The organism is Aeromonas sp. 601027, assembly GCF_049174455.1.
Classification (GTDB): Bacteria; Pseudomonadota; Gammaproteobacteria; order Enterobacterales; family Aeromonadaceae; genus Aeromonas; species Aeromonas veronii_A.
Genome location: NZ_JAAKTN010000002.1, coordinates 285,953 through 337,035 on the forward strand (window position 1 = coordinate 285,953; position 51,083 = coordinate 337,035).

At 58.8% G+C, this 51,083-nt stretch carries 44 protein-coding genes (1 of these 44 cut by a window edge); 19 read left to right on the forward strand and 25 right to left on the reverse strand.

Annotated elements, in window-relative coordinates:
* Positions 1-96, forward strand: the final stretch of a protein-coding gene (locus G5193_RS05080; protein WP_227342126.1) for a monovalent cation:proton antiporter family protein. 1,857 nt of this gene lie to the left of the window's left edge; the window shows 96 of its 1,953 coding nt (coding positions 1,858-1,953); the start codon falls outside the window, past its left edge; its stop codon occupies positions 94-96.
* A gap of 28 nt (positions 97-124) precedes the next feature.
* On the opposite strand, the gene G5193_RS05085 is transcribed toward G5193_RS05080, so the two are convergent.
* From G5193_RS05085 to G5193_RS05100, 4 genes are all read right to left on the reverse strand, one after another.
* Positions 125-1,270 carry a patatin-like phospholipase family protein gene (locus G5193_RS05085; protein WP_005347843.1) on the reverse strand — a complete coding sequence of 382 codons (1,146 nt, stop codon included), beginning with the start codon at positions 1,268-1,270 and terminating at the stop codon, positions 125-127.
* A gap of 111 nt (positions 1,271-1,381) precedes the next feature.
* A complete protein-coding gene (locus G5193_RS05090; protein WP_421205208.1) occupies positions 1,382-2,260 on the reverse strand; it encodes an alpha/beta hydrolase in 879 nt (292 codons plus the stop codon).
* Positions 2,261-2,331: 71 nt separating this feature from the next.
* Complete coding sequence (locus G5193_RS05095; RefSeq protein WP_320656595.1) at positions 2,332-2,913, reverse strand: helix-turn-helix domain-containing protein; 582 nt, start codon at positions 2,911-2,913, stop codon at positions 2,332-2,334.
* 87 nt (positions 2,914-3,000) lie between these two features.
* Positions 3,001-3,645 (reverse strand): response regulator transcription factor, encoded by a 645-nt coding sequence (locus G5193_RS05100; protein ID WP_033115787.1) that lies wholly within the window; start codon positions 3,643-3,645, stop codon positions 3,001-3,003.
* 171 nt (positions 3,646-3,816) lie between these two features.
* On the opposite strand from G5193_RS05100, the gene G5193_RS05105 reads away from it, so the two are divergent.
* Positions 3,817-4,443, forward strand: coding sequence for a glutathione S-transferase (locus G5193_RS05105; RefSeq protein WP_421205210.1), 627 nt, complete (start codon positions 3,817-3,819; stop codon positions 4,441-4,443).
* Positions 4,444-4,518: 75 nt separating this feature from the next.
* Here the strand turns inward: G5193_RS05105 and G5193_RS05110 are convergent, their stop codons facing one another.
* From G5193_RS05110 to G5193_RS05130, 5 genes are all read right to left on the reverse strand, one after another.
* Positions 4,519-6,630: an alpha-amylase gene (locus tag G5193_RS05110; RefSeq protein WP_421205212.1), complete on the reverse strand. Its 2,112-nt coding sequence runs from the start codon at positions 6,628-6,630 to the stop codon at positions 4,519-4,521.
* A 229-nt stretch (positions 6,631-6,859) separates the two neighbouring features.
* Complete coding sequence (locus tag G5193_RS05115; protein WP_213392343.1) at positions 6,860-8,026, reverse strand: hypothetical protein; 1,167 nt, start codon at positions 8,024-8,026, stop codon at positions 6,860-6,862.
* Complete coding sequence (locus G5193_RS05120) at positions 8,026-8,397, reverse strand: GtrA family protein (protein WP_005338463.1); 372 nt, start codon at positions 8,395-8,397, stop codon at positions 8,026-8,028. Before G5193_RS05120 ends, G5193_RS05115 begins: the two co-directional genes overlap by 1 nt.
* A complete protein-coding gene (locus G5193_RS05125; RefSeq protein ID WP_058056731.1) occupies positions 8,394-9,413 on the reverse strand; it encodes a glycosyltransferase family 2 protein in 1,020 nt (339 codons plus the stop codon). Before G5193_RS05125 ends, G5193_RS05120 begins: the two co-directional genes overlap by 4 nt.
* Positions 9,414-9,468: 55 nt before the next feature.
* Positions 9,469-10,014 (reverse strand): hypothetical protein, encoded by a 546-nt coding sequence (locus G5193_RS05130; protein ID WP_041202288.1) that lies wholly within the window; start codon positions 10,012-10,014, stop codon positions 9,469-9,471.
* A 316-nt stretch (positions 10,015-10,330) separates the two neighbouring features.
* On the opposite strand from G5193_RS05130, the gene G5193_RS05135 reads away from it, so the two are divergent.
* The 4 genes from G5193_RS05135 (at position 10,331) to G5193_RS05150 (ending at position 13,681) form a co-directional block, all read left to right on the forward strand.
* Positions 10,331-11,095 (forward strand): substrate-binding periplasmic protein, encoded by a 765-nt coding sequence (locus tag G5193_RS05135; protein ID WP_129504524.1) that lies wholly within the window; start codon positions 10,331-10,333, stop codon positions 11,093-11,095.
* A gap of 92 nt (positions 11,096-11,187) precedes the next feature.
* Positions 11,188-12,672, forward strand: coding sequence for a L,D-transpeptidase family protein (locus G5193_RS05140; protein ID WP_421205215.1), 1,485 nt, complete (start codon positions 11,188-11,190; stop codon positions 12,670-12,672).
* 164 nt (positions 12,673-12,836) lie between these two features.
* Complete coding sequence (locus tag G5193_RS05145; protein ID WP_005338458.1) at positions 12,837-13,382, forward strand: DUF882 domain-containing protein; 546 nt, start codon at positions 12,837-12,839, stop codon at positions 13,380-13,382.
* Between the two features lie 47 nt (positions 13,383-13,429).
* On the forward strand, positions 13,430-13,681 hold the full coding sequence (locus tag G5193_RS05150) for a lipoprotein (protein ID WP_005338457.1): 252 nt from the start codon (positions 13,430-13,432) through the stop codon (positions 13,679-13,681).
* A gap of 85 nt (positions 13,682-13,766) precedes the next feature.
* Here G5193_RS05150 and G5193_RS05155 read toward each other — a convergent pair whose 3' ends face one another.
* Positions 13,767-14,381 carry a trimeric intracellular cation channel family protein gene (locus G5193_RS05155; protein ID WP_005338456.1) on the reverse strand — a complete coding sequence of 205 codons (615 nt, stop codon included), beginning with the start codon at positions 14,379-14,381 and terminating at the stop codon, positions 13,767-13,769.
* A 146-nt stretch (positions 14,382-14,527) separates the two neighbouring features.
* Complete coding sequence (gene cysZ / locus G5193_RS05160) at positions 14,528-15,292, reverse strand: sulfate transporter CysZ (protein ID WP_005338455.1); 765 nt, start codon at positions 15,290-15,292, stop codon at positions 14,528-14,530.
* A 214-nt stretch (positions 15,293-15,506) separates the two neighbouring features.
* Here cysZ and G5193_RS05165 point away from each other — a divergent pair, with 214 nt between their 5' ends.
* The 3 genes from G5193_RS05165 to ligA all read left to right on the forward strand — a co-directional run bounded on the left by G5193_RS05165 (position 15,507) and on the right by ligA (position 22,178).
* Positions 15,507-18,881 carry an AAA family ATPase gene (locus G5193_RS05165; RefSeq protein WP_421205217.1) on the forward strand — a complete coding sequence of 1,125 codons (3,375 nt, stop codon included), beginning with the start codon at positions 15,507-15,509 and terminating at the stop codon, positions 18,879-18,881.
* 15 nt (positions 18,882-18,896) lie between these two features.
* On the forward strand, positions 18,897-20,066 hold the full coding sequence (gene zipA, locus G5193_RS05170) for a cell division protein ZipA (RefSeq protein ID WP_421205219.1): 1,170 nt from the start codon (positions 18,897-18,899) through the stop codon (positions 20,064-20,066).
* A gap of 99 nt (positions 20,067-20,165) precedes the next feature.
* Complete coding sequence (gene ligA, locus G5193_RS05175; protein ID WP_421205221.1) at positions 20,166-22,178, forward strand: NAD-dependent DNA ligase LigA; 2,013 nt, start codon at positions 20,166-20,168, stop codon at positions 22,176-22,178.
* A gap of 198 nt (positions 22,179-22,376) precedes the next feature.
* Here ligA and ygjK read toward each other — a convergent pair whose 3' ends face one another.
* The 4 genes from ygjK to G5193_RS05195 all read right to left on the reverse strand — a co-directional run bounded on the left by ygjK (position 22,377) and on the right by G5193_RS05195 (position 27,854).
* A complete protein-coding gene (gene ygjK, locus G5193_RS05180) occupies positions 22,377-24,857 on the reverse strand; it encodes an alpha-glucosidase (RefSeq protein WP_421205222.1) in 2,481 nt (826 codons plus the stop codon).
* A gap of 195 nt (positions 24,858-25,052) precedes the next feature.
* Entirely contained in the window at positions 25,053-25,853 is an 801-nt protein-coding gene (locus tag G5193_RS05185; protein ID WP_421205224.1) for a helix-turn-helix transcriptional regulator, read from the reverse strand.
* An 11-nt stretch (positions 25,854-25,864) separates the two neighbouring features.
* Positions 25,865-26,401, reverse strand: a complete 537-nt coding sequence (locus G5193_RS05190) for a YbhB/YbcL family Raf kinase inhibitor-like protein (RefSeq protein WP_005353872.1) — start codon at positions 26,399-26,401, stop codon at positions 25,865-25,867.
* 196 nt (positions 26,402-26,597) lie between these two features.
* Complete coding sequence (locus G5193_RS05195) at positions 26,598-27,854, reverse strand: adenylosuccinate synthetase (RefSeq protein ID WP_005334922.1); 1,257 nt, start codon at positions 27,852-27,854, stop codon at positions 26,598-26,600.
* A 170-nt stretch (positions 27,855-28,024) separates the two neighbouring features.
* Between G5193_RS05195 and G5193_RS05200 the strand changes: the two genes are divergently transcribed.
* On the forward strand, positions 28,025-28,939 hold the full coding sequence (locus G5193_RS05200; protein ID WP_319919125.1) for a LysR family transcriptional regulator: 915 nt from the start codon (positions 28,025-28,027) through the stop codon (positions 28,937-28,939).
* A 103-nt stretch (positions 28,940-29,042) separates the two neighbouring features.
* Here the strand turns inward: G5193_RS05200 and G5193_RS05205 are convergent, their stop codons facing one another.
* Both G5193_RS05205 and G5193_RS05210 read right to left on the reverse strand, forming a co-directional pair.
* Entirely contained in the window at positions 29,043-30,452 is a 1,410-nt protein-coding gene (locus G5193_RS05205; protein WP_421205227.1) for a TAXI family TRAP transporter solute-binding subunit, read from the reverse strand.
* 81 nt (positions 30,453-30,533) lie between these two features.
* Complete coding sequence (locus G5193_RS05210) at positions 30,534-31,679, reverse strand: MalY/PatB family protein (protein ID WP_128816110.1); 1,146 nt, start codon at positions 31,677-31,679, stop codon at positions 30,534-30,536.
* Between the two features lie 182 nt (positions 31,680-31,861).
* Between G5193_RS05210 and G5193_RS05215 the strand changes: the two genes are divergently transcribed.
* On the forward strand, positions 31,862-33,034 hold the full coding sequence (locus G5193_RS05215; RefSeq protein ID WP_421205229.1) for an MFS transporter: 1,173 nt from the start codon (positions 31,862-31,864) through the stop codon (positions 33,032-33,034).
* 14 nt (positions 33,035-33,048) lie between these two features.
* Here G5193_RS05215 and G5193_RS05220 read toward each other — a convergent pair whose 3' ends face one another.
* Positions 33,049-33,963, reverse strand: a complete 915-nt coding sequence (locus tag G5193_RS05220) for a LysR family transcriptional regulator (RefSeq protein ID WP_201973722.1) — start codon at positions 33,961-33,963, stop codon at positions 33,049-33,051.
* Positions 33,964-34,095: 132 nt separating this feature from the next.
* Positions 34,096-34,851 (reverse strand): YciK family oxidoreductase, encoded by a 756-nt coding sequence (locus G5193_RS05225; RefSeq protein ID WP_005334909.1) that lies wholly within the window; start codon positions 34,849-34,851, stop codon positions 34,096-34,098.
* A 222-nt stretch (positions 34,852-35,073) separates the two neighbouring features.
* Here G5193_RS05225 and sohB point away from each other — a divergent pair, with 222 nt between their 5' ends.
* Positions 35,074-36,081, forward strand: a complete 1,008-nt coding sequence (gene sohB, locus G5193_RS05230; protein WP_005347779.1) for a protease SohB — start codon at positions 35,074-35,076, stop codon at positions 36,079-36,081.
* A 200-nt stretch (positions 36,082-36,281) separates the two neighbouring features.
* The gene (locus G5193_RS05235; protein WP_421205232.1) at positions 36,282-37,505 is read left to right on the forward strand and encodes an MFS transporter; all 1,224 of its coding nucleotides are present in this window, start codon (positions 36,282-36,284) and stop codon (positions 37,503-37,505) included.
* Positions 37,506-37,541: 36 nt separating this feature from the next.
* Here the strand turns inward: G5193_RS05235 and G5193_RS05240 are convergent, their stop codons facing one another.
* A complete protein-coding gene (locus tag G5193_RS05240; RefSeq protein ID WP_421205234.1) occupies positions 37,542-37,895 on the reverse strand; it encodes a DsrE/DsrF/TusD sulfur relay family protein in 354 nt (117 codons plus the stop codon).
* 158 nt (positions 37,896-38,053) lie between these two features.
* On the opposite strand from G5193_RS05240, the gene G5193_RS05245 reads away from it, so the two are divergent.
* Positions 38,054-38,449 (forward strand): DUF1090 domain-containing protein, encoded by a 396-nt coding sequence (locus G5193_RS05245; protein WP_227342149.1) that lies wholly within the window; start codon positions 38,054-38,056, stop codon positions 38,447-38,449.
* A 168-nt stretch (positions 38,450-38,617) separates the two neighbouring features.
* Here the strand turns inward: G5193_RS05245 and G5193_RS05250 are convergent, their stop codons facing one another.
* The 3 genes from G5193_RS05250 to G5193_RS05260 all read right to left on the reverse strand — a co-directional run bounded on the left by G5193_RS05250 (position 38,618) and on the right by G5193_RS05260 (position 41,226).
* On the reverse strand, positions 38,618-38,866 hold the full coding sequence (locus G5193_RS05250; protein ID WP_005334896.1) for a YfhL family 4Fe-4S dicluster ferredoxin: 249 nt from the start codon (positions 38,864-38,866) through the stop codon (positions 38,618-38,620).
* Between the two features lies 1 nt (position 38,867).
* The gene (gene yegQ, locus G5193_RS05255; protein WP_421205236.1) at positions 38,868-40,232 is read right to left on the reverse strand and encodes a tRNA 5-hydroxyuridine modification protein YegQ; all 1,365 of its coding nucleotides are present in this window, start codon (positions 40,230-40,232) and stop codon (positions 38,868-38,870) included.
* Positions 40,233-40,488: 256 nt separating this feature from the next.
* Positions 40,489-41,226, reverse strand: coding sequence for an EAL domain-containing protein (locus G5193_RS05260; RefSeq protein WP_421205238.1), 738 nt, complete (start codon positions 41,224-41,226; stop codon positions 40,489-40,491).
* A 221-nt stretch (positions 41,227-41,447) separates the two neighbouring features.
* Between G5193_RS05260 and G5193_RS05265 the strand changes: the two genes are divergently transcribed.
* The 4 genes from G5193_RS05265 (at position 41,448) to G5193_RS05280 (ending at position 46,386) form a co-directional block, all read left to right on the forward strand.
* Positions 41,448-42,176, forward strand: coding sequence for a hypothetical protein (locus G5193_RS05265; RefSeq protein WP_421205240.1), 729 nt, complete (start codon positions 41,448-41,450; stop codon positions 42,174-42,176).
* A 29-nt stretch (positions 42,177-42,205) separates the two neighbouring features.
* On the forward strand, positions 42,206-42,712 hold the full coding sequence (locus tag G5193_RS05270; RefSeq protein WP_421205242.1) for a CS1 type fimbrial major subunit: 507 nt from the start codon (positions 42,206-42,208) through the stop codon (positions 42,710-42,712).
* Positions 42,713-42,782: 70 nt separating this feature from the next.
* A complete protein-coding gene (locus G5193_RS05275) occupies positions 42,783-45,239 on the forward strand; it encodes a TcfC E-set like domain-containing protein (RefSeq protein ID WP_421205244.1) in 2,457 nt (818 codons plus the stop codon).
* Positions 45,232-46,386: a hypothetical protein gene (locus tag G5193_RS05280; protein ID WP_421205246.1), complete on the forward strand. Its 1,155-nt coding sequence runs from the start codon at positions 45,232-45,234 to the stop codon at positions 46,384-46,386. The genes G5193_RS05275 and G5193_RS05280 overlap by 8 nt, the downstream gene beginning before the upstream one ends.
* 2 nt (positions 46,387-46,388) lie before the next feature.
* On the opposite strand, the gene G5193_RS05285 is transcribed toward G5193_RS05280, so the two are convergent.
* Positions 46,389-47,027: a response regulator gene (locus G5193_RS05285; RefSeq protein WP_421205248.1), complete on the reverse strand. Its 639-nt coding sequence runs from the start codon at positions 47,025-47,027 to the stop codon at positions 46,389-46,391.
* Between the two features lie 121 nt (positions 47,028-47,148).
* Here G5193_RS05285 and G5193_RS05290 point away from each other — a divergent pair, with 121 nt between their 5' ends.
* Positions 47,149-50,607: an ATP-binding protein gene (locus tag G5193_RS05290; protein WP_421205249.1), complete on the forward strand. Its 3,459-nt coding sequence runs from the start codon at positions 47,149-47,151 to the stop codon at positions 50,605-50,607.
* Here G5193_RS05290 and G5193_RS05295 read toward each other — a convergent pair.
* A complete protein-coding gene (locus G5193_RS05295) occupies positions 50,578-50,871 on the reverse strand; it encodes a hypothetical protein (RefSeq protein ID WP_216953101.1) in 294 nt (97 codons plus the stop codon). The genes G5193_RS05290 and G5193_RS05295 overlap by 30 nt on opposite strands.
* Positions 50,872-51,083: the final 212 nt, after the last annotated feature.

Below are 51,083 nucleotides of genomic sequence, written 5' to 3' on the forward strand. Positions count from 1 at the left end.
CCCGAGCTGGTGCTGGCAGCTGGCGATCGGCTGATCCTGTTTGGTACCGTGGTGGCGATGGAACAGGCGGAGCAGCGTTTGCTGGAGGGGCGCTGAGTCCCCTTGCACTCATCGGTTACCCCCTTTACTCCCGCTCTTTTGGTAGCCCTTCGATATCGAGGAAGGCGACGACCCGCTCCCGCTCCCTCAGGGTGTCCTGATAGCCCAGCTTGATCAGCTGCTGACAATAACCCGGATAGAACATCAAAAAGCTGGCCAGACTGCTGGTCTCATCCCCCTTCACACCCAGCACCCGCAACAGGCGGCGCAACTTTAGCGGCAGTTTGCGCAGATAGGCCAGTGCGATGGTGTCGAGATCCTGACTCGGTTTCAGCACACAGGTCTCCACCCGCTTCAGCTTGAGGCGATTGCGCTCCCGCTCAGGGATAAGATCCAGAGTCTGGTTGATGCGCCATAGCCGCTCCAGATCTGAGTTGAGGGTGTCGGTAAAGACCGTATCGAGCAGATGGCTGGCAATATTGGAGCTGGTGAGATGGCCGTGATGATGGGTCGGTGCCGAGTGGGCTGGCGGATCCAGGGTGATCAGCAGGATCCGCTCCGCCCCCAGATGGATGGCGGGGCTGAGCGGGCTCAGCTGGTGGATGGAACCGTCGCCGTAGAACTTCTCGCCGATTCGGGTGGCCGGAAAGACAAAGGGCAACGCCGAGGAGGCGAGCAGGTGCTCCGATGTAAGCACGGTGCGTACACCGCGCCGTCTGGCCCGCTCCCAAGGATGGTGGTCGGCTCGCCCCTGAAAGAAGGTGGTGGAGAGGCCGTCATCGTAATCCGACGCCGTGATGGCCAGCGCCTCCAGACTGCCGTAGAGGATGTTGTCATCGATGCGGTGATAGTCGATGAGCTGATCCAGCAGGCGGTGCAGCGGCGCGTTGTCAAAGAGGTGAAAGGCGTGGTTGGTGTGGGGATTGATCAGCCCCGCCGACCCCTCGTACATCAACCGCCACAGCAGGCGCCCGGGGTGAAAATCGAAGATGTGGTGAGTCTCGAAGCGGCGCCAGACCCACTCCAGCTTGCGTACCCCCAGATGGAAACAGGAGGCGTAGCAGGCGAGCGCGGTGACATTGATGGCCCCCGCCGAGGTCCCACACAGGATGGGAAAAGGGATGCCGAGATTGCGCGGGTAGAGCTCCGCAATCGCCTTGAGGGCACCGACCTGATAGGCGGCGCGAGCACCGCCACCGGTGAGCAACAACGCTGTATTGGGTCTGGCCATATGCTGGCGCCTTATTGTGTCCTGACAAGAATGTTCCCACTGACAAGTTAACTATAAGGCGCTGTATCAAATATAAAAACGGGCGCTCGCCCGTTTTTTCATGGCCCCATGTCAAAGGGCGCGGTGAGGATTTTCCGGCCGCGCCAGCTGATCGAAGGCGGCGAATACCGGAGCGCTGGCGAGGATGCGACCGTGGCCCAGTCCCCGGGTGCTCACCAGCCGGGTATGACCATCCTGACTGGCCCGCAAGGAATCGCCGTGCGGGGCAAATCTGTCCTCCTCGTCGTGCACTATCATCGCCGCGCCGCTGCGACTGGCGAGTCGGCTCAGCGGATCGACCGTGCTCAAGGGGTGCTGGTACTCCTGCTCAATCTCCTTGACCACCGCATCGAACAGCCGGATGGAGTAGCCGGAGCGTGCCACCATGCCGTATAGCTGGGGCACATAGTCGAGCACCGGCGAAATCAACAGCAGCGGCAGGGTATCGATTCCCGGCTGACGGCTGGAGAGGGTGACGGCGCCCCCCATGCTGTGGGCGATGACCCCGTGCAGTGGGCCTGCTTCGCTGGCCAGCTTGGTTGCCAGCTCGTCGAAGGCACGTACGAAGCGGGGTAGGTGGCCTGTGTTGCCTGCGCTCTGGCCGTGGGCCGGATGATCGTAGGCAATGGCGGTGAAACCCTGCGCGGCGATATGGCTCATCAGCGGATAGAACTGGCTGGCGCTGCCGGACCAGCCGTGCATCAGCAGCCACAGTGGTCCCTGACCGAGCCGATAGCTCATCAATACCCCTTCGCTGGTATGGACGGCCTGCTTCACCAGACCGGCAGGTTCGTGGCCACCCCGCTGGTTGCGCTGGGGGGTGAGCAGCAACTTGCTAGCGGTACGCTTGGCATGGGTGGGGGCGAGTCTGTGGTGCAACCGGGTGCCGATCCCCAGCAGCCATTTGCTCGGGCTGAAGCGGCGGGTGTTGAAGTAGATCTTGCTGCTCATGGTCATCCTGTGGTTTTTATGTTCGAACGGTCGTGCTTTTTTGTCGTTTTTAAAAAAGGATTGCCAGGAGATCAGCGCCAGCTGGCGAGCAGATCTTCCACTTCTGGCCAGAAGTGGCGGGCCGGATCCTGACACAGATTGAGGGCGTTGAACACCTGATCCGCCAGATAGAGGCCGTAGAGGCGGTAGACGGCACGCCAGGGATCCATTCCCTCGCGCCACTCCCCCTCCAGCTGTCCCTGTGCGACCTGACGAGCCAGATAGTCGAGCCAGAAGCGCACCAGCTGGCGGGCTGCCTGCTGTACCTCGCCCTCCTGCGCCGAAGTCCAGGCATCGAGAAACATGCAGCGTCCGGCAAAGCTCTGGTTCCAGGCCAGCCAGGCCTGCAGCAGGGCGATCAGCTTGTCGTGCTGGCTCTGGTGTTCCTGCTGGCGCACCGGCTGGATCACCCGCGCCCGAAACACCTCGGCTGCGTACTCCAGCACGGCGATCTGCAGATTGTCGCGAGAGTGGAAGTGGGCGAACAGGCCGCTTTTCGACATCTCGCAGGCATTGGCCAGCGAGCCGATGGTCAGGCTCTCCAGCCCTTGCTGGCTCGCCTGCTCGAAGGCTGTCTGCAAAATGTTTTCCCGGGTCAGGCGCCCCTTGCTCATCACGATCTCCTCATGGCTGGTGGCAGCATAAAGTACGATCGTGCTATTTGTCGAGCGGCAGATAAGTGGCGTGCTGGATGGGAGGGCTCAACCCTCCTTGATATCCATCTGCTGCAACGCGATGACCGCCTGAGTGCGGTTCTTGACCCCGAGTTTGCGGAAAATAGCTGTGATATGGGCCTTGATAGTGGCCTCGGAGACATTGAGCTCCCAGGCAATCTGCTTGTTGAGGCTGCCATCGCGCAGCATGATCAGCACCTTGTACTGCTGGGGGGTGAGGCTTGCCAGCTTGCTGGCGAAATCGGGGCCATCTTCCGATTCGGGATGGAGCGAGATCCCCTCCGGCACCCAGTTATCGCCCCCGATCACCGTATTGAGGGCGGTGACCAGCTCCTTCATTGGCGCCGATTTGGGGATGAAGCCGAGCGCGCCAAGGCGCAACACCTGCTGGATAATGGCAGGGTCTTCCGAGGCGGATACCACCACGACCGGTAGGTCGGGATACTGGCCGCGCAGGTGAGCCAGCCCTTCAAAGCCGTTGGCACCCGGCATCTTGAGATCGAGCAGCAGCAGGTCGACCTCCGGATGCTCGCCGAGGAGGTGGGTAAGGCTGTCGATGGAGTCCGCTTCCAGCAGATGGGCATCGTTGATGGCCATGTGCACCGCTTGATAGAGGGCGCCCCGAAACAGGGGGTGGTCATCTGCGATGACGATGGTAAATTGGCTGTCCATATCTCAGTTAATGGCTCACATGGTTGCTAACTGATTGTTTTGAAAAATCAAACTAGCATCGCTCACCAAGAGGGTCAAACCCGCCGGTGCGCAAATGTGAAGCGACCATCGGATGTTTTGCCATCAAGGGCAGACAGGCCGGTCGCAGGCAACTCATGCAGGAGGCAGCAGATGGGATCCTTGGTATTGGCGGTGGGCACCGGCTCCACCTGGGCGATGCGGACGGCACTGGTGCTCGCCATGAGCGGGCTGACGTGGCAGGAGCAGGTGTTCGATCTGGAGGATGCCAAGTCGCTGGCGCGGCTCAAGCGGCTGGCACCGGCCGGTCTGGTGCCCTGGCTCGAACACGATGGCGTGCGGGTTCACGACTCGCTGGCCATCGCCGAATATGTTCACGAGCTCTGTCCCGAGCGCCAGCTCTATCCGGTTTCGCTGGCCGAGCGGGCACTGGCTCGCAGTCTCTGCGCCGAGTTGCACGCGGGATTTCGGCAGATCCGTTCTCTGCTCCCCTTCTTTCTTGGGGCGCCAACCCGTATCGATCCTCCGGTGGAGGCGGTCGGCGAGCTGGCTCGCTTGCAGGAGATCTGGTCGCAGGCGCGGGGCCCCTTCTACTTTGGCGAGGTGGGCATTGTCGATGCCTTCTATGCGGTGATGGCCTATCGGCTGGCCAGCTACGGCATCCTGTTGCCCGGTCAGGCCGGAGCCTATCAGCAGGCACTGCTCTCTTGGCCTCTGTGGCAAGAGATGTTGGTCAAGGCGCGGTTGCAGTGGCCGGTGGCAGCGCGCCAGTCACAGTGAACCGTGGCAGATAGATAAACGAAAGAGGGGAGCCAGTGGCTCCCCTCTCTGTTGCTGGTGAATGTGGCTCAAGAGTTACTTCTGCCGACCGGCAAAGACCACCACCACCTTGTCATCCCCCTTCTCCCGCACGAAGGCGTAGGGTGCATCCGAGAGTTTCTGGTGACTGCCTGCCGCAATAGCCGGATGGGCGGCGCGGAACAGGCCCAGTTGCTGCCAGTGCTTGACCAGCTCAGCCTTTTCTCCGCTGGCCAGCTCCTGCCAGTTCATATCCGAGCGCAACGCCTGATCGAACACTCCGCCATCCTTGGCAAGCCCCCGGCCGGACTCGTCGCCATAATAGAGCTGGATGCCGCCCGGCAGCAGCATAAAGCTGTTGGCGACCCGGCGCTGTAGCGGCACATCCTGATAGTCGCCAAAGAACAGCTTGGTGTCGTGGGAGCTGATGTAGCTCAACACGTTGAACTCGGGATCCTGATTGATGCGGCTGGCGTAGCTGGCATAGGTGGGCTCGGCGCTGGCCATGCACTGGGCCTGTGACAGTGCGAACTCGCGCTGATAGTCGAAGTTGATCAGGGAATCGAAACCGTTCTGATACCAGAAATCCTTGGCCACCCCGTGATCCCACACCTCGCCCACCATGTAGAAGGGCAGATCGTCGAGGGCCTTGCTCGGGTTCGCAGTCTTCCACTCCTTGAGCGCAGCGGTGCCCGCCTGCTTGAGCTTGGCCCACACTTCGGGCTCCAGATGCTTGACTGTGTCGGCGCGGAAGCCGTCGATGCCAAAGCGGCGCACCCAGTCGGTGTGCCAGGCGATGAGATAGTCACTCACGGTAGCGTCGGGTAGCGCCTTGGCGAGGGTATCTTTTTTCGCGGCCAGCAACGGCGGCAGCCCTACCGGTTTGGTCGATTCGGTGAGAAAGTCCGGCAGCCCCGCCACCGAGCCGGTCACATCGTCGGTGCCGGGCTGCGGGTAGCCGGGCAGACCGGCACGCACCCAGTCACCGCTCCACCATTTGCTCCACGCGGGTGATTGATAGTCGATGAACTGGTTGTAGCCATGCCAGTTGAGGCCGCCGCTCGGGCGCCACTGGTTCCAGACGGTTGGCAGTTTGCTGCTGTTCTGGGTCAGTTCGGTGAGCCCCAGATCTTGCAGATCGGCGAGGGTGGCATAACCGGCGTGGTTCATCACCACGTCGAGGATGATCCGCATGCCGCGCTTGTGGGCCTCGTCCACCAGGGTTTTCAGGCTCTCTTCATCGCCGTAGTTGGGGTCAATCTTGGTGAAGTCGAGCGCCCAATATCCGTGGTAGGCGTAGAAAGGGAAGTTGCCCTGCTCGCCACCGCCGATAAAGCCGTGCACCTGCTCCACCATGGGGGTGATCCAGATGGCGTTCATGCCGAGGCTCTTGATGTAGTCGAGCTTCTCGGTCAGCCCCTTGAAGTCACCGCCATGCCAGGTGGCTACCTCATCCTGACCATCCTTCTGGCGGCCGAAGCTCTGGTCGTTGGCGGGGTCGCCGTTGTGGAAGCGATCGGTCAGCAGGAAATAGACGCTCGCCTGATCCCAGTTGAACGGTGCTGGCTTGGCTGCCTTGACAGACTCGAGCAGCAGCAGGCCGCCGCTCTCTTTACTCGGGGTCAGGGTCAGTTTGCCCTGTTTGACCACCGCCTCTTGTTTTGAGTAGGCATCCCTCAGTCGGGTACCGTCTGGCCAGACCCCTTTCAGGGATACCGTGACCGGGCCGCCATCCCAGCTGATGCAGGGCTCTTCTGGTGGCTGGCGCTTGAACTCGCTCTTCTTGGTTGCCCGCAGCACCTTGAGGCTGGGGGTATCCGGGTTGAAAGTGAATTGATACTCCCCTGCCAGCATCACCCGCAGGGTAAAGCTGTGATCCTTGCTGCATTTGTCCATGGGCTGGGCGGTGCCGAAGGGGAGCGGCTTGCTCTCGCTCGGGCCAAAGCTGGTGCCGCAACTGTTGCCTGCGTCGCTGATGCGGATCTGGTGGTTCCCCTTGGCAAGGGGATGGGTCAGCTCCACAGTGCCCTTGTCCAGTGCGATCGGAGTCGCCACCGGCTGACCATCCACATAGAGGTGAACCTCGGGGGCGGCCATCGCCTGTTGGGTGAACAGAGGGGCGGCCAGCAGGGCGAGCCAGAGAGGGGATAAGTAATGAGCACGACGCATAAGCCATTCCTTGAGCAGGGCAGTTCGGACAAGGGCCCATTCTAGGAGCAGCAAAGCGCGCCTTGGATCGGCAAAATGCCGATTTGTGACATCAGTTCAAATGGTTACGTTTTCAAGCCGAGGAAAGTGTGATGGGGAGGCGGTGGGGGTACGCTGTCGATAAAAATAGCGGCCATAAAAAATGCCGGTCAGGTGACCGGCATTTGGTGTATCAGGCATTGTCGTCACATCAGACGGTGAAGAACTTGAAGTTGACGAAGGCCACCGCGATGAAGGAGGCGACCATGCCGCTGATGCAGAGCACCGCCGGGCGGATGGCTGGCCAGCGATGGGTCAGCAGAATGATGGCCAGCAGGGTCGGGTAGAGCCCGAACATATAGCGCGGCATGGCGTTGAGGCCGGTCATCAGCGGGATGGTGCAGCAGATGAACATCAGGGTCGCTTCAGCCCAGCGCTTCTGGCTGAACAGGTAACCGTTCAGGCACCAGCCGAAGATCACCATGATGGAGAGGTAAGCCTTGCGGCCGCCCAGCTCGAAACCGCTCAGCCACCAGTCCAGCGGGCTGTCCATGTAGCGACCCCAGGCCACCTGAATGTGTTTGAAGGCGAAGGCATCGCCGGTCAGGTGATATAGGTAGACCATGTAGGCAAACAGGCCAAACGGGATCATCCAGAGGGTGAACACCACCTTGAAAGCACGCTCGGTAAAGCGGAAAAATTCCCGCCAGCCGTAAGCTTGCAGCGCCAGGATCAGCACCGGGAAGACCATCATCACCCCCAGGTTGCGGGTGGCGGAGATACAGACCCCCAGCACGGCCACCATTAGCCACTGCTCCCGATAGGCGAACAGGAACATCCCCAGCATCAGCGCCATAAAGGTCGACTCGGTATAACCGGAGACGAAGTAGGCGGAGAAGGGGGAGAAGGCGAGCAGCCAGACGCCAAAGCGGGCGGTATCATCCCCCAGCTTGAGCTGACGCAGCACCAGCAGCATCAGCGGCAAGCTGGCGAAGAAGGAGAAGTTGGTAACAATGATGAGGCCGATCAGGCTCTCGACATTGAACAGGTTGGAGATGGCACCGGAGACCATCGGATAGAGCGGCATAAAGGCCCAGTTGGCCGCATTGCCCTTGCTCAGCCAGCGTGGGTAGAGGTCGTAGCCGTTCTCGATGATGCGCTGGAACCAGACGCAGTCAAACTGACAATAGGCCTGCAGCGGGCCAATGTCGGGGGAGCCATAGAGCTGGACACCGAAGTAGCCCATGCCATAAAGGGCCACCCGGCTCAGCATGAAGGCGGCGATGATCATCAGCCAGTCACGGCCGCTGATGCGCAGTGACGGGCGATAGGGGAGTGCAGCCCCGGTTAGCGGGGCAGTATTGGTCATATCATTCATCAGGCAAAAACCCAGACGCGAGAGAGAACGTAAGTGAGGACGGTAACGGTCAGGGTGGCGATGACCACCGGCAGCAGACCGGATAGCCCCGCAAACAGCAGGCCGCTCAGGATCAGGTTACGCACCGCCAGCGAGAAGAGGGCAACCAGCAGAAACTTGCTGGCGGCTCCCTGCTTCTGGAAGGTGATGTAGCGGTGACCAAAGAAGGAGAACCAGAAGGCGATGGCAAAAGCCAACGTGGTAACCAGGTGCTCCGAGATGGTGGGCCAGGTATGAAACAGTGCGATGGAGGTGCCAAGGTCGACGAGGGTAGCCCCCCCGCCGACAAAACCGAAACGTACCAGCCGCCAGAATTCCTCGCGGGAGATCATTGAGGCGCTTGCTCCTGCTGCTCTTGCGGGTTGCTGTCAGCGCTCTGCGGTTTGGCCGCATCCTGCTTGGCATACTGGCCATAGACCCCTTCAATGAGGTAGACCGGGCGCTGCTTCACTTCCACAAACATGCGGCCGATGTATTCGCCGATGATGCCGAGCGACAGTAGTTGGATACCGCCGAGGAACAGCACCACGGACATCAGTGAGGCATAGCCGGGTACGTCGATGCCGAAGAAGATCACCTGGGTGATGATTTTCAGGATATAGAGGAAGGCAACCAGCGAGACGCTGACCCCCACATAGCTCCAGACCCGCAGCGGCCAGCTGGAGAAGCTGAGCAGACCGTCGAGGGCGAAGTTCCACAATTTCCAGTAGTTGAACTTGGTTTCACCGGCGTGACGGGCCGGGCGCTCGTAGGGGACGCCAACGGCACGGAAACCGGCCCAGGCAAACAGACCCTTCATGAAGCGGTTGCGCTCCGGCAGCAGCTTGATCGCCTCGACCACGCGACGGTCGATCAGGCGGAAGTCACCGGCGTTCTCCGGCAGCTTGGTGCTGGTGGAGAGGGCGTTGAAGAAGCGGTAGAAGCCACCGGCAGTCAGGCGCTTCATCGGGGTATCGGCGCTGCGATCGACGCGGATGCCGTAGACGGTGTCATAGTCACCGGTCTGCCACAGTTTAACGAACTCCAGGATCAGGGCGGGCGGGTCTTGCAGATCCACGTCCATCGGCACGATGGCATCCCCTTTGGCCTGATGCAGACCGGCGGTCAGGGCCGCTTCTTTACCGAAGTTGCGTGCCAGGTTGACCAGGGTCACGCGTGGGTCACGGGCGATGGCCTGCTCGACCACTTCACGGGTGCGGTCACGGCTGCCATCGTTAACGAATACAATTTCAAGCTGGTCTTTCAGCGGGGCCAGTTCGTTGTCTATCGCGTTGATGAAGGCATCGATGCTCTCTTCCTCGTTGTAAACGGGAACGACCAGAGAGAGTCGAAAATCTGGATGCGACATAAGAACGTCCTTATTTGGGATAGTTGTTTTTATAAAATGGTATTCGGGGCAAGGATCACTGGGCTACGGTCAAACGTACCGACTGCACATTGATGGGAGTAGGTGCCGAGAGCGCCAGAAAATTGGGGCGCTTGGGATCTGCCGTGAGCGAGTCGCCGGGCAAACTGAGGCGGATTTCGTTGATGCCCGCTTTGGCCAGTTTCACCGTGGTGGTGAAGTCGTGACCCAGCGCCACTTTCAACAGGGCACCGGCTTCCGGGCTGTTGATGCGGGCCTGTACGGTAAGCTGATCCGGATTGGCCGCCTGCTTGGGCAGCACAAAGTAGAGACCGCCCTGACCGCTGAGCAGGGTACCTTCGTCGCTCGGCTTCTTGGCCCAGCCTTCGCTGGAGAGGAAGCGGCTCGGCTTGGTCAGATTGAGCTCGTTACCCGGCTGATAGGTCATGCTGGAGTTGTGTTCCCAGAAGCGGGTTTTGCCTTCCAGATAATAGAGTTTGTAGGCCAGGCTCACGTTGGGGTGAGCAGCCAGATAGAGGGTGTAAAGATAAAAACCGCTTAACGCCAGAATGGCAGTCAAAAAACCGAACTTTTTGTACGTCATATCACTCTCTATGCCTGACAGAATGGGTAGGCCGATGTCGCGCATATGCTAATCCAATTGCAAAAAAAGCATAGTGGATCACAAAAAAATATTTGGTCACATATTAACCCCTTTTTACCCCTGTTCCAAACGTTGCTGTTTCCCGGTTAAACAGGTCTGGCGGGGCGCCGGTTGCCAATGGTGCTCCGGCAGGGCAATTGGCAAATAGACGTGCTTTGCTGCGTCATTTTCTAGCGGATGCGATAGTCATCTGGCCTCTATCGCCATTTTGCAGGGGGCGATTTATGATGACTCACTTATTCGTCAAGGATGACATATGAAGTGGATCTCTTGCTGTCTGTTGCTTGGATTATGGGCGCCAATGGCATTGGCCAGGGCCCTGTGTCCCGAGCCTATTCAGGTCGGTTACGATAACTGGCCCCCTTACCATTATTACGAAGCCGATTCACCGCAAGAGGTGCGCGGTTATGCCGCCGAGGTGCTGACGGCTGTGCTCACTTCCATGCACTGCAAGGTCAACTATGTGGAGCTGCCCTGGAAGCGGGTACTGCACGAAATGGAGCATGGCGAGATAGACATGGCGATGGAGGCGAATATCAATGATGAGCGCGCCCGTTATGCCTGGTTTTCCGACTCCTACAACCCGGGGCGCACCTTGCTGTGGATCCGCAAGGGCAGCCACTATCCCGAACAGGATCTGACGAGCTGGCTGGCCAGTGGTTACTCTCTCGGCGTTACCAAAGAGTACTTCTATGGTGAGGAAGTGATGTCGCTGCTCGCTCGCTATGCCAAACAGGTGAGTGCGGTGAGCGACCAGCAAAATTTTGAGAAGCTGGCCCGCGGCCGGATCGACGGTTTCCTCGGTGACATGCTGGCTACCCCCAGCGCCCTTAACAAGGAGGGGATGAGCGGTCTGTTCACCAGTCACCCCATGGTGGTATCTGAATCGCCAAGCTTCTTTATGTTGGGCAAGCGCAGCTTTTCGCCGCAGTTCTTGCAACAATTTAATCAGGCGTTGGCGCGGTTCAAGGAGACAGATGCGTATGACATTATCTGGCAGCGTTATGCCCCCGGGCGCTAGCAAAGTATTGGCCGTTCACGCATCATGAGCGGCCTGAGTATCGGGTCTGCTTGTCAGGCCCGACAGAGTGAACAAACCGTTTTGAGGTACCCATGGGGATGAAGTATTGGCTGGCCCTTGCCAATCTGGTGTGGCTGGGATGTTTGCCCGCTGGCGCGGTACATGCGACCGAAGCACAAGTTGTGGTGGCGGCCAGTGAAACCGGACACGACTGGTATCAGGGCAGTCAGGCCGAACAGGCCCGTGTCGAGCTGGAGCAGCAGTTGCAAGAGGCTGTGCTTGCCCAGCTGCATCCCGATTTTTTCACGCTGTGGAAGCGTCTGCAGGCCACCCATGCAGACAAGCGTGGTGCCATCTATGACGACATTTTTACCAAGCTGAGCCGTTTCCAGCACGCCTGGCGGGGGATGGATCTGGTCTCTCGCGAGCAGATGAAGACCCTCAAGCTCGATTTGAACCGCCCTGTGGTGACCCAACCCAGCGATGATGACCTGCTCACCCAGGTGAAATCCCTGCGCCCCCAGGTGGCGGAATACGAGGCGGTGCGAGCCAAAGTGCACAAACTGCTGGCGATGCCGATGGCCAGCAAGTGGCCGACCCTCGATATGCCGACCCTGCGTGCCGGAGAGAGCTCCGCCGAGCTTGGCCAGATCCGCGCCATGCTCAACGAGCTGGGCGACAGCGCCCCGAGCCATGGTGATCAGATTTACGATGGTGATACCGAGCAGGCCATCAAACAGTTCCAGCGTCGTCACGGTCTCACCGCGGATGGCATTATCGGTCGTCAGACCCGCTCCTGGCTCAATACCGGCCCGCAAGTGCGCGCCAGCTTGCTGCTGCGTAACCTGTGGCGTCGCGATCTGGTGGATCAACTCGCCGGTGGCCGCTATGTGTTGGTCAATATTCCCGACTACCGCCTGAGTGTGGTGGAGTCCGGCAACGAGGTGTTTACCAGCCGGGTTATCGTCGGCAAGGAGCAGCGTGCCACGCCCATCCTCGCCAGCGAAATTCGCTCCATCGTGCTCAACCCCTCCTGGCATGTGCCGCGCTCCATCCTGAGCAAGGACATCCTGCCCAAGCTGGGTCGGGATCCCGCGTACTTGAGTCGCGAGCAGTTCGAGGTGATCGACAGTGAGGGCAATCCGGTGCAGTTCACCGAAGAGGGGTGGCATCAGGCGCTGGCCGCCGGTTTCCCCTATCGCCTGCGGCAAAAGCCGGGGGATCACAATGCCCTGGGGCGCTACAAGTTCTACCTGCCCAACAATGATGCCATCTATCTGCACTCCACTCCGCGCAAGGCGCTGTTCGAGCAGGGGGCGCGCGCCTTCAGTTCGGGCTGTATCCGGGTGGAGCATGCCGACGATCTGGCCGAGCTTTTGCTGGCCGATTCCCGCTATCAGCCGGACAAGGTGGCCAATATCCTCAAGGAGAGCCAGACCAAATGGTTGCCGCTCACCACGCCGATCCCGGTCTTTACCGTCTACTGGAGCAGCTGGATCGACGAAAATGGTCGCCAGCAACTGCGCAACGATATCTACGGATTTGATCGGGTCAGCTTCCAGAGCCGCCTGCTGTGATCCCTGCCACAGAGTGAAAAGCCCGGCCTGTGCCGGGCTTTTCTATGGGCGATTGAGGTTTGACAGGGCCCCCTGCCGGAGGGTAGTTTCAAGCGCCTGTATCACATTCAGTCAGTGATCTTATTCAACTATTTTCGCTTGAATCTGCGATGGACGAACCCCTTATGCTGGAACAAGAGATAAGTCGACGTCGCCTGTTGCTGGGAGCCGGTTGCCTGCTGGGCAGCTCGCTGATCTCCTTCCCTGCACTGGCCAGCCGCAGTACCACCGGGCGTGAACTCAGTTTCTTCAATCTCAATACCGGCGAGCGGGTGCGCGCCAGCTATTGGGAAAATGGCCACTATCTGAGCGACGGGTTGGCCGAGCTCAACCACATCTTCCGTGATTACCGGCGCAATGAAGTGTTCAACATCGACAAGAAACTTTTTGATCAACTGTTTCTGTTGCAGCACAAGCTGGGTCGGCGCAGCGAAATCCAGCTGATCTCCGGCTATCGCGCCCCGGCGACCAATCGTCAGAAGCGCCACAAGAGCCGCGGCGTGGCCAAGCACAGCTACCACACCCTGGGGCAGGCGGTGGATGTGCGGATCCCCGGCGTACAGCTGGCCCATCTGCGCAAGGCGGCGCTCCAGCTCAAGGTGGGTGGGGTCGGTTACTATCCCCGTGATAACTTCGTTCACCTCGATACCGGCCCGGTGCGCAGCTGGTAAAGGGGTTGGCAAGCTGCCAAGCTCTTCCCACCAGAGAGGAGATAGCGATGAAAAAGATAGTGATTGGCGGCCTGATCGCCCTGTTGTTGACCGGTTGCAGCAAGCTCAACCGTGAAAATTACGACCAGTTGAAGATGGGGATGAGTTACGCCGAGGCCAGCACCATTCTGGGCAAGGCGGAGCGTTGTGATGATGCCTTGGGCACTACCAGCTGCCTCTGGGGCGGGGAAGGGAAGAACATCAAGATCCGCTTTATCGCCGACAAGGCGACCTTCTTCAGCTCGGAAGGGATTAACTGAGTCGCAGACCGTCCATGAAAAAAGCGCCGCTCGGGCGCTTTTTTGTTGCTCGCAATCCAACCCGCCTCGCCAGAAGCTGGCGTACTCAGTGGGTCGCGTACTGGTAGTTGAAGGTGGGCAGACCCCACTTGAAGCGTACCGCCAGCAGCCGCAGTACAAAGCCGATCCCGATGGAACCGAACGCGGCCCAGTTGGTCGGCAAGCCCTGATCCAGCGCCAGACAGTAGAGGGCTGCGGTGATCAGCGAAATGGCTGCATAGAGCTCGCGACGAAATACCAGTGGAATGCGCTGGCAGAGCAGATCCCGCAGCACCCCGCCAAAGACCCCGGTCACTACCGCCATGATGCAGGCAATACCGGCGCCGTGGCCCATATCCAGCGCTCGGGCCGCACCGAAGATGGAGAAGACCACCAGTCCCAGGGCATCAAGGGCCATGAACAGCTTGCCGAGGTAGCGCATCAGGGGGGCGGAGACCACACCCGCCATCGCGGCTGCGGCAACCAGCAGCACGTATTCCGGATGTTCAATCCAGAGCAGCGGATAGTGGCCCAGCAGCACATCGCGAATGGTGCCACCACCGATGGCCGTCGCCGAGGCGATGATCACCACACCAAACAGATCCATCCGTCGCCGACCCGCGGCCAGCGCGCCGGTCATCCCTTCGGCCACCAGGCCAACCAAGAAGAGTGCATGTAACATGAGATATCCCAGGGAACGAGAAAGGCCAGAATCCTACCAACTCGTGTCATATGGGACAAGCTATCGAATGCATGCATTAATTTAATTCATGCTAAATGTGAAAAAGGCACCGTTTCGGGTGCCTTTTTCTAATCAATGTTCAAGGGTTAGCGCCCCAACTGCTCCTGCCGGTAGTGATCGACCCACATGGCGGTGGCGCCACAGATGGCGACCGGCATCACGAAGAGGTTCACCACCGGAATGGCGGAGAAGAGGGTCACCAAAGCGCCGAAGCTGAGGCACTTGCCACGGCGTTGCTTCAAGGCGTCACGCATGGTGATGAAGTCGATCTTGTGGTTGTCGAACGGATAATCCACATACTGGATCGCCATCATCCAGGCGCTGAACAGGAACCAGAGCACAGGCGCCAGGGTCTGGCCCACCACCGGGATCAGAAACAGGATCAGGCAACCGATAGCCTTGGGCAGGTAATACTTCAGCTTGGTCCATTCGCGGCCGAAGGTACGTGGCACATCCTTGACGATATCCAGCATGCCGCTGTCATTGGCGGGCTGGCCGGTGAGGATCTGCTCCACCTTCTCCGCCAGCAGGCCGTTGAAGGGGGCTGCTACCCAGTTGGCAACCGAGCTGAAGATAAAGGAGAAGACCACCAGGATGGTGATGAGGGCGATGGGCCACAGCAGATAGTCCAGCCAGTCGAGCCAGGCGGGGATCTGCTGATGGAGCCAGGCGAACAGGCCGTCCAGTTGCAGCAGCAGGGCATAGAAGGCCCCGGCAAACAGCACGAAGTTGACCAGCAGGGGGATCAGCACAAAGGTGCGGATGCCCGGTTGGCGAATAAGGGAAAAACCGCGCAGAAAGTAGTCTGCACCGCTGATTGAATCTTTGACCATATGGGGTGATTGGCTCATGTGAGCTCCATCTATGCATGGGAGAACTGCCAGCATATTACAAACAAGCCTTTGATTTGGTAAAGTCGCCGACTATTCCTTATTTCGTGCCGTGGCGACTGAAAATCGGGCATTGAATGGGGATGATGCCTGCATATTACAAACAAAGCCGGGTCTGGATTTGGTAAAATCGCCTGCCCGCCTCCTCATTATTTAGCCACTGATACAGGTCGCCATGCGTCTGAAACTGATCAAACTCGCCGGCTTCAAGTCGTTCGTCGAGCCGACCCGCATCGAACTGTCGGCAGACATGACCGCCGTGGTGGGCCCCAACGGCTGTGGCAAATCCAACGTCATCGACGCGGTGCGCTGGGTGCTGGGGGAGAGCTCCGCCCGCCATCTGCGCGGCGAGAACATGACCGATGTCATCTTCAACGGCTCCATCAATCGCAGTGCGCACGGGCGCGCCTCGGTCGAGCTGGTGTTCGACAATCCCCACAACCGGGTGCCCGGTGAGTTCGGCCGCTTTACCGAGATCTCGGTGCGCCGCGAAGTGCTGCGCGACGGCTCCAACCACTATCAGATCAACGGCCAGAAGTGCCGCCGCAAGGATGTGACCGACCTCTTCCTCGGCACCGGTCTTGGCCCCCGCAGCTACGCCATCATCGAGCAGGGCACTGTCAGCCGACTGGTGGAGTCACGTCCGGCCGATCTCAAGCTCTTTATGGAAGAGGCCGCCGGGGTTTCCCGCTACAAGGAGCGGCGCCGCGAGACCGAACAGCGCATTCGTCACACCCAGGAGAACCTGGAGCGCCTCGGCGATATTCGCGGCGAGCTGGGCTCGCGCCTTGACCACCTCAAAGCCCAGGCCGAGACCGCCGAGCGCTACAAACAGCTCAAGAGTCGTTCGCGCGCAGCTCGCGCCGAGCTGATTGGCTCCGAGTTGTGGGCGCTGGAGACGCGCCTTGGCGAGGCCAAAACCGAACTGGCGCAAGCCGAGCAGGCGCTGGCGGCGCTCGATGCCAAGCGCACCGCCGATGAGGGGCGCCACGTCACCCTGTCGGTCGCCAGACAAGAGGCGCAAGCCGAGCAGGCGAGCCGTCAGCAACAGATTTTTCTCGGCGGGCAGGCCATCGCCCGTCTCGAGCAACAGCAATTGCACCAGAGTGAACTGGGGCGCGACTGGCAGGCCCGTGCAGAGGCGCTGGGCGAGCGGATCGCCACCCGCAAGGCTCAGCTTGCCAGCCAGCAGGATCAACTGACCGAAGGGGTGTTGCGCGCCGAGCAGGAGAGCGCCCGGCTGGAGCAGTGTGAGCAGTTGCTCACCGAGCAGCAGGAGGCCCGCCAGCAGGCTAGCGAGGGGCTGGAGCAGGCCCGCCTGCGCCAGCAGCAGTGGCAGCAAGAGTTGGCCGGGTTGCAGGGCCAGCTCAACCAGACTCGCACCCGGTTGGGTGGCCTGCAGGAGCTGCAAGCCAAGACCCGGCTGGCCCGCCTCAAGCTGGAAGATGAACGCGCTGGCCCCCTCGGTACAGAGGCCGACGATCTGCAACCGGCCCTCGATGCCCTGAGTGGTGAGCTGGAGCTGACGCGGGCGGCCAATGGCGAGCTGACCGAGCAGCTGGCGCAGGCGGTCGACGCCCATGAACAACTCAAGCAGCAGCATGGCCAGCAGTTGAGCCTGCAGCGGGAGTTGGAGGCGCGGCTGGCGACCCTGGATCAGATCCTCGGCGAACAGATGGAGGGGGCGACCCTGGCGGATCGACTGCAGGTTGCCCCCGAGTGGGCACAGGCACTCGACAAGGTGCTGGGTCGCTGGCTCACCGCAACGCCGGCGGACGAGTGCGATCTGATGCAAGAGGGGCTCTGGATTGGCCCGGCGCAACCGGCGGTTGCCGGTACGCTGGCGGCGCAACTGGGCGGCGAGCACATTCCCGCCTTCCTCAACGCCATCTGGCTGGTGGAGAGCCGGGAGGCCGCATTGATCCGCCAGCCAAGCCTTGCGGCCGGTGAGTCGGTACTGACTCCTGCTGGCGACTGGCTGGGGCCAAACTGGGCCGATTTGGGACAGGGCGCGGCGCTCGGCACCATGGCGCTGCTGGGTGAGCGTGAGCGGTTGCATACCGAGCAGGAGAAGGTTGCCGCTGGGCTGGCACAGCTGAGCGAGCAACTTGTGGCTGCCGATGCCCGGCGTGCCCAGCTTGCCAGTGCGCAGGAGTTGTCGCAGCGAACCTTGCGCGAGCAAGAGCAGAAATGGCAACAACTGCGCGAAGCCTGGAGTCTGCAACAGGGTCAGCGGCAGGAGCGGTTGCAGCGGCTCGGTCAGCTCGGCGAAGAGCTGATCCGGCTCGATCAGGAGCAGGCCGAAGAGGCAGAGCGACTGGCCAGCGCCCGTGAACAACTGGAACTCGATGAGGCACGCCTTGCCGAGTTGCAGGTGCAGGGGGAGCCGCTGAAGCAAGGGTTGCAGCTCGCTCAGGAGCTGCTGACCCGCTGCGAGCGGGCGGTCGACGAGGCCCGTGCGCGCCGCGAGCAGCAACAAGCGGCCTGCCAGCGTTTGCAACTGGAGTTGGGCAATCTGCGCCAACTCATAACCCTGGGCGAAGAGGAGTTGGCGAGGCTTGGGCTGGAGCTGGCCGGGCTGAAAGGGCCGGATAGCGAGGCAGTGCCGGATCTGGCGCCCCTGCTGGCCGAGCAGCGCAATCTGGAGGCGCAGCAGCTCGCCTGTCATCAACGGCTTGCGGAGCTGGAGCGCCAGCTCGGTGAGCTGGAGCAGGCCAGAAGTGCCGATCACAAGCAGTTGGTGACGTTGCAAGAGAAGCTGGCAACCCTGCGCCTTGAGCGCGAACGCAACCTCACCCGTCGACAGGGGCTGCACGAGCAGTTTGAAGAGCTGGGGGTTCGACTGGTGGATCTCGATCAGGCGGTGTTGATCGCCGCTGATCGTGGCAAGCTGCGGCAGGAGATCCAGACTCTGGAGGCGCAAGTGGAGGCGCTCGGCGCCATCAACCTGGCGGCGCTGGAGGAGTACGAAGAGGCGAAAACCCGGGCAACCTATCTTGAAAATCAGTGCCAGGATCTCGAGCAAGCGCTGGAAACCTTGAGCCAAGCCATTAAAAGAATTGATAAAGAGACACAAATACGGTTCCGGGACACTTTCGATAAGGTCAACGAAGATTTAAAATCCCTGTTTCCAAAAGTGTTCGGTGGGGGCAGTGCCTGGCTTGAGCTCACCTCCGATGATCTTTTGGAGGCCGGAGTGAGCATCATGGCGAGACCTCCGGGTAAGAAGAATGCTACCATTGCCCTGCTTTCCGGGGGGGAGAAGGCGTTAACCGCGCTTGCGCTGGTTTTTGCCATCTTCAGACTCAACCCAGCACCTTTTTGTCTGCTGGATGAGGTGGATGCACCGCTCGATGAAGTGAACGTCGGTCGCTTCTGTTCTCTTGTCAAAGAGATGTCGAGCACAGTACAGTTCGTTTACATCAGTCATAATAAGGTCTCCATGGAGATGGCTGAGCAGCTGGTTGGCGTCACGATGCAAGAGCCCGGGGTTTCTCGCATTGTGTCGGTCGATATCGGTGAAGCCGTCGCTTTGGCTGAGCAAAACTAGAAAGAGAAGCAGCTAATGCAGGAATTGCGTTACATCTTGGTTGCCCTGGGCGGTATTGCTATTGCGGCATTGCTCATTCACGGGTTGTGGAGCAACAAAAAGAATCGTCAGGCACCGATCAAAGAGAAACCGATTGGACGGATGGACTCCAAGTCGCGGGATCGTGATAACGACGCCTTCGACAGCGATGGCATCGGCCAGGTACGCGTGGTCAGTGGTGGCCGTCGTGCCGAGCCCAAGCTGCGCAGTGAAGAGAGCCGCCAGCCGGAACTCGGTCGTCGCCCTGCCGTCCCCGCCTTTGATGATGAAGATGACGAGGACGATCTGCCGCCGCCCGTAGTGCGCAAGCCTGCTGCCCGCCCGGTTCCGCCGCCTCCTGTCTATGAAGAGGAGCAAGCGTTCGACGAACCGCTGCCCGAGGAGATCGACGAGGCGCCCGCCGCGCCGGTGCGCAAACCTGCTCAGGTCAATCGTCGTACCCCGGTCTACCGTTCCCGTCCCCAGCGCGAGCCCATGATGCAGTCGCTGGACGACGAGCCGCTGGTCGAGCCCGCCTACGCGACCGCCCCGACTTTTGGTGCCCGTGCAGAGACAGTCCGTACCGCCGACACCGTTCGTGCCGAACCGGTGCGTGCTCCCGAGCCGGATTATCAGCCGCAGCCCCGCCATGTGGCTCCCGAGCCTGTTTATGAAGAGCCGGCCTATGTGGCACCTGCTCCTGTGGTGGAAGAGCCGCGCATGGCGCCCCAGCCGGTCGAGAAGATCTGGCAGGATGTCTATGTCATCAACCTGATGGGCCGTCCGGGTCACGACTTGCAAGGTGCGACCCTGCTCTCATCCCTGATGGCGCTGGGCTTCAAGTTTGGCGAGATGGATATTTTCCACCGTCACGAAGATCCCAACGGTAAGGGTGAAGTGCTCTTCTCCATGATCAACATGGTCAAGCCAGGCACCTTTAACCCGTACCGGATGGAGCAGTTCACCACGCCGGGCGTGTCGCTCTTCATGCAGTTGCCGCTGCGCAGCAACGCCGCGTTTGCCTTCGAGGACATGCTGCAGGCTGCCGATCAGCTGGCCAGCGATCTCGATGCCATGCTGACCGATATGGATCGCAGCCCGCTGAGCGACGAGACCATTGCCCGTTACCGTCACGAGCTGGCTGCCTACGAGGCCAGTCGCGACTAATACGCCATGCGGGTCGAGTGAAGAAAAAGTGCGGTACCCAGGTACCGCATTTTTATTTCTACCCCGGCCGTATGTTCAATCACACTTCGAGACTTTTTCATGAGCGACACCCTCTCCCGCCACCGTCAATTGTGTGAACTGCTTACCGAATATGGTCACCAGTACTATGTGCTGGATAACCCCACAGTGCCGGATGCCGAATACGATCGCCTGATGCGCGAGTTGATTGCGCTGGAGGCCGAGCATCCCGAGCTGAAAACCCCTGCGTCCCCCAGCGTGCGGGTCGGCGGCCAGCCGCTGACGGCGTTCAGTCAGGTGCGCCACGAGATCCCCATGCTCAGTCTGGATAACGTCTTTAGCAGCGAAGAGTTGCAGGCGTTCGAACAGCGCATGAGCGATCGCCTCAAGCGTGACGTGCGTTTCACCTTCTGCTGCGAGCCCAAGCTGGACGGTCTGGCGGTGAGCCTGCTCTACGTGGACGGCCAGCTGGTGCAGGCCGCCACCCGGGGAGATGGCGCCACGGGGGAGGAGATCACCGAGAACGTGCGCACCATCAAGGCCATACCGCTCGCCCTGCGGGGCGAGGGCTGGCCAGAGCGGCTGGAAGTGCGTGGCGAAGTCTTTATGCCCAAGGCCGGTTTCGAGGCGATGAACGCCAAGGCGCTGGCCGCAGGCGAGAAGGTGTTCGTCAACCCGCGCAACGCCGCCGCCGGCAGCCTGCGTCAGCTCGATTCACGTATCACCGCCAGCCGTCCCCTGAGCTTTTACGCTTACGGTGTCGGTGTTGGCGGCGAGCAACTGGGCGACTCCCACTTTGGCCGTCTCACCCAGCTCAAGGAGTGGGGGCTGCCGCTCAGTCCCGAGGTGAAGCTCAAAGAGGGGGCAGCCGGTTGTCAGGCGTTCCACGACGACATTCTGGCCCGCCGTGGCGAGCTCCCTTACGAGATCGACGGCGTGGTCTACAAGGTGGATGCTATCGCTCTGCAAGAGGAGCTGGGCTTTGTGGCCCGCGCCCCGCGCTGGGCGACCGCCCACAAGTTCCCGGCGCAGGAGGAGATGACAGAGCTTGAGAACGTCGAGTTTCAGGTTGGTCGCACCGGCGCCGTGACGCCGGTGGCCAAGCTCAAACCTGTGTTTGTTGGCGGCGTCACCGTCTCCAATGCCACTTTGCACAACGCCGACGAGATCGAGCGCCTTGGCGTGATGGTCGGCGATACCGTGATCGTGCGCCGGGCAGGGGACGTGATCCCGCAGATCGTGGCCGTGGTGGAGGCACAGCGCCCTGTTGATGCGCGTGAAATTCTCTTCCCGACCGAGTGCCCGGTGTGTGGTTCGGCAGTGGAGCGGCTGGAAGGGGAAGCGGTTGCCCGCTGCTCCGGTGGCCTGTTCTGCGAGGCGCAGCGCAAGGAGGCGATCAAGCACTTCGCCGCCCGTCGCGCCATGGATGTGGACGGCCTTGGCGACAAGATTGTCGAGCAGCTGGTGGACAAGGGGCTGGTGAAGACCCCCGCCGATCTCTTCAGCCTCAATGCCATCCAGCTGGCCGGTCTTGAGCGGATGGGGCAAAAATCGGCCCTCAATCTGGTGGCTGCTATCGATGCTGCGCGCAGTACCACCCTGCCGCGCTTCCTGTTTGCCCTGGGGATCCGTGAAGTGGGGGAGGCGACTGCGCTCAACCTTGCCAACCACTTCCTCACCCTGGATGCCCTGCGCGCGGCCTCGGTGGAGCAACTGCTCGAAGTGGCCGATGTGGGTGATGTGGTGGCCAAGCATGTCTACTACTTCCTGCGTCAGCCCCACAACGTGGAGGTGCTGGAAGCCTTGCTGGCTGCCGGCATCCAGTGGCCGGCCATCGAGAAGAAAGAGGCCGCGGAGCAACCCTTTGCCGGCAAGACCTTCGTGCTGACCGGCACCCTGACCACCTTGTCGCGCAACGACGCCAAGGCGGCATTGCAGGCGCTGGGGGCCAAGGTGGCGGGCTCTGTATCTGCCAAGACCGATGTGCTGGTCGCGGGGGAAGCGGCCGGTTCCAAGCTGGCCAAGGCACAGGAGCTTGGCATTACCATCTGGAGCGAAGAGGAGTTGCAGCAGGCGCTGCAAGGCCAGAGCTGAGTTCGTCTCTCTGATAAAAAAACAACCCGGTATTCGTGCCGGGTTGTTTTTTATTCCCCCGCTATCACCATTTTTTGCGGGGGTGCAGCAAGCGCCTGAGCAATATTTCCCGAGTGTTCAGTTTGCTCAATCAGTATGGCAACACTCTACAAGGCCACCTGATGCATCAAGCCGAAGGGGGGCATCCTCTCTCGAGGCTTATTCCTGTGGCTTGAGGAAGTTGCGATAGAGCATATAGAGGTGGGCCGAGCTCCAGCTGAAGTTGCTGGCCCCCTGCATGGCGCCGGTCTCCGGATTGTAGTTTTCGCGGATGGGGCCGCTGCCCGCCAAGCCCTCTGCGTTGTTGAACAGCTTGTTGACCAGAGCCTCGGCATCGCTGCGATAGCCGTAGTTCTCCAGCCCCTTCACCCCGAAGTAGAACTGATCGAGCCATACCCGGCCGCGCCAGTAAATATTGGGGTCGTAGGCCGGGTTGGTCAGCGCGGCTGTGCCCAGGGGAATCTTTGTGTTGAACTCCTGGGCGTTGAGCATCACCTCGCGCACCCGCGCCGCTTTCTCCTTGTCGGCGACTTCTGCCCAGAGCGGGCTCCACCCTTCCGGGCCACGGCCGCGGGCGGTCAGCAATTTGCCGACGCAGCCGTTGCCGTCAGCCACATCCCCCTGAGCAATCTGACGATCGTAATAGAAGCCTGACGCCTCATCGAACATGCAGCTGTTGATGTAACCAGCCAGCTGGGTCGCGCCATCGCGGTAGCGGCTCGCGTCGTCCGGCTTGCCAAGCAGGTCGGCCATGTCTGCCAGAATGCGTTTCTCTTTGGCGAGGAAGGCGTTGAGCTCCACCGACTCCTGATCGATGGAGAAACCGATCAAATCGCCATTGTCCTGATGGTTTTCAAAGAAGGCGACGTTCCAGTCCTGACGTGCCTTGGCCAAATCTCCGCCATAAGTCTTGTCGGCATAGCGTTGCAGCTGGCCCGGTTCGATAAAGCCGAAGCGGGCGGCGTTGTCCATGCCGGACTCCCAACCGGCGCCGTGCTGGGCACCGATATCCATGTCGCTGTAACCGCCCACGTTCAACACCTGTTGATAGAGCGGCATTCCGGCGCAGGCATACCAGCCATCCCCCTCACTGGTACAGCTTGAGAGATCCAGCCCGGCGGGAATACCGTTGGAGTACTGCACCTTGAAGGTGATATTGCCGTACTCGTCATTGTGCTCCACATGCTTGGTGGCGCCATATTCGATGATGCCGTTGCGGTTGTTGTCCCGCGCGCGGTACCACCAGTCGTGGTAGGCCTGCAGCTTGGGATACATCTCGGCGATAAAGGCCTTGTCCTTGGTGGCGCTGTAGATTTCCCAGATAGCCCAGGCGGAGAGGGGCGGCTTGGTGTCGCGCTCGTTCCAGTTGCCGCCATCGCCACCGCGATCCGCCAGCTTGTTGTAGAAGACGGCGTCGATCACCATGCCCGCATCTTGCGGTCGCACCGGGTCATCCGGCTGCACCTGATAGTCATACATGGCGCGCACGTTGTTCTTGGCCACCTCAGGGTTGAAGTGCGCCATGGCATAGGCGTGCTTCCAGCTGTCCCAAGCCCAGACGCCGTCGAACCAGCGGGCGGTATTGGAGGGGGTTACCCCGTCGTGGAGGATGGCGCCAGCCGGGGAGCGCCAGTTGCCATTAAGGGTCTCCATCGCCTTGACGGCGATGCGGCGCTCCGACTCGGGGATACCCTGATTGGAGAGACCCTTGGCAAGGTAGTCCTCCCAGCGGCGGATGGAGTCGGCAAAATAGCTGGCCGGGTTGGCCAGCAGGGCTTGACGGCTCTGCTGATAGCGGCTGGCGTCATCTGCGGAGTGGAGATAGCTCTGCAGGGTGTAGATATCCTCGCTCCCCTTGGCGGCCAGGGTAATGCTGGCGTCGCTTTGGTAGCCCAGTGTCTTCTGGTCGAGGGTGGTGCGACTTGGCAGGGTGCGGTCGATTCGATAGCGGGCGCTGCCGCTCTGCATGATGTTCCAGGTGCTGCGCAGTTTACCGAACTGGAATTCGATTCCTTTGTCGCTCTCGCTGATGGTGCGTGTCCAGCCTGGATATTTGCTGGCAATCGTATCCTTGGCATCCCATTGATTGAGCAACTCGCCCTGCCAGTTGAGGTTGAGGGTGAGCGGTGCATCGGTCTGGTTGATGAGTCGGGTGCGGATAAGAGCGGTACGGGCATCGCCATAACGCAGCTCCAGCTCCAGCGTAAAGGGCTCGAACTCGAAGCGTTGCACCAGTGCACCGGGAATGGCGTACACCTCCTGCTTGCGGGCGCTGGTGAGCGGGAACGGGCGCCCGCTCGCATCGCTGAGGGTGAGCTTGTCCAGCTCGCTGGCAAAGAAGAGGCTGTACTCCTCGGAGATGACCATGGGGCCGGTAAAGCCCCCCCACTCCTTGTCGCTCGCAGGCAGCAGGAAACCGTGCCATGCCCCCAGATCGAGCAGTGGGTTGTATTTGAGGTTGGAGTAGCTGTCAAAGTCGCGGAATTGGGTCGGAGTTCCCCGACGGTCGATCACGTCCTTGTACTGGATGGCCTGCTCCGGTTTGGCGACTGTGCTGCTCTCTGTCTGGTTATCGTTGCAGGCGGTCAGTCCGAACAGGGCGGTGCCGAGGGCTATCGAGAGTAAAGTTTTACGAAACATTTCTCGCTCCAATTCCGTTTATGTAGGTTAAAAGGAAGATTTTTTACGCTTATTTTTAGTGAAAAGGTGTTCGGTAGCCATTGTATGGCAAGGGGAAAGGGAGCGCTGGCGCGAGATCACACTCTGAAGAGGCGGCAATGTGAGCGGGATCACCGGGTTACATCAGGTTACATAGAATGGTCTTTAAGTAATATTTTACTTTTCGTTGCTCGCCAATCTGGCAGGGCAGGTGTGCAGGTATTGGTGGGGCGTCAGGCCGAACTCCTGTTTGAAGCGGGCGGCAAAGCGGCTTGGGGAGTCATAACCGCAGGCGAGGGCGACCTCCAGCGGGGTCAGGCCCTGCTGCAACAGGTTGAGGGCGTGGTTCATGCGCACCTGAGCCAGCAACTGGCGAAAGCTGCGACCTTCGGCGGCCAGCTTGCGCACCATGGAGGCGCGGCTCATGGAGAAGTGGGGGGCCACCGCCTCCAGGGTGTGGTCAATGCCGGGTTCCACCGCCAGGTAGCGTGCCAGCCGCTCTGCGAGGGTCATGGTGCTGGCGGGAAAGAGTAACCCGAGGGCGTTGGCGGCCCGCAGTTCGGCATAGAAGCCGCGCAGCAGTTCGGCCTGGGTCGCCTCGCTCAGTCCCCGTTCGGCCATGGTGCTGATGAGCTCAAAGCAGAAGGCGAGCCCGGGGGTGACCTTGACAGCGGGTTCCTCCAGATCGGCGTGGGAAGGGGCTGACTCGGCCAGCCATTCTGGTGGCGGCGGAGTGAGCAGCGTGATGGCGTGGGAGCGAAACTTGCCCTGCTCCGGCTGATTGACGAAGGTGAGCTGGTGGCCTGCCGGGATCAGCAGCCACCGCTCCCTGTCAAACGACAGACGCCGCTCGCGCCACCATAGTTGCTTGCTCCCCTGGGTGACCCAGATGAGGGTTGGGGCATAGATGAGCACCCGATGCAGGGGCTGCTGGCGGATCCCGAGATAGTGGCTCTGTTGCAGCAGGGGAGTGCTCATCCGGTTGGCTCCTAGGGAGTGACGAAGGTGGCGGTCAGGGTGGCCTTGCCGAGCGCCATGCTATTGAGCATGTAGCCTACCATAGCGGGCGGGGTATCAGCCTTTACCTCGAGATCATGGGGCAGGGCCCAGGCGGTGAACTGATAGCGGTGCATGCCGTGACCAGCGGGCGGGCAGGGGCCGCCGTAACCCTGGCTGCCAAAGTCGGTGCGGATCTCCAACCCCTGCTTGAGCTTGCCGGAGGCATTGCTGGCAAGCTCGCTCTGGGTGGCAGGCAGGTTAACCACCAGCCAGTGCCACCAACCGCTGCCGGTAGGGGCATCGGGGTCATAGGCGGTGATGGCAACACTCTTGGTGCCTGCCGGCAGATCCTGCCAGCTAAGTTGGGGCGAGTGGTTGTCGCCGCTGCAGCCAAAGCCGTTGAAGCTGAACTGTTTGTCCATCAACTGGCCTTCGTGAATGTCCGTGCTCTTCAGGGTCATGGCAAAGGCTGGCATGGCCGTCAGGCAGAGCAGTGGCAACAGGGCACTCTGTTTGAGCAATTTCATCGGGTGACTCCTCGTGTGGTAACGGGTTCACTTTAACGAGGGCAGGGTAGAATGTTATTGCAGAACGGCTCAATGTGAGGTCAATTGGTGAGTTAATTGAGCCTTTGGGTGGTTTTATGGCAAGAAGGTAAACGGCAGCCATAAAAAAACCGGCATCAGGGATGCCGGTTTTTTGTTTGACGATGAGAGGTGCGGCTTAGCGCAGGATCATCTCGTCACGGCCCGGGCCGACGGAAACCATCGGAACCGGTACGCCGAGCAGCTCTTCGATACGCAGCACGTACTGCTGGGCCGCTTTGGGCAGCTCTTCGAAGGTGCGGCAGCCGGTGATGTCTTCGCTCCAGCTTTCCATCTGCTCGTAAACCGGCTTCAGGGCAGCGGTTTGCGGCCAAATCGGGTTCTCGGTGTGGGCACCTTCGTAGGCCACGCAGATCTTCAGATCCGGCAGACCGGTCAGGCAGTCCAGCTTGGTCAGGGCCACTTCGGTGGCGGCTTGCAGCTCGACACCGTTCTTGGTGGCGACGGCGTCGAAGTAACCGACATCACGGGGACGGCCAGTGGTTGCGCCGAACTCGTTGGTGATCTTGCGGAACTCGTCCTGGTTCTCCATGGCGGTCAGCAGGGTGCCGGTACCGACAGAGGAGCTGAATGCCTTGGCCACAGCGATGACGCGCTCCGGACGCAGACCCGGCAGACCGCCACCGATACCGGCGTAGGCGCCAGATACGTGGGAGGAGGTCACCCAGGGGTATTCGCCGTAGATCAGGTCACGGCCAGCGCCCAGCTGCGCTTCGAACAGCAGGGTCTTGCCTTCGGCCTGCAGCGCTTTGAGCGGCATGCTGACGTTGCACACGGCGTCGATCCACGGTGCAGAGACTTCCAGCAGCCAGTCAGCCATCTCCTGGGCAGTCTGGGTGAATTCGAAGGAGGGGTAGATAGCCTTCATCTGCGGCAGTTTCCAGTCCAGCATGAACTGGATGCGCTCGACCAGCACGTCCGGCTGTTTCAGCCAGCCGACCAGGATCGCTTTCTTCATCACGCGATCGCCGTAGGCAGGAGCGATGCCCTGACGGGTGGAGCCATAGGCGCCATCACCCAGACGTTGCTCTTCCAGGGTATCTTCCAGTGCGTGCAGCGGCAGGCAGAGGGTAGCGCGGTCAGAGATGGCCAGCTTCGGAGTCACGCCGGAGGCTTTGACTTCGTCGAGCTCGACGGTCAGTTTCTCGGGGCTGATCACCATGCCCGGGCCGAGGACAACCAGGCAATCCGGGTTGAATACGCCACTCGGAACCTGGTGCAGCTTGAAGGTGCCAAGGTCGTTGACCACGGTGTGGCCAGCGTTGTTGCCGCCCTGGAAGCGAATGCTGGCGCCAGCTTGACCTGCCAGATAATCCACGATGCGGCCTTTGCCTTCATCACCCCAGTTAGCACCTACGACTACGATAGACGACATGACTCTTTCTCCTAAGACGTTAGGCGTTCATCCTAGGAGCCTGATGCGGATTAGAAAAATTAATTATCTTTATAATTCCGATAAGAGAACTATATAATTATGGCCAATTAAGCGGCAAACCGTCCGATTTTGCCTGGCAAGCCCCGCACATCGCGGGTTGAGGGACTCTTATGCTGGATATTCACTGGCTGCAAACCTTTGTCACCCTGGCCCGATTGCAACATTTTGGCCAGACCGCCACCGAGCTGCACATGACCCAGCCCAATGTCAGCCTGCATATCAAGCGGCTGGAGCAGGCGACCCGGGTGCGGCTGATCGAGCGCAGTCCGTTTCGCCTGACGCAGGCGGGGGAGCGGCTGCTGCAAAGCGCCGAGCGCACCATTGCCGAGTTGCAGCTCTGCCAGTCCGATCTCAATGCCCTCAACCAGCTGAGTCAGGGGACGCTGGCCATCGCCGCCAGCGACATCATCTCTCGCCTGCTGCTTATCCAGCCGTTCCAGCGCTTCAAGCGGGAGTTCCCCGGCATCGACCTCACCCTGTTCAACACCACTTCGGATCAGGCCGCCGAGCTGGTCAAGGCGGGCAAGGCGGATCTGGGTTTTGTCATGGCGCAAAAGCGCAGCGAGCCGCTCTTCTATACCGAGCTGCAACAGGTGACCTGGTGCGCCCTGGGCCACGGCCTTGCCCGCTGGCAGGCGCGGGCGGTGGCGGGAGAGAGCGATCCCCTCGACGAGCCGACCCTGATCCTGCTCGGTCACGACACCCGCACCCGGGCGCTGATCGACCCGTCCCTGCCGCTGCTGGCCTTGCCCCCCTGCCGCATCATGGAGGTAGGCAGCGTCGACGCCCAGCTCGATTGGGCCGAGGCGGGCTTTGGTGTCGCCATCGTGCCGGACTTCTCCCTGCATCCGCGCCTCAACCTCACCGCGCCGGTTACCAGCCTGAGCGACTTTCCTGGTACCAGTCTGGGCTACGTGGTGCGCCAGAATCAGGTGTTGTCGCGGGCCATCAAGCAGTTGCTGCACTGGGTTGAGGAGGAGATCCAGAAGCCCAACCCCTATCTGACTAGGGGGATGGAGCCTTAGCGGACGGCAAGGTGAGCTGGTCAATCGACTTCGCCACTATCGAGCGTATATCAACAATCAGGGCAGCCGAGGCTGCCCTGATGCATTTGTGGGCGCTTACCGTTCAGGGTTGCGGCGGTGTGGCTGCGCTGGTGGATGGGGAGGGAAGTGTATCGGTTTTATCCTGCTGCGAGGTTTCGCCAGTCACCGCGCTGCTGGCAGGCTGGATTGCCTGCTCTTGCGGCGCAGTGGCCGCAGAGGCGCTCTGTGGCAACTGAGTTGAAACGGCAGCCGATGGTGCTGGCGCCGTTGACGCTGCGGCAGAGGGGGCCACGCTCCCACCCTCGGTGGTTGGCGCAGTGAGCTCGGGGGTGACCTCGAGCGCCTCTTCGGGTAAGGGATTAACCTCTGTGGCTTCTGTCGCCACTGCGGCACTGCTGGTGGCGGTCGCGTCGGAGGGCGCAGTCGTCCCGTTGGCGGCGCTCACCGGCCCTGTCGTGGGCACCGCCTCCGAGGCCGATGGCGCTGGTGTTAACGGCTCCGGCGTCAGCTGTTCTGCAGTTAACTGCTCGGGGGTCAGTGGCAAGGGGGCTGGCGGTTGATCCGACATCCCCGCATGGAGGGGCAGCTCGGTTTGCGCCTGCAACTGCTCGGGGGTCACCTTGCTCAGGGCAGGATGCAGCCGACTGAACTGTTTGACCCGGGCCAGCAGGGTATCGCGCACGGTACGGACGATGGGGTCCGGCAGGCTGGCCAGCGCCACCAGTTCGGCACTCATCCCGATGTTGTTGATAGCTGTAGTCTGCCCCGGATAGAGGTTGGCGGCGATGCGGCTGCGCTGGTAGTAGGGGTGCTGCTTGAGCAGCGTGTCGATCTGCTCCCCTTCGATGGGGATGAGGCGCACCTTGCAGCGGCTGATCAGGTCGCCGACCGCCAGACTGGGGTGACCGGCTACCACAAAAGCGGCATCCAGCGAGCCATCGCACAGCCCTTCCAGCGGTTCGCTGTCCGATTTGAGCTGATAGGCAGCAAACTGCCCGGGTTGCCATCCCATGGCTGCCATCAGGGCCTGGCTGGTGATCTGCTCACCGGCGCCCTTGTTGCCCGGATAGACCCGCTTCCCTTCGATATCTGCCAGGGTGGTGATGCCGCTATTGGGGGCGGCCAGCAGGGTTAACGACTCCTGATAGAGGCGAAACAGGCTGCGTAGCTCATTGTTGGCCCCCTGCCCGCTGAAGGGGCCGGTGCCGTGCAGGGCGTGGTGCAACACATCGGACTGCACCAGCGCCAGCTGTACGTCCCCCTTGTCGAGTGCCTTGAGGTTGGCCATCGAGCCACGGGTGCTCTGCACGGTGCAGCTGTCCCCATGCAGGGCATGGCCGGCATTGAGCACCCGGCAGATGGCGCCACCGGTCGGGTAGTAGACCCCATTGAGCGGGCCCGTTCCGATAGTCAGCGCCTGGCTGCCAAAGGGGAGCAGCGCAGAGAGTGCACAGAGGGGAAGCAGAAGGTGATGCAAGATCCGTAGAGACATAATTGACCGTTGACTGAGTTGACCGCTGGCTGATGACACAGGCAAAAAGGGATGGGGCTTGCCCATCCCGTTGCTGGCTGATCAGGGCTTGCTGTGGTTGAGGATTGCCCGCTCCATCCGCGCCAGCGCGTCGGTCAGTCGTGCCCTGGTGCAGCCGAAGTTGAGCCGCACGAACTGACCGTCGCCAAACTGGGCGCCGGGGGAGAGACCAACGCCGGCCTGCTCGAAGAAGGCGATGGGATCGGCAAGGCCAAGGGCGCTCACATCGATCCAGGCCAGATACGTCGCCTGATGATTGGCCAGCTTGACTCCCGGCCAGCGAGCCACCGCTTGCTGGATCAGGGCCAGATTGGCCGCCAGATAGTCGAGTTGCTCGGTCAGCCACTGTTCGCCACCCTCATAGGCCGCTTCGGCGGCGACAAAGCCCAGTAGGTTGACGTCGGCGCTGATGCCGCGCATCGCCTGTTGCAGCCTGAAGCGCAGACGGGCGTTGGGGATAATGGCGAAGGAGCAGCAGAGACCGGCGATATTGAAGGTCTTGCTCGGGGCCATCATCACCGCGCAGCGCTCGGCTGCTTGTGCACTGATGGCGCCGTAGGGAATGTGGCGGGCATTCTTATCCAGCAGCAGATCGCAGTGGATTTCATCGGAGCAGATCACCAGATTGTGGCGCGCAGCGATGGCATCGATGGCCAGCAGCTCGTCACGGGTGAAGATGGTGCCGCCCGGGTTGTGGGGGTTGCAGAGCAGCAGCAGATCTGCGGCGGGGGCCTGACGCTCAAGCTCTGCCAGATCCAGCACCCAACGACCGGCCTCTTCAATCATCGGCACGGTGAGCAGGGGACGATCATTGAAGCCCGGCGCCTGCAGGAAGGGGTAATAGACCGGCTTGGGAGTGATGATACCGCGGCCATGCTGGCTCCACGCCTTGCAGGCGAGGTTGAGCCCCGGCACCACGCCGGGCAGGAACACCAGCCATTCGGGCTCGATGGCCCAGCCATAGCGGGTCGCCATCCGTTCGATAATGAGTTCGATCAGGCGCGGCGAGGGGCGTGAATAGCCGAAAATGCCGTGGGCGACCCGTTTGGTCAACGCCTCAATCACGGACGGGGGGGAGACAAAGTCGGTATCGGCAACCCACATGGGCAGCACATCCTGACCCTTGTACTTGTCCCATTTCAGGCTCATGGTGCCACTGCGGTCTACTTCCTGATCAAAATCAAACATGCGAACTCCTTGTGCTGGCAGGATGGGCTTTCACTCTACGGGGTCGCGGCCTCCCTCGCAAGGCGCACACCTGCTTATGCCATCCTTGAGCCCGCTCTTGATAGTGACATAAGATAGGCGCCTAATTTTCATACGGCTGCCGCCCGTTAGCCCGTATCGTCCTTCCAATCAGTGGTAACCCTATGAGCTTGTCGATAGCGGCGGTCAAACGCCCGGACCCCGTCTCTCTTTCGTTTCTTGCCGTGACCTTTATGACCGGCGTCGCGGTGGCATTGCAGGTGCCTACCTTAAGTCTGTTTCTGGCCGAGGAGGTGCAGGTGCGCCCCTTTCTGGTCGGGCTCTTCTATACCATCAATGCGGTAGTGGGCATTCTGGTCAGCCAGTGGTTGGGCTATAGCTCCGACAACAAGGGGGATCGCAAGCGACTGATCCTGCGCTGCTGTTTTGCCGGGGTGGCGCTCTCCTTGTTGTTTGCCTGGAACCGCAACTACTGGCTGCTGGCGAGTCTGGGGGTGATGCTGGCGGCGCTGGCGGCCACTGCCAGCCCCCAGCTGTTTGCGCTGGCGCGGGAGTACTCCGACAGCCGCAACCGGCGGGCTGACATGTTCAGCTCGGTGATGCGGGCCCAGTTTTCGCTGGCCTGGGTCATAGGCCCGCCCATCGCCTTCGCGCTGGCCATCGGCTACGGCTTCGAGCTGATGTATCTGGCTTCGGCACTGGCCTACCTGCTCTGCGCTTTGGTGGTGTGGCGCTGGCTGCCCTCGCTGCCGCTGCCCAAGCTGGCTGAAGAGAGCGAGCGGGTCAGCAGTTGGCGGGATCCGGTGGTGCGGGCGCTCTTTATCGCCTCCACCCTGATGTGGACCTGCAACAGCATGTACCTCATCAATATGCCGCTTTATATTACTCGCGAGCTGGGGATGGATGAGAAGCTCGCCGGCATCCTGATGGGCACGGCGGCGGCGCTGGAGATCCCCTTCATGCTGCTGGCGGGTTACTACACGGCCCGTTTTGGCAAGCGCCCCATGATGTTGCTGGCGGTGCTGGCTGGCGCGGCCTTTTACACAGGTCTGGTGACCCTCACCGACCAATATGCCCTGATCGCCTTGCAGCTGTTCAACGCCATCTTCATCGGTATCGTGGCGGGGATCGGCATGTCTTACTTTCAGGATCTGATGCCGGGGCGAGCCGGGGTGGCGACTACCCTGTTTGCCAACAGCATCCGCACCGGCTCCATCATGGCGGGGGCCATCGCCGGTGTGGTGGCGGAGGTGTGGAGTTTCCACGGGGTCTTTATGGTGGCGCTGGGATTGGCGCTGGTGGCACTGGCCGCCAGCTGGCGGGTGCCCGACGTCTGACAGGGGGCTGGCTGTTATTTGTCGTGCCGGGGCTGGGCGTGCGGGAGCGTCGCTGATTCGCCCTGATACTCGTTGCGCAGGCAGCGCAGCAGCAGCTCGGTCGCGGGGCCGAGAGATTCGGGGGAGAGGGTCAGCAGGTAGGTATAGAGGTGGCGCTCGTTGCCGCTCTCCAGATCCAGCTGTATGAGTGACCCTTCCGCCAGCTCTCGCTCAACCAGATGGCGCGGCAGCCAGGCATAGCCGAGGCCGAGGCGCAGCATGGCGAGCACTTCGTGGTAGTGGGTCGCCTTCCAGCCGGTGTCATCCGCATCGTTCCAGTCCACCGAGCGGTGAATGGGGGGATGAAGGCTGATCTGGTTGTGACTGGTCAGCACGTCGCTGCGGATGGGCCCCTCCTCCTGTGCCAGCGGATGGCTGGCGGCGCAGAGAGGCAGCAGGCACACCTCGTCCAGCAGCAAACCGGTGCGATCGCCTGGCAGGTGCTCGGAGAGCATCAGATCCCCCGGTTGCAAGGCGTTGAAGTGGCAGTGAATGCGTTCGTGCAGGTTGACCCGGCAACCCCGGCTGCGTGGGTAGAAGCTGGCCAGCGCCCGATAGAGGCGATCCCTTGGCTGCAGCGCCGAAACATAGAGGTTGATCTGCGGCTCCCACTGCCGCTCCAGGTTGTTGGCCAGATTCTCCAGCTCTTCCACCTGCTGGCTCAACTGACGGGCCCGCTTGAGGAAGATCTCGCCCGCCGGGGTCAGCACCGCCTTGCGGCCGCGCACCTCCAGCAAGGGCACCCCCAGACTCTGCTGCAACTTTGCAACCGCATGATTGAGGGAGGACTGGCTCTTGTTCAGCGCCTCGGCCGCCTGGGCGTAGCCGCCGCAGTCGACCACCGCCTGAAAGATCCGCCATTGCTCAAACGTGCTCTTGGGACGAAACATAGTTCAACCTGATTGGAGATAGAATGGTCAGTGGTGCGAACAGGGAGCCTGTGCCCCCTATTCAATTTAACCCCTGCCGCACAACACTCTGGGTATTTTATTGATTTATTTGGGCTGGGCCACGCAACTTGTTTATTTTGGCTGAGCCACAAAGGTCTGGCCGGTTTTGCCGCGGCTGTCCGACCCCATCAGGTAGAGGTAGAGCGGCATCAGGTCGGCCGGAGTCTTGAGGTTCATGGGATCTTCCGCCGGGAAGGCGCTGGCGCGCATCTTGGTACGGGTACCGCCCGGATTGAGGGTATTGACCCGCACACCGGTGTTCTCAAGCTCGTCGGCCAGCACTTCCATCATCCCCTCGATGGCAAATTTGGAGATGGCATAGGTGCCCCAGTAGGCGCGCCCCTTGCGTCCCACGCTGGAGGAGGTGTAGACGATGGAGGCATCGCCCTGCGCCTTGGCAGTCTGGCGCAGCAGCGGCAGCAGCGCCTGGGTCAGCAGGAATTCCGATTTGACGTTGACCTGCATCACCTCGTCCCACTCCTTCTCCTGAATATGTTCAAACGGAGAGAGGGTGCCGAGCAGACCGGCGTTGAACAGCACGCCGTCGAGGCGGCCAAACTGCTGGGCGAAGGTTTCGGCCATGCCGCGGTAGTGGGCGGCGGTGGCCCCTTTCAGATCCACCGGCACGATGGCGGGCAGCGGATAACCGGCCGCTTCAATCTGGTCATACACGGCTTCGAGTTTGGCGCTGGTGCGGCCGAGCAGGATCACGGTGGCACCGTGAGCGGCGTAGGTGAGGGCGGCTTCGCGGCCGATCCCGTCGCCGGCACCGGTGACCAGAATGACTTTATCCTTGAGCAGATCGCGGGGCGCCTGATAATCGAGCATGACAACTCCTGTTAACAAATTCCGGCCATAAGTGCATGGCAATCGGCGCCAAGTGTACTGATCCGCGCGCCTGTTTGACCAGCCAGCGGCAAGAAAAATGTGAAGAAAATAGAGAGGTTGTGATGCTCGGGTTGGTTTTTCCTGGCACTGGCTGCGATTTTTTGCGCGCCTCCATCAAACTCCCTAGAATGTGACGAAAACCGATCCATTCTGGAGTCCATCGTGACATTTCTGACCGAATATGGCCTGTTTTTGGCCAAGACAGTGACCTTCCTGCTGGCCATCGGCGCCATCATCCTGATGATCGTCAGCACTCGCCAGCCGAAAGCGCGCAAGGGTGAGCTGGTGGTGACCGATCTCTCGAGCGAGCTGGAGCAGGGGCAATTTGCACTCAAGAGCGCGCTCGCCAGCAAGGCCGAGCGCAAGGTGATGGAAAAGCAGCAGAAAGAGGAGCAGAAGAAGCGCGCCAAGGCGGGGGATGAGCGCAGTCGCCTGTTCGTGCTCGATTTCAACGGCAGCATGGATGCCAAAGAGGTAGCCTCCCTGCGCGAAGAGGTGAGCGCGGTGATCGGCGTCGCCCAGCCCGGCGACGAAGTGCTGCTGCGACTCGAATCCGGTGGCGGCGTGGTGCATGGCTATGGCTTGGCCGCTTCCCAGTTGCAGCGACTGCGCGATCGTGACATCAAGCTCACCGTGGCTATCGACAAGGTGGCGGCGAGCGGTGGCTACATGATGGCCTGCGTGGCGGACAAGATCCTGGCTGCCCCCTTTGCCATCGTCGGCTCCATCGGGGTGATCGCCCAGATGCCGAACTTCAACAAGTTGTTGAAAAAGCACGATATCGAATTCGAGATGCACACCGCCGGCCAGTACAAGCGCACTATCACCATGTTTGGCGAGAACGACGATCTGGGGCGCGAGAAGTTTCGCGAGGAGCTGGCGGCGATCCACGAGCGCTTCAAGGCCTTTGTGGCCGAACACCGCCCGCAACTCGATATCGATCAGGTCACGACCGGTGAACACTGGCTGGCGAGTCAGGCCAAGGGGCTGGGGTTGGTGGATACCCTCTGCACCAGCGATGACTACCTGCTGGCGCAGGCCAGCCACCACAAGGTGATCGGCATCAGCTATCGCAAGCCTAAAAGTCTGACCCAGAAGCTGGGACAGCAGGGCGCTCAGGCGCTGGAAGCAGGGCTGGGGCGTCTGTGGCAGCAGAGCCCCTGGCGCTAAGCCTGGCCCTCTGGCGCTAGCTCGAGGGAAATCCCGCGATAAAAAGGCCAGCCGATGCCCATCGGCTGGCCTTTTTGCATCCGGTTGCACCTTGCTGGTGAGCAAGGGTTGTTTCTATTGAGGCCCTCTGTTACAACTGAATGCTTTCCCCGTTTATGACAGGATCTTGTGGTAAGAGCTGCGGGGCATGGAGCATAGCGATGTCATGGAGCACCTTCAGGCAGTTTACCCCGCTGGTCTGGATCGTCATTCTGGGTACTTTCATGGTGCGTACCAGCTACTACATGGTGTGGCCCTTCCTCTCCATTCTGCTCTATCGGGAGTATGACCTTTCGGCCACCTTCATCGGCCTGTTGCTGGGTGGCTCTATGGCCCTCTCTACCCTGGTCAGTTTTTACGGCGGCTGGCTCTCTGATCGCTTCGGGCGGCGCAGCATACTGCTGGCCGGTTGTCTGGTGGCGATGAGCTGTTTCGGCCTGCTCGGTTTCTCCCATGCGGTGTTCTGGCTCGGGGTCGGGGTGATGGGCAGCGGCCTCTCGTCGGGGCTCATCGATGCCCCCGGCAAGGCGTTGATGGCCGACAGTCTGGCCTCGGCCAAGGCGCGGGAGCTGGCACTGCACCTGCGCTATTTTCTGCTCAACCTGGGGGCGGCGCTGGGGCCGCTGCTCGGGGTGACCCTCGGGATCAACGCCCAGCAGGAGACCTTCCTGTTTCTGGTGGTGAGCTATCTGCTGCTGGCGCTGGCCTTTGGCTGGGGATTTCGCCGGGCTGGCAGCACAGGCAAGCCGGGGACTGCTGGCCCCGGACTGCGGGATGCCATCAAGGTGTTGTTGGCGGATCGCGCCTTCCTGCTGCTGGTGATGGCCAATCTCCTGATGGTGCTGGTCTACTCCCAGTTTCACTCGCCGCTGGTGCAATACCTGACCCGAGCCGGTATGCCGCAGGTGGCCGAGCTGGTTGCTCTGCTGGTGGCGACCAACGCCCTGACCGTGGTGCTGCTGCAGTTTCCGCTGCTGCGGTTGTTGTCACGCTGGCCGGTGCGGGTGCGGCTTCATATCGGCATGGCGCTCTTTCTGGCGGCCCAACTGCTCTTCGCGCTGGGGGACCCGATGGTGCGCAGCCACTGGTTTGGCGCCGTGCTGCTGCTCAGCATCGGCGAGGCCATCCTCTTCCCCTTGCTCAACGTGCTGATCGACCAGATGGCTCCTACCCACCTCAAGGGGAGCTACTTTGGTGCCAGCGCACTGGCCGGGTTGGGAGGGGCCGCAGGTGCCCTGCTGGGAGGCTGGATCCTCGAGCAGTGGAGCGGTCAGTGGCTCTATGTGCTGATGGCGCTGCTTTGTGTGGCGATTTTTGCGCTTTATGAAGCTGGCGCCCGACATCATGGTCGGCGAAGTGCCCAGCAGGAGTCGGTGATAGGCTAACCGGGCTGACTTCGCCGCTGGCCAGCCCCTTATGGTTCAGAAGGTCAGCACCTTGTCGGCAGCCAGGGTCCATTGGGCCAGCATCGGCAGGGTGCCGACCTCAATGCCCTCGATCAGCGGCAGGGCTGTGATGCCACGGGCATCGGTGCAGGTCTTGCACAGGCGAATGGTGACGCCTTGCGCCAGCAGGATCTCCAGCATCTGGCGCAGGTTGTACCCCTCGGTCGGTGCCTGACCGGCCAGCGCTGCACTCACCGCATCTGACATCAGGAACAGCTTCAGGCTGGCACCACCCTGTTCGTTGAGGGCGATAGCGAGGCGCAGGGCGTTGAACAGGGATTCGCTGCCATAGGGGGCACCGTTGGCAATAACCACAATTTGTTGATTCATAACAGACTCCCGATTGGAAAGAGCGCCATTGTAGAGCCAACAGGGTGGCAATTGCGTGATGTTGCACAACTTCTGTCGCACCTTTTTCCCGCTTGCTTGACCCTGCTGCCGATCGAGGTTTTTATGGTCAGCTCGCAAACAAGACCGGATGAATCGAGATGTGGAAAGTATTGGGAGCCGGCTTGCTGCTGTTGGCGGGTCAGGCCTTTGGCAGTGAGGCGGTCGGTTGCAAGGCTCGTCTGCAGGCCGTCAACGACCAGCTGGTGTTTGCCAAAGCACACAATAACGCCGGGCAGATTGCCGGGCTGGAACAGGCCGCGCGCAATATCAAGGCCAACTGTACCGATGAAGGTCTGCTCAAGGAGCAGAAAGAGCGGGTTAACAAACTGCGCGGCGAGGTGGACGAGCGCCTGCTCGAGCTGCAGGAGGCGAGAGTCAGTGGCAAGCCGGACAAGATTGCCGACAAGCAGAGCAAATTGGAGCAGGCACAGACCGACTTGCTGACGGCGCAGCGGGAACTGGATGAATTGCACCGGTTGGTAAACAAAAAATAGCCATCATGGAGATGATGGCGGGATCAAAAAAGGCCGGGATTTCCCGGCCTTGTTGCATTTACTGTCGGTGCATCTGTACAAACTTCTTCATCAGCAGCGCTGCGGTTTCATCATATGGACGGGCTCCCGGAGGATGCAGCCTGTGAGTTGTTGATGCTGATACCGAGGTTACTGCCGATGCATCCGCACAAACTTTTCCATCAGCTGATCTTCGGTTTCCACATGAGCGGGATCCCAGATGATGCAGTCGATAGGGCAGACACTGATACAGGTCGGCTTCTCATAGTGACCGACGCACTCGGTGCAGCGACTGGGGTCGATCTCGTAAATCTCCTCACCCAGGCTGATGGCCTGGTTCGGACACTCGGGATCACACATGTCACAGTTGATGCACTTGTCGGTGATGAGCAGTGCCATCTCAGGCGGCCGAGTGGGGCTGACGGGTATCCTGACGCTCACCGAGGTTGCGCAGCAGGATGCCGTAGTTCACGTCCACTTCCTTCGGCACCGGCACATAGACTACGTGGCCGTTGCCCGGTGCGGTGTCGATCAGCTCGCCCTTGCGGTTCTGCATCAGCTCCAGATTGAAGCTGAGGTTGCCCTGCGGGGTCATCAGCTCCAGGCTGTTGCCCACCAGGAACTTGTTCTTTACCTCGACCTCGACCATGTCACCGTTGCGACCGGTGATCTCGCCGACGAACTGCTGGGTGTCGGAGACGGAGTAGCCGTAGTCGTAGTTCTGGTATTCGCTGTGGTTGTGACGGCGCAGGAAGCCCTCGGTATAGCCGCGGTGGGCCAGATTTTCGAGGGTGCCCATCAGGCTGCGGTCGAACGGACGGCCTGCAACCGCATCGTCGATGGCCTTGCGATAGACCTGGGCGGTACGGGCGCAGTAATAGAAAGACTTGGTGCGCCCTTCGATTTTCAGCGAATGGACGCCCATCTTGGTCAGGCGCTCGACATGTTCGACGGCGCGCAGATCCTTGGAGTTCATGATGTAGGTGCCGTGCTCGTCCTCGAACGCGCTCATGTACTCGCCCGGGCGGTTGGACTCCTCCAGCAGCACCAGTGCATCGCTCGGCTTGCCGAGGCCCAGCGTCGGGTCAACTTTCTGCACGGCGATGGGCTCCTGACGGTGGACGATCTGGCCCACGTCATCTTCTTTACCTTCGTGAACCTTGTACTCCCAGCGGCAGGAGTTGGTGCAGGTGCCCTGGTTGGGGTCGCGCTTGTTGATATAGCCGGAGAGCAGACAGCGGCCGGAGTAGGCCATGCACAGAGCGCCGTGAACGAACACTTCCAGCTCCATCTCCGGCACCTGCATGCGGATCTCCTCGATTTCGTCCAGCGACAGTTCGCGGGAGAGGATGACCCGAGTCAAGCCCATCTGATGCCAGAACTTCACCGTGGCCCAGTTGACCGCGTTGGCCTGCACCGAGAGGTGAATGGGCATATCAGGGAAAGCTTCGCGCATCATCATGATGAGACCGGGGTCTGACATGATCAGCGCATCCGGCTTCATCTCCACCACCGGACGCATGTCGCGGATAAAGGTCTTGAGCTTGGAGTTGTGGGGCTGGATGTTGGCCACCACATAGAACTGCTTGCCGAGGGCATGAGCCTCGTTGATGCCGAGCTGAAGGTTCTCGTGATCGAATTCGTTGTTACGCACCCGCAGACTGTAACGGGGCTGGCCGGCATAGACTGCATCGGCGCCATAGGCGTAGGCGTAACGCATGTTCTTGAGGGAACCTGCGGGGGAGAGCAATTCTGGTTTAAACATGTCGGACTCTTTATGTCTGATTGCAAATCAGGACAACGCCACCTGATGGCGTCGTAGTGGTTGAGTTGCGGTGCAAGATGCCCTCCGAGAGGATGCTCAATGCAGCGCGACCCGATGACGGCATATCCGGGGTTATCGAAAGAAGATGCGCCGGACATTCGGGGTGCGAGATTGTACTCGCCCCCACGTCATCATGCAATTTGGCAGGAAATTGTTGGCTGCGCGAGCCGACAGGATGCCGAAATGAAACAGCCGCTCAGGCCCAGCGGGAGAGGGGAGATGGCATGGCATGGGCATAACCCTGCTGATAGTCACAGCCGAGCAGGTTGGCTACCTCGATGTGTTGCTGGGTCTCAACTCCCTCGCACACCACCTTGGTGCCGAGCCGCTGCAGGTACTCTACCAGACCGGTGAGCATCCGCAGTGCATGGCTACTCTTGGTCGCTTGCAGCAACAGGGAGCGATCCAGTTTGATGATCTCGTAGGGCAGCGCCAGCACCCGTTGGAAGTTGCACTCCTGGGTGCCAAAGTCATCGCAGACGATATGGGCGCCGTGGCTGCGCAACACTTCAATCAGGGCCAGCTCCTTGTGCTGTAGCGGGGCGTGCTCGAGTACCTCGAACCAGATGTCGAGCCCTACCTTGCGCGCCTGGATCAGTACCAGCAACAACAGGTTCTGGTAGGTGGGGCTGTTCAGAGTCGGGTTGAGGTTGATTGAGAGCAGACTGGTGCTGCTCTGCGCGAGCGTCGGCAGGTCGCGCAGAATCGCTCTGAGCATGACGATGTCCAGATGAAGGGACTCCTCATCGCTGAGGGAGAGAAAGTCGATCCCCTGATAGCGCTGCTGGCGGGGTTCCCAGCGTCTGGCCAGCGCTTCAAAGCCGATGATCTGGCTGTTCCGGTCAACGATCGGCTGATAGAAGGGGATGGCAATATCCGCTGTTGCCAGGGATGCCACGTCACCGACCGAAAACTCTTCTTTGAACGCAAACATGGCGCTTACCTGTTGATAGACATAGGGGCGCATAATACAACAGGGATAGCAGAATGACCTGTAGGAATCATCTGATAATAAGAGTGCGCCTGTAATCAAAATAGGAATTCTCTTATTAACGTAATTTGTGAACTTCAATAGACTAGATACAGTTATATGCTTTTTCTTTTCGAAATCGAAGAGTTAAGAATCATGCTGCATTAAAAATTAGTGGAAGGCTCATGAAAAAAATATGTTCTGCATTCATTATTTTGATGTTCTTTAATAAAGATGTTTTTGCTTCTGCTGAAATAAATATAGGAACTTTGTATGACTATATGAATGGCCAGCAAAGTACCTATTTAAAACGGGTTCGTAATCAGGGCGATAGCACTGCCTTTATTAAGGTGGCAATCCACGAGATCATCTACGATGAGATGGGAAAACCATCAGAGTTGGCTGAGTTGACCGAAGGGCCTCGGCCGCTGATTGCTAGCCCCTCTCGCATGATTATTCCGGCCAATGGCATGCAGGCTACCCGACTATTATATATGGGGGGGCGGGACAAGGAACGTTACTTCAGAATTCGCTTCATTCCTGTTTTGCCAAAACAGGAGGATGGATTTGACTTGGGGGCCAATATAGATTCAGAGAGTCAGCAGGCAGTTTCAGCGGGTGTAAATATATTGACTGGCTTTGGCACAATTGTCTTTGTCATGCCTAAAGAAAGTCTATTTGATACCCAATTTATAAAAGAGGATTCCACGACAACAGTCATTAATAAAGGAAATACCACTATAGTGTTGGATTTTTTTGAAGAATGTGATTCACGGGGAAAAAACTGTTCAACGCCAAGCAAGATTCATTTGTTGCCAAACATGTCTAAACAATTAGTCAAAAAAAGTAATCACCTCTATCAGTTTTCATTGATAGAGGGTGATAAGAGCAGAAGCATCGTGATTGGTCACTGATGTTTCATATTCCCAAAAAGGAGAGAGTAATGAAAGTATGGATAGCAGTCCCTTTGGCCATGCTGGTGTCAGCCAATTTGATTGCTGCTGAACGTCTTGAGCATCAGGTTACAGTGACGGCTCAGATCCCGAGTGAGGCTTTCTATGTACAGCCGACAGGCGGTGACAACTGGATGAACGTACCGCAGAAGCTGGCTTACAACCCATATACCAAAAAGTTGGACAAGCTTACCAAGCAGTTGGATGTAAAAAGCACAATCGGAGCAATTACCGGTTATTTGACCAATCCGGCCATGATGGCCAGCGGTAATGACAACATCGCATTGACCGTAAAAATTGGTGGGGTCACGTTGGGGACAACATCCGTGGAAGTTATGAAGGCGGATGATGCCAAGACCGGCAAGTTGCTCGGGTTGGAAGTGATCCCGGCGGATGCTCCTGTCGCGGGTTATAAGCCAGGTAACTACCAAGGTGTGGTCAACATGATTTTTGAGTCGGAAGCTCCCAAAGGAGAAGCACCCAAAGGCGGCGTATAAACCGATTGATGGAGGCTCCCTGCATCAAGGGAGCCTTTTTGTCTGTGCTTAGAAGAAGTGGGATAGATACATGCAGTATTTCTCTTTCCTGTTGATCCTGGTTGTGTTTTGCGCACCTGCCTGGGCCACGGGTAGGCATGTTGCACAACCCCTTGATCTGTTGCAACAAGTAGAGGGTTTGCCTGATGGCTTTGCCGATCACTTCTTCGGCGTCCCGCTGGCGGTGCGCATTCTGGTGGATGGGCAGTTGTTGGGGGAAGGCGAGATAGTGCTGGGCAAAGACACCAGCGTACAACTGTTGGCTCTGACCAGCAGCCATGAAAGTGAGCTGGACGAGCGTAGCCGTCAGCGTTGGACCAAGGCGCTGGAGGCATCCCATCGACTGGGCCCATGTCAGAATCCATGCGCTGACGAAGTGCTGGCGCTGGAGTACAGCCTAGAGAACTCCCAGTTGTCGGTGCTGACGGCCGGTGCCGAGAAGGGACAGCCGCAGAACCGTTATTACAATCTGCCCAGTGGGGGCAGCTATGGCGCCCTGTTGCGCCATCAGTTGAACCTGACCCAGGAGGAAGGTGAGCTGCGTAGTGGCCGTTACAACCTAATTGCACAGGGAAGCATAGGCCAATGGACTCCGCTGTTTGAGGGAGAAGTGAGCCGGTCAGGAAATGGGCAGGTGGCGCAGCACCATGTACAGCAACTTTATGCCGAGCATGAAGGAAAGGGGCACTTCTATAGGTTGGGCTACTTCTCGCCTTATGCACAAGGTTTGGTGCGTCAACCTACCCTGTTTGGCGGGGGAACCCCGACCGTGTTGGGTGTCATGCTGGGGGACTCCGACACCCTGTTGATAGAGCAAGGCCAGGCCAGTACCACTCCTGTCTATGTCACCCCGAGCCGGCCCGGCATGGTGGAGATCTATCGGGATGGGCAGCTCATTAACTCGCAGCAGGTGAGTTCGGGGCTGCAGGCACTGGACACCAAGGTGTTTCCTGCTGGGATCTACGAGGTGGAACTGCGTGTGCTGGAAGATGGCCAGATTACCGAACGGCGGCGCGAGATGATCTACAAGCCGATGAACTGGCAAAACCCTGATGAGGCATGGCGTTTCAACCTGTTTGCTGGCCAGCAGACCCGCCTGTTCAGCAACTTGGAAGAGGACACTCCCAGTCCTCTAAGTAGCGGTATCATGCTCAATTATTTGCTCACTCCCTCCGTGATCGTCGGGGCATCCAGCCAGTATATCGACCAGCGCTGGCAGCACGGCCTTTCTGCCGACTGGAGCCTGAATGATCAGTGGCGGCTGTTTGGTAACCTGATGTCGACACAGGAACTTGGAAGCGGCTTCGATCTGCAGGCCTTGTATCACTATGGCGAGGGTAGCTTGGTGCTCAGCCACCAGCAGCAGCACCAGAAAGGGCCAGTTTGGGAGGGGAGTCACGACCTCAAGCAGAGCAATATATCGTTGCAGCAGCGGCTCGACGAGCGACACTTTGCCAACCTCTATTTGGCACATCAGGCGGAGCGTGGGTTGGGGGTTGATCTGGGCTGGCGTTACAACGGCGAGCTACTCGGTCAGACGGTGAGCTGGAACCTGACGGTATTTGACCGGCCAGGTAGCATCAGTACCGATAACGCGAGGGACAGGGGGAGTATGCTCTCTCTAAGCATGAACTTGGGTGGAGAACGTAGTCAATTGGCTGTCGGTATAGGTAGTCGAACCTCCCGTTCCGGCGGGCAAGAGCGTAACGGATCTCTCAGTTACCAGCAGTTACTGGAGTGGGGGGCCCTGCAGAGCGTCGGGGTAAATCTGACAACTGACAGTTATGGCGTCGGCACAGCAGGCTATGCCAGGTTTCAGGGGGATCTGGTCAGTGGTGATGCCTACCTGCTGTCTTCCTCCTATAACCGTACTCTGAGCGGTGGGCTCAATCTTGACAGCACCCTGGCGTTTGGTGATGAGGGCAGTCTGACCATGACCGGCCAATCTCAGGGGTATGAGGCGGGCATGATAGTGGATCTGGAGTCCGATATGCCTGATCTGATCTTGCGTGCCGATGACGATCAGGGTGGTAATTTAAAGTTGCGGCCAGGGCGCAACCTAATACCCGTAGCAGCCTATCGCAGCGGTGCTGTTGAGCTGGATCTGGCTGGCCATGATGCCCCCTCGGTGAGCATTCGCCCCAACGTGTTGCCTTATCACCTCAACAAGGGGGGGGTGGCCTATCATCAGGTTCACGTCATGAAGACGGTAACAGTCATTGGTCGTCTGTTGGATGAGAAGGGGGCTCCTTTGAAGGGGGCAATGGTTGTCAATCATGCAGGTAGAACCATGAGTGAAGTGGATGGTTTTTTTGCCGTTGAGATGAGCGCCCGCAATCCAATCTTGAAAATGGAGATAAACGGCATTAGCCAGTGTGAGACTGTTGTCGATGTCCCCACCTTACCAATAAATAGCAGAATACTATTTTTAGGTGATCTAGCCTGTCACAGTTTAGAAACAAAATTGAGTTCAGTTAAATATGATTAAAACATTAATTTTTATATTTATATTTATGATGCCATTTACGATGGCGCATTCCGTCGTTTTGAAGGTCAATGCAGAATACTCACAATCACGGGATAACCCTGGAAAAAATGAATTTAGAATTACAGACCCTTGTATAAAACTACCACTATCTTATTTCTGTGATGATAATGTGTCTAGAGTGGTTGCTGTGGATGCAGATATTGACAAACCAATATTTAGAGGTAGTAATGCATGGGACCGATTTTTTTTCCATAGCTTCCCTAGAGAAAAATCTGTCACACTGACTAGTCCCACAGGCAGTAAAGTGAACATGAAATTCTCCTTTACTCATACCGGCTATACTCTAAAAAATGTAGGGGTGGATATTGGTGATGCATATCAGGCGCATCCTAACTCGAACTGTTCCCTAGTTGATCGAGATACCGCGAGTAGCACCAAAACAGTATTTTATTCAATCGCGGCCAACGCTCAAAAAAATGGGGGTTCATGTTACACGAAAATATATCCAAACCCAATTAAAAGGATCAATGCGATAATAAGTAAATATTATTTTGGTTATAAACTTTCTGCTGATAACATAGATACTATTCCGAATGGTCGATACCAAGGAAGAGTGACACTTACTGTTGGTTCATCAAACAAAGATCTTGATCTTGGTAATTCGGCATATAGAGCACCATCAATTATCGAAATGGATATATCTTTAGTTGTAAGAAATCAAATGAAAGTAGAGTTTCCTCATGGTAGTAATACAGTTGTCTTGACGCCACCTAAAGGCTGGTGGAATTCCACATTGCCTACAGTATTAAACTCAAGGTTACCTGTGAGAATATCAAGTGATACGCCTTTCTGGATCGGTTTGATGTGCCAGTATACACATGTGGGGGGCGGGCAATGTGAAATAAGAGATCGCTCTGGTAGCCATAGAGTACCAATTGTTATTTCACGTAATAATGCATATGGGAAGTTTATTTTAAGTCCATCCGTGAAAGTGCCATTTAAGAATAGTAAAGAAAGTGCCAATGATTTTTTCTTATTTGAAATAGAACAGTCTAAAGTTGATGAAATGAGGAAGCGACCAGGAGCTACATATAAAGGCATTGTGACATTAATTGTCGATGCAACAATACCTGTTGGTGGTATGTAATATTAAACTAAACCGTTATTTTGTGCATAAAAAAACAGTTCACTATCGCTTTGCAAGCCTAGGCGCATCATGGCGCTCTTTTTCTGTGTACTGATGGTCTTCACACTGCGATTCAAGTGTTCTGCTACCTGGGTGACCGACATGCCACTGGCCAGCAAACGCACTACCTCGCTCTCTTTTGGTGTAAGCGGGGTGAGAGCGGTGTGACGAGATATGCCGGCCTCAGTCAGCAGGTTTTTAACAGACTTACCTATATAAGTGTGGCCAAGCAGCACTTGGCGAATGGCTTCTGATAACTCAGTGATAACAGATTTTTTTAATATCAGGCCACTAATCCCACATTGAAGCAGAGCCTGTAATATTGCATTGTTGTGGAGTTGTGTCAGTACAATGATCGCCAAATTGGGATACTCTCTGCGTAATTGCTGTACCATTACGAGGCCATCACTGCGACTATCACCCGGCATGCTGAAATCCGTTATCAGCAAGTCACATGGCTGTTGCCTTAATAAAATATACAAATCAGAAACCCTATATGCCTCTGCTACGACATCACAGCGTGGGGTTATTTTTTCAATCAGGCTACGGATACCAGCTAAAATCAATGGATGATCATCAGAAAGTATAATCCTAAAGGTCATAAGTGAGTCTCTCTTGATGCGATTAGTAAAATTAAGGCTATCAAAGCTGACATTGATATACTACCGTGCGATCCCTGTTTTTTATATGCATACACTGATTTGTAAAAATATGTAAACCACTATGTCGATATGTTGCTCAATAAAGTCATTGCTCAGTCAAATTACCATTATTGTTGGATTTTCTTTATTCTTTACCCCTGTGTTACAGGCTTCTGAGCCGCCTGAGGTTGCCACTATTGAAGTCGGTATATTAGCAGGAGGATGGGCTCCATTTCAGCGATGGGATGGTAAGGTTGCCGCTGGATTCAGCGTGGAATTAATGGAGCAATTAGCTAAAAAACTGGATTACCGGATTGCCTGGCATGCCTACCCTGACTGGGATGCCATGTATGCGGATATTTGCCGTGGCAAGATTGATCTCTTGCTCGATGCTTTTAATGCTGGGGGACGCCCATGTGTCACCTACAGTTTGCCCTATTACACCTCACCGACCGTGGTAGTTGTGCGTCAGGACAGCGCCCTCTTTCGCGACGTGAGCCGGTTACAGTCTGCGAGCATTGCCATCGAAAAGGGCTTTATGACCGAGACGCTGGTCAAGCTGCACTATCCGAAGGTCACACCGCGGCTCTTCGTAGATACTCGCAGCGCACTTCAGGCGGTGGAGCAAGGGCGAGCGGATGCCTATATCGGCAATCTGTATGTAGCCAATCTGTTTATCAAGCGTCACCCTGCGCTGGCGGTTGTTGCACAGTCTCCCCTGTTGATGGAGACCCTTCATCTTGCTGTTGCCAGCCAGAATCAAACGCTTTCTACCCAGCTTAATACTGCCATTCAGGCGTTGACGGTCGAGACCCGCAGCGAGCTTGAGAAGCGCTGGTTGGGGGAGAACCTGGTCCCCAACTTTATGGGGCACAGTAATTTTTTGCTGCGCCCTGATGAGCGAGCATGGTTGTCGGCTCTGCCACCATTGAAGTTGGGATTGAGCCCCAATTGGATGCCTTTCTACTATCGTGACAGGGATGGCAATCTGGTTGGAATGGTAGTTGACTATCTGGCGCTGCTGCAAGAGAAGCTTGGCTTGGCTTACAGCAGGGTTCCGGTTCAGAGCTGGCCTGATCTTCAACAACAGTTGCTGCATCATGATGTCGATCTTGTTGTGCTGCCAACCCGCATCATCGACAGGTTGATGGGGTGGCATGCCAGCCAGCCTTTCGCATCATTTCCCATGGTATTGGTGACGGCAAGCGGTACGCCCACCATAGGAGATATCACGGACCTGACAGGCAAGCGACTGCTATTGACCGACGGCATGTTAATTCCACAGATCAAGGCGCTGTTGCCGGATGTGACGATTAAGGTGACAAGCAACGCCAGTGAAGGGTTGGCGGCAGTTGCGGCTGGTGAGGGGGATGCCTATATCGGCAACCTGGTGGTAGTCTCGCGACTCATTGCGGATCAGTTTGAAGACCAGCTTAATATTGCGGCTCCTTCGCCCTTCAAGGATGAGCTGGTGGTAGCGGTACGTGAGCCCTATACCCCTCTCTTGCCTTTGGTCAATCGGGTGCTGGCCAGCATGAGCGACAAGGAGCGACGGCAGATCCGCAATACTTGGTTGGCATTGAACTACAGCGAGGGGGTGTCATGGCAGCAACTGATGCGCACACTTATCCCGCTGGGGTCGGGTATAACCCTCTTTATACTGGTTATCTGCATTGCGTATTGGCGCCTTCGTCAGGAAATTACCAGGCGCCGGCAGGTGGAGCTGGCACTGGCCAGAGCGAAAGAGCGGGCGGAATCGGCGGCGACCATGAAAGGGGAGTTTCTGGCCACCATGAGCCACGAAATTCGCACCCCCATGAATGGTATCGTCGGCATGGCGGAGCAGCTCACCTTCACCGAGCTGACTCAGGATCAGCGCCAGATGGTCGAGATCATCAACCGCGGTGCCCTGGGACTGCATGCACTGATCGACAATGTGCTCGACTATGCCAAGCTGGAGGCAGGCAAGATGCAGCTCGAGCAAACCCCGTTTCTCCTCCGTGAGCTGATCGACAGTGTGTTGACCATGACGCTGAGCGAGGTACACCGCAAGGGGCTGCGTGTCTACCTCTGGGCAGATGCTGGTGTTGCCGCCAGAGTAAGCGGCGATGCGTTGCGTTTGCGTCAGATCCTCTTCAACTTTGTCAGCAATGCCATCAAATTTACCGAGCGGGGCTTTATCGAGATTTCGGTGCAACTGCTGGCACAGGGGGAGGGGCAACAGCAATTGCGCTTCGGCGTGCGCGACAGCGGTATCGGCATGACACCCGAAGCGCTTGGCCGGATCTTCAATGCCTTTGAGCAGGCGGAGAGCTCTACCACCCGCAGTTATGGTGGTACTGGCTTGGGGCTGAGTATCTGCCAGACCCTGGCCACCTTGATGGGGGGCGAGATCCGGCTGGAGAGTGCCCCGGGGCTCGGCACTTTTATCACCTTGACAGTCACGTTGCCTGTTCTGGTACTGCGAGAGCCGGATCTCCGTCTCAATGGCCTGCAAGCCAGCATTGAACTGCATGACGATAAGCTGTGTCACACCCTGTTACTGCATCTTGACGCTCTGGGAGTCACGCGAACGTCGCCCCCTGATAATGCTCAGTTGCGTTTCAGTGACCATGACCTGGCGGCTGAGGGCGTTATCCGGGTGCTGCCGCTGGCAACCCCTCTTGGCTATCGCAGTGATGAGAAGGGTTACATTCTCAACAGCAATCCCATGACCTGGCATGCAGTGCGGGAAGTCTGCTATCGCCAGCTGGTCTTGAGCGATGAGACCGCCTCACAATTGATGCCCAATAGCGCTGCGCGTGGGTCCATGCTGCCCTGTCGGATACTGCTGGTGGAAGATAATCCCCTTAACCAGCAGCTGGTGATACGCCAGCTCGGGCAGCTCAAGCTGAACTGCGAGCTGGCTGAGCACGGCCAGCAAGCCCTCGAGATGGTCGCGCAGTATCCCTATGATCTGGTGCTCTGTGACTGTCAGATGCCGGTGATGGATGGCTATGAGTTCACGCGCAGGGTACGGGCTGGGGAGGATAAGAAGCGCTTGCTGGTCATTGCCATGACGGCCAATGCCATGCCTGAGCAGGCTGAACGCTGCTTTGCCGCCGGCATGGATGATTTGCTGGGCAAGCCGGTGCTGCTGGATGGTTTGCGTCAGATGCTGCAAAAGTGGTGTATCCTGCCATCGCCATCCTTGATTGATGTCGCGGCCATGGAGGCATTTTTTGGCCAAGGTGACAAGTTACGGCAGATGTTTCCGCTATTTCGCCAGGAGCTTGAGCAAGCGATGGTGCAGCAGCCACAGGATGACAAGGCACTGGCGAATTGGGTGCATCGTCAGGCGGGGACCATCAGCATGATGATGGCGCCGCAGCTGGCTGAAGAGGCATGGCGACTGGAAGAGAAGATCCGCCAGCTCGGGTCCTCATCTTGTGCTGATGAGCTGACCGGATTTCGTGCCCAATTACAGCAAATCATCGGGGAGCTGAGGGGGTTAAGCGAACGGTATGAAGAGTCAGTTGTTGTCGAGGGAGAACTGAAATAAGGGGAACTGCTCACTCATAAAATCGCGGGGTGTATGGCCATTACCAGCCCCAGCCAGCCACTCCCAGTCCAGTCTTGGCGAGCCCGCTTTAAAGCGCTGGTAGGCCACTCCCTTGTGAACCGTCAGAAAAAGAGTCGTGGGGAGTCCCAGCTTGTTGCTGTAGCGCACCATCAGATCGCCCTGATAGTCGTTGCTGATTCTGATTTTGAGTGCCTGCAGTGTCAGACCTGTTGCGTGGCCATGCTCATCCCAGACTTCAAACATGATGTGAACACTCTGATGTTGATGATGCCACGATGAGCAAGGTGGGATGCAATTGCAACTGTCAGATCTGACAAGGGCGGAAAGTGTGAGTGGGCAAGAAAGCGAAAACCCGGCGCAAGGCCGGGTTTTCTGAATGATGGTGGAGGGAGAAGGATTCGAACCTTCGAAGGCAGAGCCGTCAGATTTACAGTCTGATCCCTTTGGCCGCTCGG

Excerpts from the sequence above, each read along its gene's own strand:
- ligA (WP_421205221.1), top strand. The coding sequence starts at position 20,166 with ATGAGCGACACCCTCTCCCGCCACCGTCAATTGTGTGAACTGCTTACC.
- G5193_RS05220 (WP_201973722.1), bottom strand. The coding sequence starts at position 33,963 with ATGTTTCGTCCCAAGAGCACGTTTGAGCAATGGCGGATCTTTCAGGCG.
- G5193_RS05155 (WP_005338456.1), bottom strand. The coding sequence starts at position 14,381 with ATGTTACATGCACTCTTCTTGGTTGGCCTGGTGGCCGAAGGGATGACC.
- G5193_RS05135 (WP_129504524.1), top strand. The coding sequence starts at position 10,331 with ATGAAGTGGATCTCTTGCTGTCTGTTGCTTGGATTATGGGCGCCAATG.
- G5193_RS05295 (WP_216953101.1), bottom strand. The coding sequence starts at position 50,871 with ATGTTTGAAGTCTGGGATGAGCATGGCCACGCAACAGGTCTGACACTG.
- G5193_RS05225 (WP_005334909.1), bottom strand. The coding sequence starts at position 34,851 with ATGCTCGATTATCAGGCGCCCCGCGATCTGCTCAAGGATAAAGTCATT.
- G5193_RS05145 (WP_005338458.1), top strand. The coding sequence starts at position 12,837 with ATGCTGGAACAAGAGATAAGTCGACGTCGCCTGTTGCTGGGAGCCGGT.
- G5193_RS05290 (WP_421205249.1), top strand. The coding sequence starts at position 47,149 with ATGTCGATATGTTGCTCAATAAAGTCATTGCTCAGTCAAATTACCATT.
- G5193_RS05250 (WP_005334896.1), bottom strand. The coding sequence starts at position 38,866 with ATGGCACTGCTCATCACCGACAAGTGCATCAACTGTGACATGTGTGAT.
- G5193_RS05140 (WP_421205215.1), top strand. The coding sequence starts at position 11,188 with ATGGGGATGAAGTATTGGCTGGCCCTTGCCAATCTGGTGTGGCTGGGA.
- G5193_RS05215 (WP_421205229.1), top strand. The coding sequence starts at position 31,862 with ATGAGCTTGTCGATAGCGGCGGTCAAACGCCCGGACCCCGTCTCTCTT.
- G5193_RS05120 (WP_005338463.1), bottom strand. The coding sequence starts at position 8,397 with ATGATCTCCCGCGAGGAATTCTGGCGGCTGGTACGTTTCGGTTTTGTC.
- G5193_RS05095 (WP_320656595.1), bottom strand. The coding sequence starts at position 2,913 with ATGAGCAAGGGGCGCCTGACCCGGGAAAACATTTTGCAGACAGCCTTC.
- G5193_RS05240 (WP_421205234.1), bottom strand. The coding sequence starts at position 37,895 with ATGAATCAACAAATTGTGGTTATTGCCAACGGTGCCCCCTATGGCAGC.
- G5193_RS05115 (WP_213392343.1), bottom strand. The coding sequence starts at position 8,026 with ATGAATGATATGACCAATACTGCCCCGCTAACCGGGGCTGCACTCCCC.
- G5193_RS05100 (WP_033115787.1), bottom strand. The coding sequence starts at position 3,645 with ATGGACAGCCAATTTACCATCGTCATCGCAGATGACCACCCCCTGTTT.
- G5193_RS05280 (WP_421205246.1), top strand. The coding sequence starts at position 45,232 with ATGATTAAAACATTAATTTTTATATTTATATTTATGATGCCATTTACG.
- G5193_RS05200 (WP_319919125.1), top strand. The coding sequence starts at position 28,025 with ATGCTGGATATTCACTGGCTGCAAACCTTTGTCACCCTGGCCCGATTG.
- G5193_RS05260 (WP_421205238.1), bottom strand. The coding sequence starts at position 41,226 with ATGTTTGCGTTCAAAGAAGAGTTTTCGGTCGGTGACGTGGCATCCCTG.
- G5193_RS05165 (WP_421205217.1), top strand. The coding sequence starts at position 15,507 with ATGCGTCTGAAACTGATCAAACTCGCCGGCTTCAAGTCGTTCGTCGAG.
- G5193_RS05245 (WP_227342149.1), top strand. The coding sequence starts at position 38,054 with ATGTGGAAAGTATTGGGAGCCGGCTTGCTGCTGTTGGCGGGTCAGGCC.
- ygjK (WP_421205222.1), bottom strand. The coding sequence starts at position 24,857 with ATGTTTCGTAAAACTTTACTCTCGATAGCCCTCGGCACCGCCCTGTTC.
- G5193_RS05125 (WP_058056731.1), bottom strand. The coding sequence starts at position 9,413 with ATGTCGCATCCAGATTTTCGACTCTCTCTGGTCGTTCCCGTTTACAAC.
- G5193_RS05110 (WP_421205212.1), bottom strand. The coding sequence starts at position 6,630 with ATGCGTCGTGCTCATTACTTATCCCCTCTCTGGCTCGCCCTGCTGGCC.
- yegQ (WP_421205236.1), bottom strand. The coding sequence starts at position 40,232 with ATGTTTAAACCAGAATTGCTCTCCCCCGCAGGTTCCCTCAAGAACATG.
- G5193_RS05270 (WP_421205242.1), top strand. The coding sequence starts at position 42,206 with ATGAAAGTATGGATAGCAGTCCCTTTGGCCATGCTGGTGTCAGCCAAT.
- G5193_RS05150 (WP_005338457.1), top strand. The coding sequence starts at position 13,430 with ATGAAAAAGATAGTGATTGGCGGCCTGATCGCCCTGTTGTTGACCGGT.
- G5193_RS05235 (WP_421205232.1), top strand. The coding sequence starts at position 36,282 with ATGTCATGGAGCACCTTCAGGCAGTTTACCCCGCTGGTCTGGATCGTC.
- cysZ (WP_005338455.1), bottom strand. The coding sequence starts at position 15,292 with ATGAGCCAATCACCCCATATGGTCAAAGATTCAATCAGCGGTGCAGAC.
- G5193_RS05090 (WP_421205208.1), bottom strand. The coding sequence starts at position 2,260 with ATGAGCAGCAAGATCTACTTCAACACCCGCCGCTTCAGCCCGAGCAAA.
- G5193_RS05190 (WP_005353872.1), bottom strand. The coding sequence starts at position 26,401 with ATGAAATTGCTCAAACAGAGTGCCCTGTTGCCACTGCTCTGCCTGACG.
- G5193_RS05185 (WP_421205224.1), bottom strand. The coding sequence starts at position 25,853 with ATGAGCACTCCCCTGCTGCAACAGAGCCACTATCTCGGGATCCGCCAG.
- zipA (WP_421205219.1), top strand. The coding sequence starts at position 18,897 with ATGCAGGAATTGCGTTACATCTTGGTTGCCCTGGGCGGTATTGCTATT.
- G5193_RS05275 (WP_421205244.1), top strand. The coding sequence starts at position 42,783 with ATGCAGTATTTCTCTTTCCTGTTGATCCTGGTTGTGTTTTGCGCACCT.
- G5193_RS05130 (WP_041202288.1), bottom strand. The coding sequence starts at position 10,014 with ATGACGTACAAAAAGTTCGGTTTTTTGACTGCCATTCTGGCGTTAAGC.
- G5193_RS05210 (WP_128816110.1), bottom strand. The coding sequence starts at position 31,679 with ATGTTTGATTTTGATCAGGAAGTAGACCGCAGTGGCACCATGAGCCTG.
- G5193_RS05195 (WP_005334922.1), bottom strand. The coding sequence starts at position 27,854 with ATGTCGTCTATCGTAGTCGTAGGTGCTAACTGGGGTGATGAAGGCAAA.
- G5193_RS05085 (WP_005347843.1), bottom strand. The coding sequence starts at position 1,270 with ATGGCCAGACCCAATACAGCGTTGTTGCTCACCGGTGGCGGTGCTCGC.
- G5193_RS05205 (WP_421205227.1), bottom strand. The coding sequence starts at position 30,452 with ATGTCTCTACGGATCTTGCATCACCTTCTGCTTCCCCTCTGTGCACTC.
- G5193_RS05285 (WP_421205248.1), bottom strand. The coding sequence starts at position 47,027 with ATGACCTTTAGGATTATACTTTCTGATGATCATCCATTGATTTTAGCT.
- G5193_RS05105 (WP_421205210.1), top strand. The coding sequence starts at position 3,817 with ATGGGATCCTTGGTATTGGCGGTGGGCACCGGCTCCACCTGGGCGATG.
- G5193_RS05265 (WP_421205240.1), top strand. The coding sequence starts at position 41,448 with ATGAAAAAAATATGTTCTGCATTCATTATTTTGATGTTCTTTAATAAA.